51 protein-coding genes (2 of these 51 cut by a window edge) are annotated in these 57,671 nt (G+C 43.5%); 30 read left to right on the top strand and 21 right to left on the bottom strand.

Annotation, left to right across the window (positions count from 1 at the left end):
• Positions 1–275, bottom strand: the 5' portion of a protein-coding gene (locus tag RT034_RS00905) for a DUF4124 domain-containing protein (RefSeq protein WP_312114562.1). The gene continues 202 nt to the left of window position 1, outside the view; the window shows 275 of its 477 coding nt (coding positions 1–275); its start codon is at positions 273–275; the stop codon falls past the left edge of the window.
• 743 nt (positions 276–1,018) lie between these two features.
• Here RT034_RS00905 and RT034_RS00900 point away from each other — a divergent pair.
• The 8 genes from RT034_RS00900 to RT034_RS00865 all read left to right on the top strand — a co-directional run bounded on the left by RT034_RS00900 (position 1,019) and on the right by RT034_RS00865 (position 8,465).
• The gene (locus tag RT034_RS00900; protein WP_313013281.1) at positions 1,019–2,734 is read left to right on the top strand and encodes an acetolactate synthase 3 large subunit; all 1,716 of its coding nucleotides are present in this window, start codon (positions 1,019–1,021) and stop codon (positions 2,732–2,734) included.
• Positions 2,734–3,225: an acetolactate synthase small subunit gene (ilvN, locus tag RT034_RS00895; RefSeq protein WP_007116784.1), complete on the top strand. Its 492-nt coding sequence runs from the start codon at positions 2,734–2,736 to the stop codon at positions 3,223–3,225. The genes RT034_RS00900 and ilvN overlap by 1 nt, the downstream gene beginning before the upstream one ends.
• Before the next feature lie 48 nt (positions 3,226–3,273).
• Positions 3,274–4,290, top strand: a complete 1,017-nt coding sequence (ilvC, locus tag RT034_RS00890; protein WP_313012526.1) for a ketol-acid reductoisomerase — start codon at positions 3,274–3,276, stop codon at positions 4,288–4,290.
• 148 nt (positions 4,291–4,438) lie between these two features.
• Complete coding sequence (locus tag RT034_RS00885) at positions 4,439–4,978, top strand: hypothetical protein (RefSeq protein WP_313012523.1); 540 nt, start codon at positions 4,439–4,441, stop codon at positions 4,976–4,978.
• Positions 4,979–5,189: 211 nt separating this feature from the next.
• Positions 5,190–5,402: a cold-shock protein gene (locus tag RT034_RS00880; protein WP_007116781.1), complete on the top strand. Its 213-nt coding sequence runs from the start codon at positions 5,190–5,192 to the stop codon at positions 5,400–5,402.
• Between the two features lie 469 nt (positions 5,403–5,871).
• Positions 5,872–6,621 (top strand): electron transfer flavoprotein subunit beta/FixA family protein, encoded by a 750-nt coding sequence (locus tag RT034_RS00875; protein ID WP_188874403.1) that lies wholly within the window; start codon positions 5,872–5,874, stop codon positions 6,619–6,621.
• A gap of 68 nt (positions 6,622–6,689) precedes the next feature.
• The gene (locus tag RT034_RS00870) at positions 6,690–7,622 is read left to right on the top strand and encodes an electron transfer flavoprotein subunit alpha/FixB family protein (RefSeq protein ID WP_050324358.1); all 933 of its coding nucleotides are present in this window, start codon (positions 6,690–6,692) and stop codon (positions 7,620–7,622) included.
• Positions 7,623–7,829: 207 nt separating this feature from the next.
• Complete coding sequence (locus RT034_RS00865; protein ID WP_313012515.1) at positions 7,830–8,465, top strand: hypothetical protein; 636 nt, start codon at positions 7,830–7,832, stop codon at positions 8,463–8,465.
• Positions 8,466–8,566: 101 nt separating this feature from the next.
• On the opposite strand, the gene corA is transcribed toward RT034_RS00865, so the two are convergent.
• The 3 genes from corA to RT034_RS00850 form a co-directional block, all read right to left on the bottom strand.
• A complete protein-coding gene (corA, locus tag RT034_RS00860) occupies positions 8,567–9,727 on the bottom strand; it encodes a magnesium/cobalt transporter CorA (protein ID WP_257621452.1) in 1,161 nt (386 codons plus the stop codon).
• A 507-nt stretch (positions 9,728–10,234) separates the two neighbouring features.
• Complete coding sequence (locus RT034_RS00855; RefSeq protein WP_060994969.1) at positions 10,235–10,618, bottom strand: DUF2237 family protein; 384 nt, start codon at positions 10,616–10,618, stop codon at positions 10,235–10,237.
• A 44-nt stretch (positions 10,619–10,662) separates the two neighbouring features.
• The gene (locus RT034_RS00850; protein WP_313012511.1) at positions 10,663–11,256 is read right to left on the bottom strand and encodes a glutathione S-transferase N-terminal domain-containing protein; all 594 of its coding nucleotides are present in this window, start codon (positions 11,254–11,256) and stop codon (positions 10,663–10,665) included.
• A 316-nt stretch (positions 11,257–11,572) separates the two neighbouring features.
• Here RT034_RS00850 and RT034_RS00845 point away from each other — a divergent pair, with 316 nt between their 5' ends.
• From RT034_RS00845 to RT034_RS00835, 3 genes are read left to right on the top strand one after another with little or no spacing between them, the layout of a single operon-like run.
• A complete protein-coding gene (locus RT034_RS00845; protein WP_313012508.1) occupies positions 11,573–12,868 on the top strand; it encodes an ATP phosphoribosyltransferase regulatory subunit in 1,296 nt (431 codons plus the stop codon).
• A 57-nt stretch (positions 12,869–12,925) separates the two neighbouring features.
• Complete coding sequence (locus RT034_RS00840) at positions 12,926–14,224, top strand: adenylosuccinate synthase (RefSeq protein WP_313012505.1); 1,299 nt, start codon at positions 12,926–12,928, stop codon at positions 14,222–14,224.
• Positions 14,225–14,280: 56 nt separating this feature from the next.
• Positions 14,281–15,009, top strand: a complete 729-nt coding sequence (locus RT034_RS00835) for a sulfite exporter TauE/SafE family protein (RefSeq protein ID WP_313012502.1) — start codon at positions 14,281–14,283, stop codon at positions 15,007–15,009.
• A gap of 4 nt (positions 15,010–15,013) precedes the next feature.
• Here the strand turns inward: RT034_RS00835 and RT034_RS00830 are convergent, their stop codons facing one another.
• From RT034_RS00830 to RT034_RS00815, 4 genes are read right to left on the bottom strand one after another with little or no spacing between them, the layout of a single operon-like run.
• Positions 15,014–15,640, bottom strand: coding sequence for a LysE family translocator (locus RT034_RS00830; protein ID WP_313012500.1), 627 nt, complete (start codon positions 15,638–15,640; stop codon positions 15,014–15,016).
• Between the two features lie 41 nt (positions 15,641–15,681).
• Entirely contained in the window at positions 15,682–16,500 is an 819-nt protein-coding gene (locus tag RT034_RS00825; protein ID WP_313012497.1) for an ABC transporter permease, read from the bottom strand.
• On the bottom strand, positions 16,497–17,213 hold the full coding sequence (locus RT034_RS00820) for an ABC transporter ATP-binding protein (protein ID WP_313012493.1): 717 nt from the start codon (positions 17,211–17,213) through the stop codon (positions 16,497–16,499). Before RT034_RS00820 ends, RT034_RS00825 begins: the two co-directional genes overlap by 4 nt.
• Before the next feature lie 57 nt (positions 17,214–17,270).
• Entirely contained in the window at positions 17,271–17,879 is a 609-nt protein-coding gene (locus tag RT034_RS00815) for a cob(I)yrinic acid a,c-diamide adenosyltransferase (RefSeq protein WP_313012489.1), read from the bottom strand.
• A 107-nt stretch (positions 17,880–17,986) separates the two neighbouring features.
• Between RT034_RS00815 and cysS the strand changes: the two genes are divergently transcribed.
• From cysS to pdxH, 4 genes are all read left to right on the top strand, one after another.
• The gene (gene cysS, locus RT034_RS00810) at positions 17,987–19,435 is read left to right on the top strand and encodes a cysteine--tRNA ligase (RefSeq protein ID WP_313012487.1); all 1,449 of its coding nucleotides are present in this window, start codon (positions 17,987–17,989) and stop codon (positions 19,433–19,435) included.
• Between the two features lie 237 nt (positions 19,436–19,672).
• A complete protein-coding gene (gene guaB / locus RT034_RS00805; protein WP_007116763.1) occupies positions 19,673–21,139 on the top strand; it encodes an IMP dehydrogenase in 1,467 nt (488 codons plus the stop codon).
• Between the two features lie 201 nt (positions 21,140–21,340).
• Positions 21,341–22,696, top strand: coding sequence for a phosphoglucosamine mutase (gene glmM / locus RT034_RS00800; RefSeq protein WP_313012482.1), 1,356 nt, complete (start codon positions 21,341–21,343; stop codon positions 22,694–22,696).
• A 25-nt stretch (positions 22,697–22,721) separates the two neighbouring features.
• Entirely contained in the window at positions 22,722–23,381 is a 660-nt protein-coding gene (gene pdxH / locus RT034_RS00795) for a pyridoxamine 5'-phosphate oxidase (protein WP_313012477.1), read from the top strand.
• A 57-nt stretch (positions 23,382–23,438) separates the two neighbouring features.
• Here pdxH and RT034_RS00790 read toward each other — a convergent pair whose 3' ends face one another.
• Positions 23,439–24,158 (bottom strand): Bax inhibitor-1/YccA family protein, encoded by a 720-nt coding sequence (locus RT034_RS00790; RefSeq protein WP_007116760.1) that lies wholly within the window; start codon positions 24,156–24,158, stop codon positions 23,439–23,441.
• 201 nt (positions 24,159–24,359) lie between these two features.
• Between RT034_RS00790 and RT034_RS00785 the strand changes: the two genes are divergently transcribed.
• On the top strand, positions 24,360–25,292 hold the full coding sequence (locus RT034_RS00785) for an NAD(+) kinase (RefSeq protein WP_007116759.1): 933 nt from the start codon (positions 24,360–24,362) through the stop codon (positions 25,290–25,292).
• A 49-nt stretch (positions 25,293–25,341) separates the two neighbouring features.
• On the opposite strand, the gene RT034_RS00780 is transcribed toward RT034_RS00785, so the two are convergent.
• Positions 25,342–26,685, bottom strand: coding sequence for a lytic murein transglycosylase (locus RT034_RS00780; RefSeq protein ID WP_313012471.1), 1,344 nt, complete (start codon positions 26,683–26,685; stop codon positions 25,342–25,344).
• Between the two features lie 254 nt (positions 26,686–26,939).
• Here RT034_RS00780 and ppnP point away from each other — a divergent pair, with 254 nt between their 5' ends.
• A complete protein-coding gene (ppnP, locus tag RT034_RS00775) occupies positions 26,940–27,227 on the top strand; it encodes a pyrimidine/purine nucleoside phosphorylase (protein ID WP_036597446.1) in 288 nt (95 codons plus the stop codon).
• A 66-nt stretch (positions 27,228–27,293) separates the two neighbouring features.
• Here the strand turns inward: ppnP and RT034_RS00770 are convergent, their stop codons facing one another.
• Both RT034_RS00770 and abc-f read right to left on the bottom strand, forming a co-directional pair.
• Complete coding sequence (locus RT034_RS00770) at positions 27,294–28,274, bottom strand: pirin family protein (RefSeq protein WP_313012467.1); 981 nt, start codon at positions 28,272–28,274, stop codon at positions 27,294–27,296.
• A 156-nt stretch (positions 28,275–28,430) separates the two neighbouring features.
• Entirely contained in the window at positions 28,431–30,386 is a 1,956-nt protein-coding gene (gene abc-f, locus RT034_RS00765) for a ribosomal protection-like ABC-F family protein (RefSeq protein ID WP_313012463.1), read from the bottom strand.
• Positions 30,387–30,490: 104 nt separating this feature from the next.
• On the opposite strand from abc-f, the gene RT034_RS00760 reads away from it, so the two are divergent.
• Both RT034_RS00760 and RT034_RS00755 read left to right on the top strand, forming a co-directional pair.
• Positions 30,491–30,766, top strand: a complete 276-nt coding sequence (locus tag RT034_RS00760; RefSeq protein WP_313012459.1) for a SlyX family protein — start codon at positions 30,491–30,493, stop codon at positions 30,764–30,766.
• Positions 30,767–31,127: 361 nt separating this feature from the next.
• On the top strand, positions 31,128–32,291 hold the full coding sequence (locus tag RT034_RS00755) for a PilT/PilU family type 4a pilus ATPase (RefSeq protein ID WP_313012455.1): 1,164 nt from the start codon (positions 31,128–31,130) through the stop codon (positions 32,289–32,291).
• A gap of 120 nt (positions 32,292–32,411) precedes the next feature.
• On the opposite strand, the gene RT034_RS00750 is transcribed toward RT034_RS00755, so the two are convergent.
• Entirely contained in the window at positions 32,412–33,509 is a 1,098-nt protein-coding gene (locus RT034_RS00750) for a 3-deoxy-7-phosphoheptulonate synthase (RefSeq protein ID WP_313012452.1), read from the bottom strand.
• 329 nt (positions 33,510–33,838) lie between these two features.
• Here RT034_RS00750 and lpxB point away from each other — a divergent pair, with 329 nt between their 5' ends.
• Complete coding sequence (lpxB, locus tag RT034_RS00745) at positions 33,839–35,227, top strand: lipid-A-disaccharide synthase (RefSeq protein ID WP_313012448.1); 1,389 nt, start codon at positions 33,839–33,841, stop codon at positions 35,225–35,227.
• 70 nt (positions 35,228–35,297) lie between these two features.
• Here lpxB and RT034_RS00740 read toward each other — a convergent pair whose 3' ends face one another.
• Together RT034_RS00740 and purD are read right to left on the bottom strand one after the other, a co-directional pair.
• Positions 35,298–36,713: an ABC1 kinase family protein gene (locus RT034_RS00740; RefSeq protein ID WP_313012445.1), complete on the bottom strand. Its 1,416-nt coding sequence runs from the start codon at positions 36,711–36,713 to the stop codon at positions 35,298–35,300.
• A gap of 173 nt (positions 36,714–36,886) precedes the next feature.
• Complete coding sequence (purD, locus tag RT034_RS00735; protein WP_313012442.1) at positions 36,887–38,191, bottom strand: phosphoribosylamine--glycine ligase; 1,305 nt, start codon at positions 38,189–38,191, stop codon at positions 36,887–36,889.
• Between the two features lie 68 nt (positions 38,192–38,259).
• Here purD and RT034_RS00730 point away from each other — a divergent pair, with 68 nt between their 5' ends.
• The gene (locus tag RT034_RS00730; protein WP_313012438.1) at positions 38,260–38,982 is read left to right on the top strand and encodes a ribonuclease HII; all 723 of its coding nucleotides are present in this window, start codon (positions 38,260–38,262) and stop codon (positions 38,980–38,982) included.
• 213 nt (positions 38,983–39,195) lie between these two features.
• On the opposite strand, the gene RT034_RS00725 is transcribed toward RT034_RS00730, so the two are convergent.
• Together RT034_RS00725 and RT034_RS00720 are read right to left on the bottom strand one after the other, a co-directional pair.
• Positions 39,196–39,651 (bottom strand): DIP1984 family protein, encoded by a 456-nt coding sequence (locus RT034_RS00725; RefSeq protein ID WP_007116746.1) that lies wholly within the window; start codon positions 39,649–39,651, stop codon positions 39,196–39,198.
• Between the two features lie 35 nt (positions 39,652–39,686).
• Positions 39,687–40,559 (bottom strand): glycerophosphodiester phosphodiesterase, encoded by an 873-nt coding sequence (locus tag RT034_RS00720; RefSeq protein WP_313012432.1) that lies wholly within the window; start codon positions 40,557–40,559, stop codon positions 39,687–39,689.
• A 148-nt stretch (positions 40,560–40,707) separates the two neighbouring features.
• Between RT034_RS00720 and RT034_RS00715 the strand changes: the two genes are divergently transcribed.
• The 3 genes from RT034_RS00715 to pgeF all read left to right on the top strand — a co-directional run bounded on the left by RT034_RS00715 (position 40,708) and on the right by pgeF (position 44,026).
• Positions 40,708–41,754 carry a hypothetical protein gene (locus RT034_RS00715; protein WP_313012430.1) on the top strand — a complete coding sequence of 349 codons (1,047 nt, stop codon included), beginning with the start codon at positions 40,708–40,710 and terminating at the stop codon, positions 41,752–41,754.
• Between the two features lie 147 nt (positions 41,755–41,901).
• Positions 41,902–43,083, top strand: coding sequence for a 2-methylaconitate cis-trans isomerase PrpF (prpF, locus tag RT034_RS00710; protein ID WP_313012428.1), 1,182 nt, complete (start codon positions 41,902–41,904; stop codon positions 43,081–43,083).
• A gap of 52 nt (positions 43,084–43,135) precedes the next feature.
• Positions 43,136–44,026: a peptidoglycan editing factor PgeF gene (gene pgeF / locus RT034_RS00705; protein WP_313012425.1), complete on the top strand. Its 891-nt coding sequence runs from the start codon at positions 43,136–43,138 to the stop codon at positions 44,024–44,026.
• Between the two features lie 57 nt (positions 44,027–44,083).
• On the opposite strand, the gene RT034_RS00700 is transcribed toward pgeF, so the two are convergent.
• Both RT034_RS00700 and RT034_RS00695 read right to left on the bottom strand, forming a co-directional pair.
• Positions 44,084–45,748, bottom strand: a complete 1,665-nt coding sequence (locus RT034_RS00700; RefSeq protein WP_313012422.1) for a peptidylprolyl isomerase — start codon at positions 45,746–45,748, stop codon at positions 44,084–44,086.
• A 229-nt stretch (positions 45,749–45,977) separates the two neighbouring features.
• Positions 45,978–48,962 carry an LPS-assembly protein LptD gene (locus RT034_RS00695; RefSeq protein ID WP_313012420.1) on the bottom strand — a complete coding sequence of 995 codons (2,985 nt, stop codon included), beginning with the start codon at positions 48,960–48,962 and terminating at the stop codon, positions 45,978–45,980.
• 165 nt (positions 48,963–49,127) lie between these two features.
• Between RT034_RS00695 and RT034_RS00690 the strand changes: the two genes are divergently transcribed.
• From RT034_RS00690 to RT034_RS00675, 4 genes are all read left to right on the top strand, one after another.
• Complete coding sequence (locus RT034_RS00690; protein WP_313012417.1) at positions 49,128–50,270, top strand: aminoglycoside phosphotransferase family protein; 1,143 nt, start codon at positions 49,128–49,130, stop codon at positions 50,268–50,270.
• Between the two features lie 6 nt (positions 50,271–50,276).
• Positions 50,277–50,975: an N-acetylmuramate alpha-1-phosphate uridylyltransferase MurU gene (gene murU / locus RT034_RS00685; protein WP_313012414.1), complete on the top strand. Its 699-nt coding sequence runs from the start codon at positions 50,277–50,279 to the stop codon at positions 50,973–50,975.
• A gap of 178 nt (positions 50,976–51,153) precedes the next feature.
• Positions 51,154–53,151 (top strand): transketolase, encoded by a 1,998-nt coding sequence (gene tkt, locus RT034_RS00680; RefSeq protein ID WP_313012411.1) that lies wholly within the window; start codon positions 51,154–51,156, stop codon positions 53,149–53,151.
• A 69-nt stretch (positions 53,152–53,220) separates the two neighbouring features.
• Positions 53,221–53,712 (top strand): hypothetical protein, encoded by a 492-nt coding sequence (locus RT034_RS00675; RefSeq protein ID WP_050324394.1) that lies wholly within the window; start codon positions 53,221–53,223, stop codon positions 53,710–53,712.
• On the opposite strand, the gene RT034_RS00670 is transcribed toward RT034_RS00675, so the two are convergent.
• Positions 53,701–54,492, bottom strand: coding sequence for a UDP-2,3-diacylglucosamine diphosphatase (locus RT034_RS00670; RefSeq protein ID WP_313012403.1), 792 nt, complete (start codon positions 54,490–54,492; stop codon positions 53,701–53,703). The genes RT034_RS00675 and RT034_RS00670 overlap by 12 nt on opposite strands.
• 9 nt (positions 54,493–54,501) lie before the next feature.
• Positions 54,502–55,011: a peptidylprolyl isomerase gene (locus RT034_RS00665; RefSeq protein ID WP_036593522.1), complete on the bottom strand. Its 510-nt coding sequence runs from the start codon at positions 55,009–55,011 to the stop codon at positions 54,502–54,504.
• A 212-nt stretch (positions 55,012–55,223) separates the two neighbouring features.
• On the opposite strand from RT034_RS00665, the gene RT034_RS00660 reads away from it, so the two are divergent.
• Together RT034_RS00660 and RT034_RS00655 are read left to right on the top strand one after the other, a co-directional pair.
• Positions 55,224–56,975: a glutamine--tRNA ligase/YqeY domain fusion protein gene (locus RT034_RS00660; RefSeq protein ID WP_313012396.1), complete on the top strand. Its 1,752-nt coding sequence runs from the start codon at positions 55,224–55,226 to the stop codon at positions 56,973–56,975.
• Between the two features lie 355 nt (positions 56,976–57,330).
• Positions 57,331–57,671, top strand: the 5' end (the start) of a protein-coding gene (locus tag RT034_RS00655) for a D-alanyl-D-alanine carboxypeptidase family protein (protein ID WP_313012392.1). Its footprint extends 694 nt past the window's final position; the window shows 341 of its 1,035 coding nt (coding positions 1–341); the start codon lies at positions 57,331–57,333; the stop codon falls past the right edge of the window.

The following is a 57,671-nucleotide window of genomic DNA, read 5'->3' as shown; positions in this document are numbered from 1 at the left end:
TCAGCAGCACGTTTTTGATCGGCGGTCAGCGTTGGTGATACACCTGAAGCAGCACCTGTGCTATTGCCAGCGGTTGCAGGTGCACGACTACTAGGTCCAAGTTCACGGGTATTAATCACTTGCACTTGTCGCAAATTAACACCATTGGTCGGGGCATATTGGCTATAATGCGGTACACCATTTTTGTCAGTCCACTTGTAGTAAGTGGCTGCATTTGAACTCGCCATAACGAATGGTGATAACATGAGTGATAACAAAAACAGTGGCTTTAACATTGTTTTTCCTATGCAAGAAACTAGAAAGTTATGCGATAGCCTATCACAGCTTGATAGCTTTTAGCAGTAAATTTCGACAAGATAATCGTTTAATTTCCTAAATGTAATTTTCTAAAAACGACTGGCTCAATCAGCCCGAGATTTTAAAGTTTATCAAGCCCTAAAACCAAGCCTCAAACGATTCATTTACCTATAACTAAAAGTTATAAATTCTAGTAGCTTTTTTTTATTGACAAGTGTTAAAAAAACTCACATCATAAGTCCTCTACTGGTCGTTAGTAACAATTATCGTTGGTTACTAATTGGTAAAATCTAAGCTGATTGGCGCTATCCGCTGATTAGGCTCTACAATTGGATGAGAGCATTTTTTACCGTTGTTGTTGTTTATGAATCTAAACAAAAGAATCTAACAACCCTGACTTATCGGTCAACAAAGACAAAAAGTAGCCATCAATTTACTCATTACGTAATTTTCGTGATGCTTTCTTTTTTGGTTATCATGCTTTTTGCCCTCGTCTGATTTGTTCACTGTTACCTTATGGCAGTGTTGAAGATTCTTGCTAATCATTTAGCAATTTTTATCTAAAACAACTTCCCAGTATCATTTTTGAAGACGACCATAAAAGGTGATGACAGTGACTCAAACTACCCAAGCTCCCAATATGACGGGAGAAAACCAAACGGCTCACGCTGCACCCAATTTTGACAAAAAAACCGCCAAAGCCTCAGCAGGTGAACCTGTGATGATGTCTGGTGCAGAAATGCTGGTGCAAGCGCTAATTGACGAAGGTGTTGAATACATTTTTGGCTATCCAGGCGGCGCCGTGCTGCATATTTATGATGCTTTGTTCAAACAAGATAGCATTGAGCACATCCTCGTGCGTCACGAACAAGCAGCGGGTCATATGGCAGATGCTTATTCCCGTGTCACAGGTCAAACCGGGGTAGTATTGGCGACATCAGGTCCAGGCGCTACCAATACGGTTACCGCCATCGCTACCGCGTTTATGGATTCCATTCCGATGGTTATCATCTCAGGTCAGGTGCCTTCAAGCCTCATCGGTGATGATGCGTTCCAAGAAACTGATATGATTGGTGTGTCACGTCCTGTCGTCAAACACAGTTTTCAAGTACGTCATGCCAGTGAAATCCCAGAAATCGTTCGCAAAGCATTTTATATCGCAAGCTCTGGTCGCCCAGGTCCTGTGGTGATTGATGTACCCAAAGATAAAACTGCGCCTAACGAAAAATTCCCTTACCATTTCCCTGAGTCGGTCAGTATGCGTTCTTACCAACCATCGGTTCGCGGTCATTCAGGACAAATTCGTAAAGCCATCGAAACCTTAATTGCTGCTAAACGCCCTGTATTATATTCAGGGGGTGGCGTGATTGCGTCAAACGCAAGTGCAGAATTAACCGCATTAGCCCGTTTACTTAATTTACCGGTGACCAATACTTTGATGGGGCTAGGTGCTTATCCAGGATCGGATAAACAGTTTTTAGGTATGCTTGGGATGCATGGTACGTATGAAGCCAATATGACCATGCACAATTCAGATGTGATTTTGGCTGTGGGCGCGCGTTTTGATGACCGTGTGACCAACAATACGCAAAAATTCTGTCCAAACGCTAAAATTATCCATATTGATATCGACCCTGCATCAATCTCAAAAACCATCAACGCACACATCCCGATCGTCGGTGATGTAAAAAATGTGCTAGGTGATATGCTCGCCGTATTAACAGAAAATAACGCACAGCTTGACCAAGCCGCGTTAAATGATTGGTGGGCGCAAATCAATGAATGGCGTAAACGTCATGGTCTACGCTATGACAAAGACGACAGCAATGGCATGAAACCACAGCACGTTGTTGAGCGCTTATATGAGTTAACCCATGGTAAAGCTATCATCACATCTGATGTGGGTCAGCACCAAATGTTTGCCGCCCTATACTATAAATACGATGAGCCGCGTCAATGGTTAAACTCAGGTGGGTTAGGCACCATGGGGGTAGGATTACCTTATGCAATGGCAGCCAAACTTGCTAACCCAGAGCGTGATGTGGTCTGTATCACAGGTGAAGGCTCAATTCAGATGAATATCCAAGAGCTATCAACTTGCCTACAATATAACTTACCAGTGAAGATTTTAAATCTTAATAATGCCCAGTTGGGTATGGTCAAACAATGGCAAGACATGATTTATGAAGGTCGCCATTCGCACTCTTATATGGATTCATTGCCAGATTTTGTCAAACTTGCAGAAGCTTACGGTCATGTCGGTATCCAAATCACTGACCCAGCCAAACTTGATGAACAACTTGCTTATGCCTTATCACTCAAAGATCGATTGGTATTTATCGATGTACTCGTCGATAAAAACGAGCATGTTTATCCAATGCAATTAGCAGGTCAGTCAATGCGCGATATGTGGTTAGCCAAAGGGGAGCGTACCTAATGAAACATTTAATTTCTGTCTTAATGGAGAATGAATCAGGGTCACTGTCTCGTGTGGTTGGCTTATTTTCACAACGTGGCTACAACATCGAGACATTGAACGTTGCCCCAACTGATGACCCGACTTTATCGCGTTTGACCTTGACCACAGATACCGATCAAAATAAGATTGAGCAAGTGACCAAACAGTTGCACAAGCTGATTGAAATCGTTAAAGTAACCACGCTGACCGATAGTGTACATATTGAGCGCGAACTCATGCTGATCAAAGTACGTGCCACGGGTAGCAACCGCGAAGAAGTGAAGCGATGTGCGGATATTTTCCGTGCAAGTATTGTTGATATCACGCCCAATGTCTATACCATTCAAATTGTCGGTGACACCGCAAAATTGGACGGCTTTATCGAATTGATGGGACGTGAACGCATTTTAGAGGTGGTACGTTCTGGTGTTATTGGTATCGCTCGGGGTGAAAAAATCCTCAGCGTCTAAATTTACCAACCTTTTAATAGTAGTTGTTTTTTACACAAGGAAATAGTTATGAACATTTTTTATGATAAAGATTGTGATCTATCAATCATCCAAAGCAAAAAAGTTGCGATTATCGGCTATGGCTCACAAGGTCACGCGCACGCATTGAACCTAAAAGACAGCGGTGTTGATGTTACGGTAGGTCTTCGTAAAGATTCATCATCTTGGAAAAAAGCAGAAAACGCCGGCCTAAAAGTGGCTGAAGTAGAAGAAGCAGTTAAGCAAGCTGACTTAGTCATGATTTTGACCCCTGATGAATTCCAAAAACAACTATACAATGACGTGATTGAGCCAAACATCAAACAAGGTGCCACGCTTGCATTTGCCCATGGTTTCTCAATCCATTACAACCAAGTGGTACCACGCAAAGACCTAGACGTCATCATGATTGCGCCAAAAGCACCGGGTCATACTGTTCGTAACGAATTTGCCACAGGCGGCGGTATTCCTGACTTAATCGCCGTTTACCAAGATGCCTCTGGCCAAGCCAAACAAGTCGCGTTATCTTACGCGATGGGCGTCGGCGGCGGTCGTTCAGGTATCATCGAAACAACGTTCAAAGACGAAACTGAAACTGACCTATTTGGTGAGCAAGCAGTACTGTGTGGTGGTGCGGTTGAACTGGTCAAAATGGGCTTTGAAACCTTGGTTGAAGCAGGTTATGCCCCAGAAATGGCTTACTTTGAATGTCTACACGAATTAAAATTGATTGTAGACTTGATGTACCAAGGCGGTATTGCTGATATGAACTATTCAATCAGTAACAATGCAGAATACGGTGAATACGTGACAGGTCTAGAAGTTATTAATGACCAATCACGTGAAGCAATGCGTAATGCTCTAAAACGTATCCAATCAGGCGAATATGCAAAAATGTTTATCGCTGAAGGTATGTCAGGTTATCCATCAATGACAGCGCGCCGCCGTCAAACCGCTGAGCACGAAATCGAAAAAACAGGTGCCAAACTTCGCGGTATGATGCCTTGGATTACCTCAAGCAAAATCATCGACAAAGAGAAAAACTAGTTTTGCACCCAATTAGTTTTACCAATGGCATCATACCCAATTGGTAAAAACAATAAAATGACAATAACCCTGCGCTGTGTAAAGTTACATAGACAGGGTTTTTTAGTATAAAATAATGGGTATCGATATAAAGTTTATGAGATTTGTTTTGAATATAGCGTCTGTTTGGCAGTTGTCGACTGCAACTTTTTTACACACTTTTAGCGGTATGAGTGCTTTGCCTGCATTGGCAAATCCTTTGAATTACCTGATGGGGGATAGCTATACGTTAAATTGGCAAGCAATTTATCTGGTCGGTACCTTAATTGTCGCCCTACTGATTGCTTATGAATCCATAGTTTTGAAGAAAAACTTAGGAAAATTGCCGCAATCGACGTTATTTAGCGTGAGCTCCATATTAGAAACTGTGTGGCTTATGGTATCCGTGGTCGCCGTATATTATGGCGCATTTAGTAGCATTGCCAAAGTCGTGCCATTTGCCTATATTCTGTATAGCATATTTGGTTGGATTTACGGATTTTATCTACTCAAAGATCAGGCGGGCGATATTAAAGATGTCGATGACATGAGTATGCCCATCAAATATATGGACTATAGCCTATCATTTTCACTGGTGATTACGGTGACCAGCATTGCGATATTTATCAATATGTTGATGAACGGTGTTATCGCCTTTAATCTAGCTTAATAAAGTCAATTTAAATCCCTTTTTAATTGTAACTTTGTGGTAAAAAAATCAAAAAATAGTAGGTGAAACGCTAAAACTAGGCTATACTGTGATTATTCGCTAAAATACACTTAACAAACTTTTGGCGATGACAATTTATAACATACTGTATTTACCTAAGTAATTGCAAGCGTTATAGATAACATAGTTAATTTTTAATGTAGGATTTTTTATGTCAGATAAAGCTACTGGTACTGTAAAATGGTTCAATGAAAGCAAAGGTTTCGGCTTCATCGCTCAAGACAATGGCGGTCAAGACGTTTTTGCTCATTACAGTGCAATCCAAGGTTCAGGTTTTAAAACACTTAAAGAAGGTCAACGTGTGAGCTTCGTATTGAGCCAAGGTCAAAAAGGCCCACAAGCCGAACAAATCGAAGCACAATAATAATAACTACAAGCTTAATTGTTTGTTTATTAACTGCTTATCTTAATTAGCTTGCAATAAAGAAAAACAACCAGACGATAGGTTGTTTTTTTTTGCGCCTTTGTTTTGTGTTCCATATTCATATCAAACACGAGACATTGTATGTTGAATATTTAGTTAAAAAATTTCCCTAATTATTTTAGTTATGATATATTCGAAAAATTCAAGAATTTTTGATGTTTTCCAACCATTTTTTTATGACTTAAAATTCATAGGATTTTCTTGATTTGTTGGGTAAGTTATCGCAACATATATTATTAACGAAGATAATGGGTATTGTGAGTATTCACAGTATAACTATTCTTTTTAGCTTGCTAAGTTAGCTTACCAAGCTAGTTTAAGTTAAGAAGAATAGGATGTTCATTTTATCATGACTGGGGATACTTGGATTTATCCTCCTTTTTTAATTCATATAACAAACGAGGAACGTATGAAAGCATTAGTTGCTGTTAAACGTGTAGTGGACTATAACGTAAAAGTTCGTGTAAAAGCGGACAACACTGGTGTTGACTTAACCAATGTTAAAATGTCTGTAAACCCATTTGATGAGATTGCTGTGGAAGAAGCTGTACGCCTACAAGAAGCGGGCGTGGTCTCTGAAATTGTTGTTGTATCTATCGGACCAAAAGAAGCACAAGAACAAATCCGTGGCGCAATGGCACTGGGTGCAGATCGTGGTATTTTAGTTGAAACGACCGACACTGTGCGTCCCCTACAAGTCGCAAAAATTTTAAAAGCGATTGCACAAGCTGAAGCTGCTGACATCATTTTACTAGGCAAACAAGCGATTGATGATGACAACAACCAAACAGGTCAAATGCTAGCGGCATTACTAGATGTGGGTCAAGCAACCTTTGCATCACAAGTAAAAGTCGACGGTGGCAGTGTCAACGTAACACGTGAAATCGATGGTGGCTTACAAACCGTTCAGTTATCATTGCCTGCAGTCATCACCACTGATTTACGTTTAAATGAACCACGTTATGCCAAACTGCCTAACATCATGAAAGCGAAGAAAAAACCATTAGAAGAGAAAAAACCAGAAGATTATGGTGTTTCTACCGCTACTAACATTCAAATCGTAAAAGTAACGCCACCTGCAGAACGTAAAGCGGGTGTTAAAGTTAAATCGGTTGACGAGTTAGTCGATAAATTAAGAAACGAAGCTAAAGTTATCTAATCATTTAACTACCTTCAATTTAATTCGTCATTTAACGATAGCGATTATCAAATATTAAGGAAAATCTCATGGCAATTTTAGTATATGCAGAACATGATAATAAAGAGCTGAAAAAAGCAACACTCAACACCGTAACGGCAGCAAGCAAAATCGGTGGCGATATTGTTGTATTAGTTGCAGGTCTTGGCTGTGAAGCCGTGGCAGAACAAGCCGCTAAAGTAGCGGGTGTATCAAAAGTGCTTTGCGCAAGTAACGCTGCTTTTGAACATCAACTGGCTGAAAATGTTGCTAAACTCGTGGTATCGCTTGCAGGTGATTATAGCCATATCGTGGTACCAGCGACAACAACGGGTAAAAACTTCTTACCACGCGTTGCCGCTTTGTTAGACGTAAATATGCTAACTGATGTAACCGCTGTGATTGATGCAGAGACATTTGAACGTCCAATCTACGCAGGCAATGCCATTGCAACCGTTAAAGATACTGAAAGCAAAAAAGTCATCACGGTTCGTACCACCGCATTTGATGCAGCGGCAGCAGAAGGCGGCGCAGCTAGTATAGAGCAAGTAAGCGCAGGCGAAGATGCGGGTAAATCAAAATTTGTTGGTGAAGAGTTGGCAAAATCTGATCGTCCAGAATTAACTGCTGCAGAGATTGTTGTATCAGGTGGTCGTGCATTAGCCAGCGGTGAAAACTTCACCAAGTATATTGAACCACTCGCTGATAAGCTAGGAGCTGCGATGGGTGCATCACGTGCGGCAGTTGACGCAGGTTATGTGCCAAACGACCTACAAGTGGGTCAAACGGGTAAAATTGTCGCACCAAACCTATATATCGCCGCAGGTATCTCAGGTGCTATTCAGCATTTGGCAGGTATGAAAGATTCAAAAGTTATCGTTGCCATCAACAATGACCCAGAAGCGCCTATCTCTCAAGTGGCTGATTATTTCCTAGAAGGTGATATTTTTACAGTCTTGCCAGAACTAACTAGCAAATTGTAATTGCCGCTATCATAAGCTACTAAGCGATAAATATATAGGCGATAAATATAAAAAAACCTCATGCTTTTTGAGGTTTTTTTATTTGCTATTTACTCGTTAAGCAGTGACTTAATTATCGCTAAAAGTATATTGATTGTTGTATAGCGACTAGGTAATATAATAAAAATTATGGGATTTTATTGATAGTAAATTTTTTGGAAATAAATCGTGAAAATGGATTTAAAAAAATTCCGTACAGAAATGCAGCAGCGGCTTAGCGAGCAGCAACTAGACAATGTGAAAGTACGTCCCTTTATCTGTTCAGGGTCACCCCTTAATTGCAAAATCATGATGGTCGGCTACAATCCAGCTCGCGAAGTTAATTTAGACGTGTTTGATGCAAATATTTGGCATGATGACATAGGGTTTGATCGTGAATCGTTTGCTGAGCATTATGACATCGCTAGCTACAATGATGATTTACAGTGGAATCGCAACCATATATTTCAGCAAAATTTGATTGATGAAATCTCAAATCATCCTGTGATTGAAACTTACCTTTATAGTGTTATCACCCCCAAAAAGACTTTATTAAGCCCTCAGCATAAACACACGCATCTATTTGATTGGCTATATAGCATTTTAAAACCTGTCTTAGTCATTACCCAAAATATTGATGTAATTAAATATTTTGAGCGAGAAGCCAATAAAATTCTGGTGAGAAATACTTTTAATGCCATCACTTATCGCGATTTACACTGTGTGATTTTGCCCATCAGCCATTTATCCAAAAAATGGAATGACACCGAAATGTATCATCTGAAAGAAGAAATTGATGAGCTGTTTAATTTAATTACTGTTTAGAGAATAATGTTTAATTGATAAATTTATAAACCAATAATAAAAAAGCTTAACAGATGATGCTGTTAAGCTTTTATGGTTAAAGTCTATCGGTAAAGTTATAACTATAACCAACCTGCCTTTTTAAATCGATAGTAAAGCGTGAAACAAATGGTCAAAATAAATGCCAACAAAATATAGTAGGCATAATGCATTTTTAGCTCAGGCATATTGTCAAAGTTCATCCCATAAATCCCTGCTACGGCGGTCGGAACCGCGAGGATACCTGCCCAAGCGGCAAGTTTTCGTACCACCTCATTCTGACCCATATTGACCACTGCCATGTAAGTATCCATGGCAACACTAAGCATTTCGTTAAGTCCATTGACCGCATCGAGTGCACGCAGTAGATGGTCATTGACGTCGCGAAAATACGGTTTGGCTTGGCTAGGGAAACTTGGAATCAAATCAGTCTTTTTATGATTGATAAAAAAATTACAGATATCTTGTACGGGTAAGATGACAGCACGCATATGTACGAGTTGTGATTTTAATTCATACAAATTGCGCAGTGTGTGCTTGTTAAAGTTTTCAGAGAAAATTTCCCGTTCTTGCTCGCGCAAATAACGTCCTAATTTTTCAGTGATAGGTAAGTAGTTGTCGACGATAAAGTCTAGGATGGCGTGCAGCACAAAGATGGGTCCAAGGCGCAATTTTTCTGGTCGGCGATGACAAAAATCTCGCACACTTTCGTAGCTATGAGAGGCACCTTGACGAATAGTGATGATATATTGCTTGCCCATAAAGATAGCCGTAGTGCCATAACGAATGGTGTTTTCGGTCAATTTGGCGGTTCGTACCACCACGAACACACTATCATTACCATAGCTTTCAACTTTGGCGCGTTGATGTTCAGCAAAAGCATCTTCGATGGCAAGTTCGTGCAAGTCAAATGCCTCTTGAACTTCTCGAATGGTTTCAATACTTGGGTCGTGTAGTCCTACCCAAACAAATACATTGTTGTTGGATAATTCGCGGCGCACATCATCAAGCTCAATCTCGCCGATTTTTTCCCCAGATTTACGAGAATAAGCGAAGCAGTTGGCAATCTCATTTTTCCCTTTAAAGCGATCTTCGGTGATTTCAGCTTCAGGGTTGTACTCGGGGGGTGGTACATCGGTAGGTGCATAGACTTCGACAGTGCTATCATCGTCATAATCTTCGCCATAGATATAACTATCATCACCGTGCAAATCGAGTTCTTCATCAGCGATTTCATCATACATGACATCCGCATTGGCGAGGGTAAAAGCATCTGCAGACATATCATGTGGCGGATTAAGCGTTGAGGCTAACGGCAGAGTGACATGCTGGGTCGTCTGAGTGGGGTGCTCTAATAAATCGTCGCTGCGTTCAGATAAATTTTTGTTTTGGTGGGGTGGCGTCATAACCAAAAACCTCGCTATCACGATTTGAAAGAGTTATATCAGATCGAATAAATGTGTCCAGTCGTTATCAAAGTACTCAAAAGGTAGCAACCACAAAACAGCAAGTAAACATCAAAGTAGGCAAATGCGCCTGTGTTTTCTTGCTATTTTGTAATTCTCAGTGATTTTTAAACGAATAAAAAAAGAAGTCATGCATTGACAATGCAATCGTACCGCTAAAATTAGATTGATAATGATAACAGTGAAAAATGACAATCTCAAGATAATTATACGTGATAGCCCCCTAAAACCTAGTTGAATCTAGTTAACCATGGATTTAGCAACGGTCATTTTTTCACTATCGCCTTAGATAGCGTACTGCTGCAGCGTTTCTATATCTACTAACTCTAAAAGACTCTCATGACATGCGGCAAGCTTTAGCGGCGGCGCAACCCCCGCATCCAATGCTTCCACCCAGCGCAGGGCACACACGCACCAATAATCATTGGGCTGCAGCCCTGGAAAACCAAATTCGGGTAAAGGCGTCACCAAATCATTGCCCTTGGCAACAGAAAATTCTAAGAATTCTCGGGTCATTTTGGCGCAAACCGTGTGTAAGCCGACGTCACCAGCGCCGGTATGACAAAAACCATTTCGATAATAACCTGTTAATGGGTCAAAACAACAACTCGCTAGTGCGGTACCCAGTACATTAGTTTGGTTTAATTCAGCTTTTGGATGATAGGACATAGTGAGCTCTTTTTACGTTTTAATTGGGTTAGATGGAAGATTGGCTAAAGTTTAAAGATAGATGTTGGTAGTTTTTCTAAAGCAGTGCTTTGAGTTTTTTGCATAAAATCTCGCTGGTAAAATTGCTCCAGTGCCGCTTTGTTTGCCTCACTTACTGCCTTGTCAAACACCTCAGCTAAACGTAATTTTAAATACCCTAAGGCGATACCAAAAAATATTTGGCTTAACGCATCGCTTTGTGCATCGAGCTGTGGGGCATTGGGGAGTAAATTAGACAATAGACTGGTCGAGCGCTCAATAAATGGATGTGGGGTAGCACTTGATGGCTGAAAGCGCTCGGTGGCAAAGGCGCGAACAGTTTGATTGATAATACCGAAGCTCAGGCTTATTAAAGCGGCAGATTTTTCATCAGCGAAAATTTGCGGCATCAGATGCGCCAAAATCACACTGCTTTCTGTGATGAGTAATTGATTATTGGTGAGCAGGGCAGGTACTTGGCTAAAAGGGTTGACCGCTAATAATTCTTGTGGGTTTTCCCAAGGCATGACAAATATAAGCTCGGCATCAATTTGCTGGCGTAAACAGGCGATCATCACGAGACGGGCGAAAGGGGAGGTGGTTGAGACAAAGAGTTTCATGGGTGAATTGGATTTCCCTATAATGATTGCATGGGTGTAAGTTTTAATAAATAAGTTTCAATAAATAAGTTTCAATAAAATTTTATAGGAGTGTAGCATAAAAAATTGGGCAATAAAAAAATGCCTAAGCCCAATGAAGCTATGATACAATGAAAAGGAAAAGTGCCCTTATTTTATTCTTAGCATTTTATTTTTGTAAGTGCCCTTCTCATCGATTATTCTATGATTTTACATGGTAATTCATGGTCTATGTTTTCATATGGCCGCTTGTTGTCATGTCTAGTGATATATCATTTAATCATCCTTAGGATTTATTGTGTCAAATTTAGCATCAAATTCCACAAGTGTGGCAAATCAGTCTGCTTTTTATCTTAATACAAAAAATACTTGGCTATTACCCGATGGGGTTGTCGACTTACTATCGACCGAAGCGGTAAAGCAAGAAACCCTGCGTTATCAATTGACCCGTATTTTAATCAGCCACGGCTACGAATTTATTAGTCCGCCTATGATTGAATATACCGAAAGCTTGCTCGGCTATGCGTCTGAAGATGTTAAATTACAAACGTTTAAAATCATTGATCAGCTAACGGGTCGGCTCATGGGGGTGCGCGCAGATATCACCCCACAAATTGCGCGGATTGATGCGCGTCTACACAATAATCAAGACACTAGTAACCCATCAAAATCAATTTCCCGCTATTGTTATGCAGGGCATGTAATCTATACCATGCCAAAGGGCTTATTTGGTTCGCGCACCCCGCTACAGTTGGGCGCTGAGATTTTTGGTACCGATTCACTAGCCAGTGAAGTGGAGCTATTAGATGTGCTATTTACCTTGTTAGATAGCACAGATGTGATTGAGCGCTCGCATATTGATATTGGTCATGTGGCGATTTTTCAGCAGCTTTGCCAGCTTGCCAGTGTACCTGTATATCTGCAAGAAAAACTAATTGAGCTGTATGCCAATAAAGCGTTACCTGAGCTGAAACTTTTGACCAGCAAAATGAGCCAGTTTGGCGAGCTTGCCAACGATTTTTATGTGCTGGGCGAGGCAGGTAATGACTTGCAAAAACTGCGCGAACGGCTCTCAAATCAAGCCAAACACGATACTATCATTGCCAAAGCCTTGTCTGATTTGACTTATTTGGTGAGCTATCTTGAAAACCACTGGGATGCCAATGTCAGTGTCGATGTCACAGGATTGGGATATCACTATCATACAGGCGTTGTCTTTAATGTGTACGTGGCAGATGAGTCATTGCCGCTGATTCGTGGTGGTCGTTTTAGCAATCATTTTCATCATGAAGTTGATAATACCGATGCCGTGCGTTCGGGGGTTGGGTTTAGCTGCGAGCTAAACCGTTGGCAAAATCATATCCAAGTACATGAGCAGCCTTTTACCGTGGTGCCTTATAGCCATGTACAAACTATTTTACATGTACCCAATCATCCTGATGCGCCAGCGCTCAAACAAGCGATCGACTCACTACGCCAAGAAGGGCATCGGGTGATGATTGCGCTGGATGAGACCGATGAACCTGAGCAAACCACCCATCGCTTGCAAGTAGCGAATGGGGTTTGGTACTTAGAGCATTTGGCAGAAAATTAATTTTTAAGCTGTTGTAAACTTGTTTTTAGCAATTACTTTGATAAAAGGTGACTTATCATGAAACATACGGGAAAAAACGTCGTTGTCCTTGGTAGCCAGTGGGGCGATGAGGGTAAAGGCAAAATCGTTGACTTATTGACTGAAAAAGCCAGTGCTGTGGCGCGCTATCAAGGCGGTCATAATGCCGGTCATACTTTAGTCGTTGGCGGTAAAAAAACCGTATTACATTTGATTCCATCAGGTATTCTACGTGAAGGGGTTACTTGCTACATCGGTAATGGCGTGGTGCTAGCCCCAGACGCGCTATTAAAAGAAATGCAATCACTGGTTGAAGCAGGCGTGCCTGTGCGTGAGCGCCTCCGTATTTCGCCCAACTGCCCACTGATCATGCCACAGCATGTAGCGCTTGACCAAGCCCGTGAAATCAAACGCGGCAGCAACAAAATTGGCACGACCGGTCGTGGTATCGGCCCTGCCTACGAAGATAAAGTAGCGCGCCGTGCGTTGCGTTTTGCTGACTTGTTGCGAGCTGACTTCGCCGATAAGCTAAAAACTAACCTTGAGTACCATAACTTTGCCTTGACCCAATACTATGGGGTGGACGCAGTTGATTTTGATGCGACCTTAAAGTTGGCAGAAGAGTGGCGTGATGCGCTAAAAGACTTGGTGGCTGATGTGACGGGCGAGCTTGACAAGCTATGCAAAGAAGGCAAAAACTTAATGTTTGAAGGTGCGCAAGGTACCTTGCTTGACGTTGACCACGGCACTTATCCCTTCGTTACCAGCTCAAACACCACCGCTGGCGGCGTGGCAACGGGTACGGGTCTTGGACCCTTGTACTTTGACTATGTATTGGGGATCACCAAAGCTTACACCACGCGCGTGGGCGCTGGTCCTTTCCCAACTGAGCTATTTGACGATATCGGTGAGCACATTGGTACCGTGGGTCAAGAGTTTGGTGCTACCACGGGTCGTGCCCGTCGTTGTGGTTGGTTTGATGCAGCGATTCTACGCCGTGCTGTGGTACTAAACTCACTATCTGGTATCTGCTTGACCAAGCTTGATGTGTTAGATGACCTTGATCAGCTCAATATCTGCACGGGTTATGAGTTGCCAAGTGGTGAAGTTTGCGGCTCTAGCGATGCGGAGTTTTACGAGAATGTCAAACCCATCTACGAAACATTGCCGGGCTGGAAAACGAGCACTGTGGGTGTGACAGAGTATGACAAGCTACCTGAAAATGCCAAAGCTTATATCAAACGCATTGAGCAGCTTATCGAGTGTCCCGTTGACATTATCTCAACAGGTCCTGACCGTGCCGAAACCATCGTGCTACGCGACCCTTACGATGCCTAACCCTTACTCATCAAAAAACCCGATGTGACGTCGGGTTTTTTATTTTAGGGTAAAAAATGCTGAATGATAGCTTACTCGCCTTAGCCAATTTATTAACCTCTGCTTTAACCGCCATCACAGGCGTGGGCGGCGGCATGATACTCATTGGACTGATGCCATTTTTTTTGCCTGCTGCAGCGATTGTGCCAGTGCATGGCGTGACCCAGCTTGTCAGTAATGCCACGCGCGCTTGGTTTGGGCGCGATGCCTTAGACTTTACCTATTTTTGGCAATTTTTGGCGGGCTCATTGACGGGACTGTTGGTATTTGGCGTGTTAGTCCGCTTTATCCATTTAGAGCTTATTCCGTTATTTATCGGCACTTATATTTTACTAATAACTTGGTCAAGCACTTTTAACCGCGTGATTCGCCGTTTTGAAAGTTTCTTTTTAGTAGGATTTGCACAAACGGGCTTGGGCGTGTTTGTTGGCACACCGGGTCCGCTCAATATCGCCATGCTCAATAAGTACTATGATGATAACAATGTCGTCGTTACCACGGGCGCCTTGATGATGACAGTGGTGCATACCGCTAAGTTGCTAGTTTATGTGGCGATGGGATTTGTGTTTGCCGATTATTGGCAGTTGCTAGTGATGATGGTGGTCATGGCAACCGTAGGCTCATGGCTTGGTACCCGACTGCGCCATAAAATCCGTTTAGACTGGCTAGAAAAAATCTTGCCATATCTACTCACCCTCATAGCACTCAAATTGATTGTCGATATCGTCCGCCGCTATTTTTTTTGAACCGCTAATGCCAAAAAATCTCAATGATGAGCGCCATGGCAATGATGATAAATATCAAGCCACATAATCGATTAAGCCACATCAAGCGATTGCCCAATTGCAGCCAATCTGACAGTTTTTTGCCGCTCATGGTATAAACCAGTTGCCACGTTATCTCAATCATAAAAAACCCCACCGTGAGTATAAGGTATTGCGGCAGTAAAGGCGCGGAAAAATTGATAAATTTGGGGAAAAATGCGGCAAAAAACAAAATCGCCTTGGGGTTGGACAACGACACCCAAACCCCTGTTTTAAACAGCTGCACGCGGGTCGGTATTACCTGTAACTGGTCACTGTGCAATTCGCTGTCAGCTTCGCGCCAAGATTTTATCCCAAGATAGGCTAAATACAGCGCGCCAACGACTTTGATAATGGTCAGCAAAAAAGGCGCGTTGGTACTGATAAGCCCTAGCCCTAACAGTGACGTTGTTAGTAATATAAATAGACCCATGCTCAGCCCTGCTAACGTCCACAGGGTTTTTTTGATGCCATAATTGACACCAAATTGGAACGCTAACAGCATATTAGAGCCAGGCGCTGCCGAGATAAGGCAAGTACTGATTAAAAAAAATAAGAAATTTTGCAGGGTCATTAGAATTTTTAGTAAATAAGTGAAAGATAGCCAATCAACGGTTAATGAGAAGTCTTGGCAGACGGTGGAATGACAAACTGCCATTGCGGGTTAAAAAACCGTCGAAACATCAGCAAAGTCGCTATTGTACACCCTAAGGTACTGCTGGTGGCAATTAAAAACAGGGTTATAATTTGATAAAGCACGGCTTGGTGCGGGTCTGCGCCTGCCAAAATTTGTCCTGTCATCATACCCGGCAAGCTCACTACCCCCACCACCATCATGCTGTTAATCGTCGGTGTGATGCCATTTTGAATGGCAGCGATGACATAGGGTTTTGCAGTTTCCCAAGGCGTGGCGGACAATGCCAAATAAGTATTAATCATACTTTGTTCGCGATGAAAACTGCTGACGAGTTGGTTCATAGAGAGTGAGACAGCGGTCAATGAATTACCTAAAATCAGCCCCAATAACGGTATCATCACTTGCGGTCGAAACCACGTAGCAGCGTTATCTGACAGCACCCACCCACCACCAAATATAGCCACCACCCAACTACTGACAAATACCGCCAGCGCTGTATCCCAAAATAAACCTTGATAGGGCTTTTGAACCCGATGTTTGGCAGCGATAGTGGCGACAATCGACATAAAAGTCAAAATTGCCAACACTTCATACCATTGCTCTCTGGCAAAAATCCACGCAAGTACCAGTCCAATGAGACTTAGTTGAACCACCGTGCGAAAACTTGCAATGAGCAGGGATTTGACGATACCCAATTTTAACCAAACACTGATTGCCATCACCAGTAATAATGCCAGGCTTGCCAGCGCCACTTGTAGGTAGGAGATAGGCGGCATGGTGCTGGCTAACATCATCATGGCTGATTGCCTTGCGCCATTGATGCGGGTACTTTGCTATCGATTTTTAACTCGTCATTCATCAATTGACCATTAGCCATCGTCCAGTGGCTAGTGCCAATCGCCAATAAGCGCTGAATTTGGGTCGGCTCATGGCTGATCCACACGACGGTGGCATTAGGAGTGGACTGATACCAGTGATTAATCAATGTTTCGACTTGGTGGGTGGTAGTGGTATCAAGGGAGGCGGTAGGTTCATCGAGTAATAAAATGGTCGGGTGCAACTGTAGCGTACGTAATAAATTGACAAGCTGTTTTTCGCCACCCGATAAGCTTCGGCTATCTTGCTGTAAAAACTGGGGTGATTTGCCAAGGTTAACTAGGTGCTGCTCGTGCCAAGATACATCGAGTTTTTTGTCTTTATAAAGTGCAAAGCTAAAGGGCAGGGTCAAGTTATCTAAGACGCTGCCCTCAATCATCTCACTTAGTTGCGCAATATAGGCCACCTGTGAGCGCCAAATAGCCGGTGTCAAGTCGGTCAAATTTTTGCCGTTTAAGGTGATGTGACCTGCTGACATAGGTAATAAGCTCGATAGCAGTTTTAACAGTAACGATTTGCCGCTACCCGACTGTCCCGTGATGACAATAAAATCATGGTCATGGATTTCACCTGAAACATGATTGACGAGTGTTCGATTGTTGATTTGGTAAGACAGTTGGCTAAATTGCAGCATGGCTTTTTAAAGTATAGTGTTTTTAATGGATAGCGTTTTTAAAGTATCGTGATAGAGTTATGACAAGGTGGTTTTATCCCAAAGCACTTCTTGACCGGCATCCAATCGAGCAACGACACGCGCCAATACAAATAGCCAATCGGATAGACGATTGATAAACTGTAGACTGAGTGGTGAGACATTATTATCCCGCGAGTTTAGTGCCACGAGTAGGCGTTCAGCGTCTCGGCAATAGCAGCGAGCGATATGCACTTGGCTGGTCACAATGGTGCCTGCAGGCAAGATAAAATCTTTGAGGGGTGGTAAATGGGTGTTCCACTCATCAATTTGATTTTCCAGCTCTGTCACATACTCTGCCAAAATCCCGCGGTATTCGGGCATGGCAAGTTCACCCCCTAGATTGAAAAGCTGGTGCTGCAAGCGGCTTAATTTAGCATCAAATTGGGCGTGGTTGGGTTGGACATGGTTAGGTTGGTCTTGGCTGTTTTGAGTATGGTTATCTTGAGTAAGATAGCCCCGCAATAAACCGATTTGGGAGTTTAATAAGTCAATTTTGCCCATGGCGTCAAAACGTAAGTCTGCCTTAGACACCCGTGAACCATCCGCCATGCCAGTGGTGCCGTCATCGCCGGTTCGGGTGTAAATCTTTGATAATCGATTGCCCATTGTAGAGACCTTAAAGTGTGAAATATGCCAAATCATAGCACTTTTAACAAAATTTCGGTATGATAACCGATTGTCTTTTTTACCCAACTTGCACAGGTGACTATCCCATGACACAGCTGACACAGCCCATGCCGATTACCATATATGACTCGATGAGTGGACAAAAACGCCCATTCATGCCCTTAGAAGCAGGCAAAGTTGGCATGTATGTCTGTGGGATGACGGTGTATGATTATTGCCACATTGGTCATGCGCGAGTTATGGTCGGCTTTGATGTGGTCGTGCGCTGGCTGCGTCATATTGGCTATGAGGTCAATTATGTGCGTAATATTACCGATATTGATGACAAAATTATTAACCGTGCTAAGGACAATGGCGAAAGTATCTATCAGTTGACAGACCGCTTTATCAAAGCCATGCATGAAGATGCGGATAATCTGGGCTGTGAGCGTCCTAACAGTGAGCCAAAAGCCACGGATTTTATCCCGCAGATGCAGCATCTAATCCAAACGCTGGAAAGCAAAAAGTTAGCCTATCAAGGCGCAACGGGCGACGTCTATTATGCGGTCGAAAATTTTGCTGAGTATGGCAAGCTCTCAAAGCGCCGCCTAGCCGATATGCAAGCGGGTGCTAGCGAGCGGGTAAATGTTGAGACAGACAAAAAAAATCCGTTTGACTTTGTCTTGTGGAAAGCTGCCAAACAAACAGAGCCATCTGAGACCAAATGGCAGTCACCTTGGGGTGTGGGTCGCCCAGGTTGGCATATCGAATGCTCGGCGATGAGTACCTGCTGTTTGGGCGACACCTTCGATATCCACGGCGGCGGGCATGATTTGCAGTTTCCGCACCACGAGAACGAAATTGCCCAATCTGAAGGCGCAACCGGTAAAACCTATGCCAACAACTGGATGCACGTGGGTTTTATCAATGTTGACGGCGAGAAAATGTCAAAATCACTGGGTAATTTCTTTACCATTCGCGATGTGATGGGGCAGTTTCACCCAGAGACCATTCGGTTCTTTATTTTATCGAGTCATTATCGCAGTCCAGTGAATTTCTCGGATAGCGCGCTTAAAGAAGCCCAAACCAGCCTCACGCGTCTGTATCAAGCGTTAAAATCGGTCGAAAACTTAACTGAACAGGCTGGTGAGATTGATAAAACCCCATTTGAAACCCCCTTTAATCAAGCGATGTGCGATGATTTTAACAGTGCAGGGGCGGTGAGTGTATTATTTAGTCTGGCGCGTGAAATCAACAAAGCCGTCAATCTTGAAACCGCTGAAGGCAATGCCCAAGCGCTGGCATTGGCAACATTGCTAAAAGATTTGGCACAACCGCTCAATATTTTACAGCTTAATCCAACCGATTTTTTACAAGCGAAAGTGGGCGAAACGACCGGGTTAAGTGATAGCGAGATTGAAGCATTCATCGAAGCGCGCAAGAAAGCCAAAGCGGACAAAGACTTTGCCAAAGCTGACCAAATTCGTAATGATTTGAAGGCTCAAGGCGTTGAGCTAGAAGACGGTAAAAATGGCACGACTTGGCGCCGTGTTTAAGCTGATTTTAACCTGTCACCATTTAAATAGCTTGATAATTTAATCGATTTTAGCTAGAATAGACGGTTAATCAAAAACTAAACGATGGTGTCAATTGAACATACCAATGACAACACGCTAAATCCAAAGGCTGGGCAGGGAACTGTTCAGCCTTTTGCGGTTTTTTGGCTGTCAAATTTTTCACCCCGACAAAATTTTAATTACTATTTAACTACTCTTAACTGCTCCGAGGTCTTTATGTTACGAATCGTTGATGAAGCACTTACCTTTGATGATGTGCTGCTACTCCCTGCTTATTCTGAAGTCTTGCCTAAGATGGTAGATTTAAAAACCCGTTTGACGCGCGGTATTGAGCTAAATTTACCCATCGTATCTGCCGCGATGGATACCGTGACTGAATCACAAATGGCAATTACCATTGCCCAGCTTGGCGGTATGGGTATTTTGCACAAAAACATGGACATTGATTTACAAGCCATGCAAGTACGCCGGGTGAAAAAATTTGAAGCCGGTACGGTTGTTGATCCTATCAGCGTATCACCCGATACCAGTGTGGGCGAATTGCTTCGCATCACCAAAGAAAACAAAATCAGCGGTGTGCCTGTGGTAGAAGGTAATCAAGTCGTGGGTATCGTCACCCACCGTGATATCCGTTTTGAAAATAACCTAAGCCAGCCTGTTCGCAATATCATGACCCCAAAAGAAAAATTGGTTACAGTCAAAGAAGGCGAGCCTACAGAGAATATCAAACGTTTGCTACACGAACACCGTATCGAAAAAGTGATTGTTGTGGATGACAATTTTCAATTAAAAGGCTTGATTACTGTCAATGATTTCACCAAAGCTGAAAACAACCCAAATGCTTGCCGCGATAGCAAAGGTCGCTTACGGGTTGGCGCGGCAGTGGGTACGGGCGCAGACACAGAAGCCCGCGTTGAAGCGCTCATCGCTGCCGATGTGGACGTGATTGTCGTAGATACCGCACATGGTCATTCAAAAGGCGTCATCGATCGCGTGGCTTGGGTGAAAAAGAACTATCCAAACATCCAAGTGATTGGCGGTAATATCGCCACCGCTGATGCGGCACTAGCGTTGCGTGATGCGGGTGCTGATGCGGTCAAAGTGGGTATCGGTCCGGGCTCTATCTGTACCACACGTATCATCGCAGGTATCGGGGTGCCGCAAATTTCAGCGATTAGCAACGTGGCTGATGCGCTAAAAAATGACATTCCACTGATAGCCGATGGTGGTATCCGTTTTTCAGGCGATATGGCGAAAGCGTTAGCAGCGGGTGCCTCTTCTATCATGGTGGGTTCTCTACTTGCCGGTACCGAAGAAGCGCCAGGGGAAGTGGAACTATTCCAAGGTCGCTACTACAAAGCCTATCGTGGTATGGGTTCGCTAGGTGCGATGTCAGGACAAAATGGTTCATCCGATCGTTATTTCCAAGACGCCAAAGAAGGGGTAGAAAAATTGGTACCCGAAGGTATCGAAGGTCGCGTCCCTTATAAAGGTCCAATGAACGGTATTATCAACCAATTAGCCGGTGGCTTACGTTCGTCAATGGGTTATACAGGCTGTGCCAATATTGAAGAAATGCGTAGCAAACCACAGTTTGTGCGTGTGACTTCGGCCGGTATGAAAGAATCTCACGTACATGACGTGCAAATCACCAAAGAAGCCCCCAATTACCGCGTAAACTAAGTGATAGGTTGATTGCGCTAAAACTGGGTTAACTACCCAGTTTTTTTTATGGCCCAATTTATCGCCCAAAGTTTTTATAGCCTAAAGTAACAGGCTGTGCCATGACTCATAAAAACAAACAGATGTCGCAACATGCGTGAAATTTTGCTATGCTAAAATTTTATATTGTGATAACAACAACGGGCGACAAAGGAGAATTAAATGAGTTATTTTGGTACTGATGGTATTCGTGGTAAGTTTGGGGAATTTCCGATACATCCGCAGTTTTTAATCAAACTAGGCTATGCCACGGGTAAAGTGCTGCTAGCCAACCAAGCAGCCCCGAACGAAAATCATCGTCCCAATGTCGTCATTGGTAAAGATACGCGACTCTCTGGCTATGTTATTGAAGCCTGTCTGCAAGCAGGATTTAATGCCGCAGGGGTGGATGTGCATATGCTAGGTACTATTCCAACCCCTGCCATCGCGCATTTGACCCGAAGTTTTCACGCTGATGCGGGCGTAGTGATATCCGCATCCCACAATCCATTTTATGACAACGGTATCAAATTTTTCTCCAATGAAGGCAAAAAACTGTCAGATGAAATTCAACAAGCCATCAATGAAAAAATCGATGAAATCAAAGATATCAATGTCGTCATTGACACCCCAGAAGCACTAGGCAAAAGTTATCGTGTGGAGGATGCCAAAGGTCGCTATATCGAGTTTTGTAAGGGCACTTTCCCCTACAATCTAAATTTAAATGCCCTAAAAATCGTCGTCGACTGTGCCAATGGCGCAGGATACAGCGTCGCGCCCCGTGTATTACGTGAGTTAGGTGCAACCGTAATTGCCATTGGCGATAAACCCGATGGCATTAATATCAATGACAATGTCGGCTCTACGCATCCGGCAAACTTGCAACAAGCAGTGCTTGACCACGATGCCCAAGTGGGTATTGCTTTAGATGGCGATGGCGACCGTATCATCATGGTCAATGAAAAAGGCGAGTTGGTTGATGGTGACGGCATTTTATATATTTTAGCCACCCAAGCAGAGCAACAAGTCGATGGCGTGGTAGGTACCTTGATGACCAACATGGGTTTGCAATTGGCGTTTGACAAAGCCGGTATTGCTTTTGAGCGCGCCAAAGTAGGCGACCGCTATGTCATGCAAGGACTTGAGAAAAATGGCTGGGTACTGGGCGGTGAATCATCGGGTCATATTTTAACGCTAGATAAAGCCAGTACGGGCGATGCGATTGTGGCAGGTCTGCAAGTGCTTGCGGTGATGGCGCAGAGCAAACAATCATTATCAGAGCTGATGAAGGGTTATACCCAGCTACCACAAAAATTGGTCAATGTCAGATTGGCGCAAAAACAAGATCCCTATACCTTCCCAGAATTGGCAAATGCGTTTAAAGATGCCGAAGAAAAATTGACAGGACGGGGTCGTTTACTGATTCGTCAATCAGGTACAGAGCCATTGATTCGGGTGATGGTCGAAAGCGATGATGAGATTGAGTGCGATATGCTAGCCAATGAACTTGCTGAAAAAGTACGCCAAGTGATGGCGTAAAGTTGACATTTTATAAGGATAAAACATGAGTATTGATTTTACCAGTCAACGATTATCGTATGAGCAAGGCGAGCTTATCGAATCACACTTGCCAGAGCAGCCGTTTGGTTTGCTACAAACTTGGGTGCAACAAGCGATTGATGCCAAGCAAGGGGAAGCGTATGCGTTTTCACTGGCGACTTGTGGACGTGATGGGCAGCCAAGTGTGCGCACTTTACTGATGCGTGAAATTATCCAATTGGATAACACGGGCATTGGCCTCGTGTTTTATACCAATTACGACAGCGCCAAAGGCTGTGATTTGGCGACCAACCCCAATGCTGAAGCATTATTTTTTTGGCCAAGTCTAGAAAGACAAATCCGTCTTACCGGCGCTGTGCAAAAAGTTAGCCGTGAACAATCCGCTCAGTATTTTCATAGCCGTCCCCGTGATAGCCAATTAGCTGCTTGGGTCAGCGAGCCACAAAGCAGTGTGGTTGCCAGCCGCGAGGTAATGGAAGACAAATTTGCCCAATTAACTGCGCAGTATGAGGACAATCCAATCCCTTTGCCAGAATTTTGGGGAGGCTATCTGCTGACGGTAGAAAAAATCGAATTTTGGCAGGGTAGAGCCAATCGTATGCACGACCGCATTGTCTATTCGCTAGATAGCGACCAATGGGTGATGGAACGCTTATTACCTTAAACTGCAAGCCATAAAAAAACACGGTTTAGAATACCGTGTTTTTTTATTTGATAAAACTTAGTTTTGTAGGGAACGTAGTAAACGCACAAATTCAATGTACATCCACACCAGTGTTGATAAGATACCAACGCTTAGTACCCATTCATAGCTTTCATCCACCCCTGCAGCATAGGCTCGCTCAACGCTATCAAAATCTAATAACAAGCTCAGTGATGCAATCACAATCACCAGCAAGCTAAAACCAATACCCACCACGCCACCACTGAACAAATACGGCAGTGAGCTACCAAATAGGCTAAACCCGATTTGTACCAGATACACCAGCATGATAGCAATCACAGCCGACATCATCACAGAACGAAATTTTTGGGTGACTTTAATCACGCCACTGCGATAAAGCGCCAGCATCACTGCAGCGGTTACAAAAGTTGCGACCAACGCCGTCGGAGCAACTGTGGGAAACTTAATACTCGCAAACAGGGAAATCGCGCCAATCACGATGCCCTCTAAAATTGCATAAGGAATTGCCAGTGTTTTAGCTATGTGGGGTTTTGAGATAATTACCATACTCAATACAAAAGCCACCAAGATACTGGCTAAAGCCGCTACACTAACAAAACCTGAAGTGACGCCACTAGCTAGGCAATAGCCAAAAAATCCAACACCCGATAACGTCGTCAGACCTAGCAGAAAAGAGGTTTTTCGAATGACCCCTTTGACCGTCATCGGTGTCGTACTAACCGCAAGTTCAGCACGAGATATAATCGGATTTGCCATAAAAATTTGCTCCCAAGAGTTAAAAAATTTCAAAAGTTAGCTATATGTTAATCACCTTAAATTAGCAAATAGCAATGAGTTTGTATACATTAACTGCACAACGAAGGTTAGCAATTTTGTAATATAAAATACTGATTGGGCATAACGTGAGCCAGTAAGCTGTGATAAAATAGCTTAATCTTTATCAGTTAATTTTCTGCTATGACGTCCACACTTATTCCCAATCCTGCCTTTGGGCGTATCGGCATTATGGGTCGTGCCAACAAGCCAAGTGTCATTCAAAGTATCTACCAAATTTGTGACTTTTTTCATGAGCAAGGGTTGCCTTTATTAATTGACCATCAGACGGCACGGTTGCCGGCATTGAGTTTTGCACGTCTAGGCGACATTGCTACGATTGAGCGCAGTTTGCTCGGCGGTGCTTGTGATTTGGTCATTGTGGTCGGTGGTGATGGTTCGCTGTTACATGCGGCGCAAGTACTGGTCAAACACAAAGTGCCAGTGGTGGGGGTGAACCGCGGACGTCTAGGGTTTTTAACTGACATCTATCCTGATGATTTAAACGTAAAATTGACCAGTATTTTACAAGGTCATTATCAGCTTGAAGATCGATTCTTGTTAAAGATGGAAATCCGTCAAGGTGCACATGTGATTTATGAAGATATGGCGCTAAATGACATTGTGCTGCACGCAGGTAAATCAGTGCATATGCTAGATTTTCATTTAAAAATTGATGGGCTTAATGTCTATCGTCAGCACAGTGATGGTCTGATTGCCTCCACACCGACGGGCTCGACCGCTTATGCGCTATCAGGTGGCGGGCCGATTATTCATCCTAGTATGGATGCCATTTGTCTGGTGCCCATGCATCCACATACCTTATCAAGCCGCCCGATTGTGGTCAGCGGCAATAGCGAAATCAAAATCCGCATCCATAAAGATAACCGCACCCAGCCGATGGTGAGTGCGGATGGGAAACCGTCGGTGCCGCTCAACCAAAACCAGCGCTTAGTGATTCACAAGCATCCTAACAAACTCACGTTATTACACCCACCTGGGGTGGATTTTTTTGAAGCTTGCCGTACCAAACTCGGTTGGAATAGCTACGCTGAAGAATTTAGTATGGATAATTAAATAAAAAAGCCACCTGAATCATTCGGTGGCTTTTTTATGAAGAAATACCTTAATTAATCAGCCCACTTGCCGAGCGTTTTGAGATAAATCCATCTGGGATTTGGTTGTGGTCGGCTTGCCAGCGCTGAAATGCCAATTTGGTATTGGTGCCTACGACGCCATCTGACCCTTTGGTATCATAACCCATTGCCGTCAAGCGCTGTTGCAGTTGGCGGACTTCATAAGTAGCAAGTGGCTGCTCATAGCGTGGCCAAGATTGCTGTAAGCCTGGCTGCCCGATAATGGCTTTGGCAAGTAAGCTCACCCCCATGGCATAATTCGAGGAGTTATTATAGACCTTAATCGCATCAAAATTTTTGGTTAATAAAATCGCAGGACCCTCTTTACCCGCAGGGAGCCACAATTCTGCCATCGCATCCATGGGCGCATTTGGGGTGATAAATTGAATGCCTAAATTTTGCCAATCTGCCATGGTTTTTTTGGTACTGACCTGGCGATAATCAAAACCATTTGGTAATCGTACTTCATAGTACGAGCCCATACCACGCTGCCAGCCGGCATTTTTGAGATAGCTTGCGGTAGAGGCTAACGCATCAGCGGTATGCCAAGGGTTACGATGACCATCACCATTGCCATCTACTGCTTCATCTAACCAAGTTTTGGGAATAAATTGGGTATGTCCCATGCCACCTGCCCAAGAGCCGCGCAGTTGCGACCAATCAATATCACCACGCTCAAGCAGCGACAACAGCGCTAGTAGCTGGTCCTCTGCAAAACTGCGGCGACGACCATCATATGCCAAGGTCGCCAAACTATTGACCAGTGATGAGTTGCCTGTGCCTTGACCGTAAGAAGATTCCATGCCCCAAATGGCAGTCACAATAGAGGCCGGCACACCATACTGATTTTCAATGCGATCAAGTAGCGCGCTTTGACTGGCAAAATTGCGCTGACCCCCACTGACTCGACCACTCGATGCGGCACCATCGATATATTCCCAAGGCATTTTGGCAAATTCAGGCTGTCCTTTATCCAGTGACACCACTTGCTCGCTATAGTTGGCACTAGATAGCAAGCGTTCAACATCAGCACGGGGGTAGCCTTTTTGCACAGCGCGTTCAATAAAATCCGATTTCCACTGATAAAAGCTGCTGTATTGATTGGTTGGAACAGTCACAGGTGGCACGGGCGTGACTTTAGGAGGTACTGTAATGACCACAGGGGCAGTCGGCAAGGTACCTGGTAATTTTTGGGGTTGGGTTTGAATAGGTGCTGATGAACAAGCTGCCAACAATGCCGCTAAGCTGACAGGCAATGCCAGTTTTTGACTAGCAAAACGCTGCGACAAACAGAGCGATAAAGCGACGATAGACGACGAATATTTAACATACATAGAGCAATAACCTCAATTAATACAAGCCAAATGCGTACAAACATAACAACTGTGGTAAAAAAATTGAATATAGCACAAAAATAGGAAGTTTTAATTGTTAAGGAATAATTGATATAAAAATACTACAAAAATTGCGGTAAAAGTATTTGCCAAATTTTGGCAGTTTTGCCAGCGTTTTTTGGAAAATAGGATTGATAATTGGTCAAAAAAGTTTATGATAATCGATTTATACTAGCTAATTTTGAGGAATAACTATGCTAAAAGTCAATCAATATTTTGATGGGAATGTGGCATCAATCGGTTTTCAAACAGCCACCTTACCTGCGACCGTGGGCGTGATGAAAGTAGGCGAATACGAATTTGGCACAAGTCAATTTGAAACCATGACCGTCATTAGCGGGGCTATCTCAGCACTATTGCCAAACCAAACTGACTGGCAAACTTTTAAAGCCAATGAAACCTTTACCGTCGATGCCAACCAAAAATTCAAAGTCAAAATTGACGAAGAAACAGCCTATCTTTGTACTTACCAAGATAAATAATCAAGATAAATCAGTAATAAAAAAGCGATATCAAATCCATGATATCGCTTTTTTTAGGCGAAAAATTTATTGAATATCGCCAAATTTTCCTGCATTAAAATCTAAGATAGCTTGACGGATTTCGGCTTGGCTATTCATTACAAAGGGTCCGTAACCCACCACCGGCTCATTAATCGGCTCACCACTCATCAGCAAGATTTTCGCTCCCGCTTTGCCCGCCGTTAAGCGTACAAAATCCTCGCCCGTTTCGCCACTTTCAGTCTCAAAAGTGATTAATTGATTGGCGTGTGCTTGCTGGTCGTGATCAGCGTTGATGATAACATCGCCTTGCATCGACAATAACAACAAATTGTGGGTGCGAGAAATCGCGACTTCTATGGAGCGATTGGGTTCAATACTGATATCCCACAAGTTAATAGGGGTAAAAGTCGTGCCAATGCCGCGTGCCTTATTGTCACCCTGCTGGGGGGCTTGGGTATTGATAGTAGGGGTAAACTCCCCAGCAATTACCTTAACTTGTCCTGCATGCAGTCCTTCATCATCATGTAGACTGATCACAGGCATGTCATCATTGGCAAGATGTTGGTATTTGGCAGGCGTGGCTTTATCTTTGGCAGGTAGATTGACCCAAAGCTGTACCATACTAAAATCACCGCCTGCTTGGCTAAATTCAGGGGAGTGAAATTCCTCATGAATCACGCCATTGCCCGCCGTCATCCATTGCACGTCACCTGTCTTAATAGTACCGCCACCGCCACTAGAATCACGGTGGGACACTTCACCTGCATAGGCGATAGTTACCGTTTCAAACCCTTTGTGCGGATGTTGTCCGACACCGCGCGGCGCTTGAGCATTGGGTTCAAAATACTGTGTTGCTGTATAATCGAGCATTAAAAAAGGGTCGGTGCGTTTATCACCCACCATGTGATTGAACATCGGGTTGACATGAAAACCATCACCTACCCAATGAGGGCGTGGGGCTGCATGAATTTTGTCGACTTGTCGATAGGTTTTATTGATATTTTGCTTGCTATTTTGTATGGCCATGATTTTTCTCCTTATTGATAGCTATAATATAGGGGCAAAAAGGCTATTTTCAAGTATAAATTACATTATATTGGTTATTGTAAACATTAACTAATATAAAAGATAAAAAAGGCAAGGTCAATTGCTAACCTTGCCTTTATAAATTATTTACTTATTTTAATCATCAAGTTCTGACCAGCGCGCCATTTTTTCAAGTAGCAAATCATCAATCTCGTTGAGACGTTCACTGGCTCGGGTAGCGGCTGTCATATCACTCACAAACCAGCTGCCATCGGCTAATTTGTCTTGAATTTCAGCTTGCTCTTGCTCGAGTAGGGCGATTTCATCAGGGAGACTATCTAATTCACGCTGTTCTTTGTAGCTCAGTTTTTTCTTCACCGTATCAGTTTTTGGTGCATCAGCGTTAATGGCTTCTTTGGGCTTTGCTGTTGTCTTTTCTGATTTGTCTGCTTTGGGTTTAATCGCTTGTTCACGGGATTTTTGCGTCAAATAGTCTTGATAGCCACCGACATATTCTTTGACAATGCCATTGCCATCACTATCTTCATCAAAAACCCAAGTTGATGTTACGACATTGTCCATAAAGGTACGGTCATGGCTGATTAGTAATATGGTGCCATTAAAGCTATCGACGGCTTCTTCTAACAGCTCTAGGGTTGCCATATCTAAGTCGTTGGTCGGCTCATCAAGTACCAAGATATTTGCGGGTTTTAGTAGCTGTTTGGCTAGCAAAACGCGGTTACGCTCACCGCCTGACAATGCTTTGACCGGTGTTCTGGCGCGTTCTGGGGCAAATAAGAAATCTTGCAAATAGCCGATGATATGTTTCTTTTTACCCGCCACTTCTACAAAATCAGAACCTTCCGCGACGTTTTGTACCACAGTTGCTTCTAGATCAAGTTGGTCACGTAATTGGTCAAGAAAGGCGATTTGTAGATTGGTGCCTAATTTTACTGAGCCAGATTTGGTGATATCAGGCTGCGGAATATCCAAAATGGCATGAATGAGCGTGGATTTGCCAACACCGTTTTTACCGATAATACCAATACGGTCACCACGCATGATGCTGGTGGTGAAATCTTTTACCAAGGTTTTATCACCATAGCCTAGATTGAGATGTTTGACATTGGCAACCAATTTGCCGCTGTTGTCGCCATCGCTCATGCTGATGTTAACTTGTCCGACTTGCTCACGGCGGGATTTACGTTCTTCACGCAGCGCCTTTAACGCGCGCACGCGACCTTCATTGCGGGTACGGCGCGCTTTGATGCCTTGACGAATCCACACTTCCTCTTCAGCCAGTTTTTTATCAAAATTGGCATTGGCTTTTTCTTCGGCACTCAGTTGTTGTTCTTTAAGCTCTTGGTAGCGGGCATAGCCTTTATTGACATTGCCTGCTTGCTTGGTGACGTCATAACTGCGCAATATACCGCGGTCAAGTTCGACAATGCGGGTGGCGATTTTGTCAATAAACGAGCGGTCATGCGAGATAAACAGCAGGGTCAATCCTTGCGCGTTTAGCAAAAATTGCTCAAGCCATTCGATACTTTCGACATCCAAGTGGTTGGTCGGCTCGTCAAGTAATAGCACATCAGGTTTGGTAATCAGCGCACGGGCAAGCAGTACACGGCGTTTGCGACCGCCCGATAATTCACTAATATCGGCATCGCCGTCCAAGTTCATCATGGATAGCATGGTCTGTACTTCGCGGGTCAAGTCCCACCCATGGGCATCATCAATTTTATGCTGCAAATCTGACATTAATTCGCAGGCTTTCATGTCACCGCTTGCACATTTATCACTGGCTTGCTCATAGGCTGTCAGCCAGGTTGCCACATCGCCTGCACCTGCCATAACGATGTCACTGACTTTGCCCGACGTTTCTGGAATGTCTTGCTCGAGCATGGCAATTTTCAGATTGCCACTGATTTGGAATTCGCCACTGTCAGCCTTGACTTGACCGCTAATGACCTTAAACAAAGTTGATTTGCCTTCACCATTGCGCCCAATCAAACACACGCGTTCGCCTTGTTCGATATTAAAATCAATACCGTCCAAAATCGGTGCAATACCAAATGCCAAATGAATATCTCGTAAATGAATCAGTGCCATAACTTTCTCAAAGTTTAGTAAAAATGTTTGTATAATAGGAAAATGCGGCTATTGTAGCAGACTTTATGGCAAAAAATTGTGGGGAAACTTATGAGGCATTCTAAATGAGCGAAAAAGATAACCAAAAACAGGCAAGCGATGAAAATGGATGGGTTAACATGGTGGAAAAATTAACCCAAGCGTTGATTGATTTACAAACGCAAGTGCTGTTTATGGAAGATACATTGGATAAACTTGATAATATCGTTACCGAGCAAAGCCAGTTGATTGCTGACCAACAACGGCAATTACAGCTACTTTATCAAAAATTGGAAACTCAAACGCAAAGCTCGCAAATTCAGCCGTTTGATTTGTTGAGCGATAAACCGCCGCATTACTAATTTTATTGACAAAAATTGAAATTTTTATCAACATGGCAAGCGTTTTATGCGCCATAGACTGCCAATGTCCTAAATAGGAAAAAACTAATGGTAGCCAGTTGCATCTGACTATCAGCAACAACCTCGGCAAAAATTGACCGTGATGGATATCAAACGCAAACTGCTTTATCAATGCTTTATCAAGGCGTGCCGTCAAAGATAGGCAAGGATGAGAGGCTAAACGGGTCGTTTTTTAACGTAAATTTTATACATGTATCTATCAATTTTCACCAGCATAGCAAACAAGTTTCACAAGCATATCAAGCAAGCATAGTGCTGTGACCAAATAATCTGCTCTCATTTATTGTTAGGAATATCCTATATGAGTCATAATGAATCTTTAATCAGTGTTGCCGAAGAAACGTTACATGAAGCCAAAACAGTCATGTTTAATATGCTGTCCAAAGTGGTAGAAATCGGTGGTTCTGATTTGTTTATTTCAGCGGATTTTCCACCCAGTATTAAATATCACGGGCTCATGAAGCCGCTCAATAAACAACCACTGACGGCTGAAAAAACCAAACTGTTTGCCTATAGTTTGATGAACCAAAAACAGCGCGAAGAATTTGCAACCAATCTTGAGTGTAACTTTGCGATTAATGTGCCCAATGTATCGCGATTTCGGATTAATGTGTTTCAGCAGCAATTACAAGTGGGTATGGTGATTCGTACCATTACGGCAGAAATACCCAACTTTAAACAGCTGCTGCTACCTGAGCAGCTCAAAAAAATTATCATGGAAAAACGTGGGTTAGTGTTGGTCGTAGGGGGAACAGGGTCAGGTAAATCAACATCGCTGGCGGCAATGATTGACCATCGTAATGAAAACTCCGCAGGTCACATTATCACTGTCGAAGACCCAGTAGAATATGTGCACAAGCACAAACAATCCATGATCACCCACCGTGAAGTAGGCGTGGATAGTCATTCATGGCATAACGCACTCAAAAACACCTTGCGCCAAGCGCCTGATGTGATTTTGATTGGGGAAATTCGTGATACTGAAACTATGGAAAACGCCATTGCATTTGCTGAAACAGGTCACTTATGTTTAGGCACTTTGCATGCCAATAATGCCAACCAAACCTTAGATCGTATTATCAACTTTTTTCCAGAGGAGCGTCGTAACCAATTGCTGATGGACTTGTCATCGAATATGAAAGCTATCATTTCGCAGCGTTTGATTCGTACAGAAGATGGGAAAGGTCGTCGGGCAGCGGTAGAAATTATGCTTAATACCCCATTGATGGCGGATTTGATATTAAAGGGTAATTTTCATGAAATTAAAGCGCTGATGACCAAATCTCGGGAATTGGGTATGCAAACCTTTGACCAAGCCTTATTTGATCTATACGATGAAGGCGCCATCTCGTATGATGAAGCAATTCGCAATGCCGACTCTGCCAACGAATTGCGGTTGCAAATCAAACTTAAAAGCCGACGCGGTGAAGGCGACACGCAAAGCACAAGTGAGTTAAAGCTCTAATAAAAAACGCCCTGTGACTAAAGAAGTAACACAGGGCTTTTTAATCAGCGATTTGAAAAGCTAGAGTCAATTAACAATTAATAATCACTTAATCATTACTAATCGCTTAAAAAATAACAGTTACTCATTCAACTCGCGAGTGGGTAATACATCTTTAATGGCGTCACGTAAATCATGCATCGCTTTAACCGTGGTATCCCAATCGATACAGCCATCGGTAATAGACTTGCCATATTCAAGCTGGCTCAAATCCGAGGTCAAGTCTTGACGACCGCCTTTAAGATGACTTTCAACCATCATCCCAATAATTGAGCGATTACCGTGTTTGATTTGCTCAGCGATATTTTGAATGACCATCGGTTGCAGGTAAGGGTCTTTATTTGAATTGGCATGGCTTGAGTCAATCATGATTTTGCCTGAGACTTTACCTTTAGCAAGTTCATTTTCTGCTTGGGCAACGGCAGTGGCATCATAGTTGGGTTTACCATTGCCGCCACGAAGCACCACATGACCGTATGGATTACCTTTTGATTGAATGATAGACACTAGACCATCGGCAGATAGACCTAAAAAGCTATGACCAGATTTGACCGCTTGCATGGCATTGACAGCCACTGTCATACCGCCATCTGTACCGTTCTTAAAGCCAACTGGGCAAGACAGACCTGAAGACATCTCGCGGTGAGTCTGACTCTCAGTGGTACGTGCCCCAATCGCTGACCAACTGATTAAATCTTGGATATACTGCGGTGTATTGGGATCAAGCGCTTCGGTTGCACAAGGTAAGCCTTTTTCATTCAAATCGAGCAGTAGTTTGCGCGCAACACGCAAGCCCTTATTGATATCAAAGCTATCATTCATGTCTGGGTCATTGATTAAGCCTTTCCAGCCCACCGTGGTACGAGGTTTTTCAAAATATACACGCATCACGACATAAATACTGTCTTCAATTTCTTTGGATAAAGCCAACAGTTTATCGGCGTATTCATGCGCAGCGTTGACGTCATGAATCGAGCAGGGTCCAATCACCATCAATAAACGTTTGTCTTTACCGTCTAAAATATTACGCACGGTTTCGCGACCTTTGGTCACCGTCTCGATAGCTTTGGGGCTCAATGGTAGTTCGTTTTTTAATTCCGCAGGCGTCACTAGCGGTAAAATTGCTTCAATATTCACATTATCTACATCAGCGATATCAGTTTTGGCAAAAGTTGTCATAATTCTCACAGGCTGTTGGCAAAAATTTAAAAAATCACTATAAACCAAAAAATTTATAATGTCATTACTTGAGTCAGTAGGAAAGCCTACTTTTAGTTTGGCAGTTGATAAAATATTTTGTCAATGTTCAAAATCTGTTTGGTCAAAGTTTTTTTGGATATTTGGGTAATCTGCATATCCTACAGCAACAGTATAACAACTCTTGTATCAGTATACTAGTACAAAATAACAAATAACTGTCATTTAAATTTTTTGATGGTTTTACTTTTCATCTGTTTACCCCTAAAATATTTTTTTAAAATGATAACCAAACAAGGCTGTTTAATCTCATGTACGCTAACGCCCCTGCACAAACCATTTCAGACCTTGCTGCAAATGCCACACTCGCAACCGATATTGCTAACCCAAGCGCAGCCAGCTTTTCTAACGTCAGTGAAGCGAGCTTTTCTAACCTAAGTGAAGAGAATTTGCCACAAAACGTTGCTAAAACCAAGTTTCAGCCGATTGTCATTGGTATCGTAGCAGGCGAGGTCTCAGGCGATGCGCTGGGTGCAGACTTTATGCGCCAGATGAATAATTTGCGTGATGACATTGTATGGGTGGGCGTGGGCGGCGCACAGATGCAAGCGCAAGGGCTTAACTCAGTGATTGACATGTCTCGTTTGTCGGTGATGGGCTTGGTGGAAGTGGTTAAGCATTTGCCAGATTTATTTAAAGCACGCGATGAGATTTTGGCGGCGTTTAAACAAAACGCCATCGATATTTTTGTCGGCATTGATGCGCCTGATTTTAATTTGCGATTGGGGGAGCGGTTAAAATCAGCGGGTATTTATTGTGTGCAATATGTCAGCCCATCGATATGGGCATGGCGGGAAGGGCGAATTGAGAAAATCAAACGCGCGACCAATTTGGTGCTGTGTTTGTTTCCATTTGAGTTGTCTGTCTATCAAAAACATGATCATCCCGCCGTGTGTGTCGGGCATTCACTGCTCAAGACCATGGATGACAATTTACTTACAACCCCCATGGATGAGCTGCGCCGTGAGTTGATTTGGGATAATCCCACCTATCATCAGTTTTTTGTCAAAATGGGCGAGCTTGAGATGAGTCATCTCATTGCAGTGATGCCAGGCTCAAGACGCAGTGAAATCGATGCGATTTTTCCAAAAATGCTTAAAGCGATTCATCAACTGTTGATTATGGATGATAAGCTATGCTTTATCGTACCAACGGTCAACCAACATCTACTGACTATCGTAGAGCAATATCTAGAAGCCCAATCAGCGCAGGTGCGCCATCATGTCACAGTGAGCTGTGATGAAACACAAGCGGATTTTAGCCAACGGGTGATGGCGGCGTCAGATTTGGTACTGCTTGCATCCGGTACCGCCACGCTTGAAGCCATGCTACTGGGTAAACCGATGGTGGTGGTATATTCACTCAATAAAATGACCTTTTGGCTGGCAAAACGGCTGGTCAAAGTGCCGTATGTGGCACTGCCTAATATTTTGGCAGGTCGAGAAATCGTACCAGAATTGCTACAAGAAGACGCCAACCCAGACAATATTTGCCGTGTGGTACAGCAATCATTAAAAGTTAAAAATTATAACGAACAGCTGCGAGATTTGCGGCAAACGTCAGAATGGCTGCGTGAGCAAAGCAACATCAATCCCGCCAATGCGGTGATTGATAATTGGCTGACGTGGAAAAAACAGTAAAAATACTGTGCAAAAACTGTGCAAAATTTGACGCTTTATCAAGTTGGGCGTGGTGATATTGACGGCAAATTTACGTCCAATCTTCTGAGGTGAATTTTGCAATCAAATCATGGGCTTTGGTTCTGGCATCAAGCACAGTCATAAAGGTATAAGCGCCAATGAATTTACGGCTAATAAACATCAGCTCTTTAGGCGGCACGCTAAAGGATTTTGAGGTCGCTGATTTGCTGGCAAGCTTAATGACACGGTTATGTAAATCACTTTCAGCCCAAATATAATTGCCATGTACATCCAGTACATTCGGTGGAATTGTCGGATTACGACTTGGCAAACTAAAGGGTTCACTGGCAAGCAAACATAGCTCTACCATATCATTTTTTACCGCATCGCTAAGATTAGCAAAGAATTCAAAATGCTTGCCTGCTTGTTCAATCGCTTGGCGCATTTTGCTACGGTCGTGACAAAACCCTGCCAACAGCAAATTACGGGCGATGAGTAGCAGATTATCATCAAACTGACGAACCGCCCCAAAGTCCAATAACACCAATTGGTCAAGCTGTGTATCAGGCTTTTGTGCAAGGCGAATCAGATAGTTGCCAAAATTGGGGTCGGTCTGCATATCCCCCCATTCAAAAATCTCACGCAGCATAATTTCAATCGAAGCCTGCCCAATCGCATTCCGTCTTTCTTGTGGTAGCGCAAATACTTGCTCATCCAAAATCGACACGCCCTCTTCATAGGTCATACATAGCAGTCGATCGGTGCTATAAGCTTTGAGGATGCGCGGCACCACATAACGACTATCGCCAGCAAAACGCTGAAAAAATAACTCAGTGGTATCTGCTTCTAGGAGGTAGTTGACTTCATGATGCAGCAGGTCACGGATTTCTTCAAACCAATCATCGAGTTGGCGCGTTTGCGGGACAACATTGGTGACTTTAAGCAATTGGCGGAACAAATCCAAATCACTGTCCACGGCATCAGCGATATTGGGATATTGCACCTTAAATACCACTTGCTCGCCCGTGGCTTTATGAACTGCTCTATGTACTTGTGAAAGTGAGGCGGTGCCAATTGGGGTATGGTCGATATCAAACTCATGGATGGTATCGCCCAATTCGGTTCGTAGCGCTGATTCGATAATTGACCAGGAAAAAGCAGTCGTCTGGCTGTTCAATGTCTGTAAGGCTTCTGTGATTTCGGGGGGCAAAAAATGCTCCCCATAAAGGGCTAACATTTGACCGATTTTGACCACCGAGCCTTTGAGTTTACCCAGCTCGTCCACCAAATATTGGGCTTGCTCACGCATAAAAGCTTGTTTTTGTACCGCTTTTTCTTCCTTTGATTTAAATAATCCAAAGGCACTATTGGTCGCCCATCGTCTGCCGATATTGAGCGATGCTTTGGCAATCGATAACCGCCGGTCAAGCGCCGAGGTTTTGAGCTGTTCAAGCGGTTGGTTATCGTGATTTTGCGGATTTGCCATACAAGGTGCCTAATGTTTTTGAAAGAAAAAGCCAAATAAAAAGCAAATCATTTTAACACATGATTTGCTTTGATTGTTGTTACCGATTTTTAATAAAGTGGATTAAGATTTGCCGTAACCACTTGGCGTAAGACAGTGGTTAGATGTCTAAATGCCATCTCATTGATTACTGGTTATTCGGCGCTAGATTGAATAGCGCGCCAACCGATATCACGGCGATATTGCATACCATCAAAGCTAATAGCGCCACAAACTGCTAAGGCTTTGGTTTGGGCATCCAAAATATCATCACCGAGCGCCGTCACGCAAACTACACGGCCGCCATTGGTGATAATTTCACCATTGTCAAAGGCTTTGGTACCTGCGTGGAAAACTTTGACATCCATATCCGTTTGTTCATACTGTGACTCAAGCGTTGGTAACCCATGGATGACATCGCCGTTGCTCGCGCTTTCTGGATAGCCTTTGCTAGCCAGTACCACACCCAAGGCAGGACGCTCATCCCACTCGGTTTGTTTGGGAAGATTGCCATCCAACCCTAATGCTATCAAGTCAACCATTGAGCCTTTTAGGCGCATCATAATGGGCTGTGTTTCTGGGTCACCAAAACGGCAGTTAAACTCAATCACATAGGGATCATTGTGGTCATCAATCATCAAGCCTGCGTACAAAAATCCTGTATAAGGTGTGCCATTGGCGTTCATGGCATCGACCACTGGCTGAATTACACGCGCAATCACCTTGTCATGTACTTGCTGCGTCACCACGGGGGCAGGTGAGTAAGCACCCATACCGCCTGTATTAAGGCCGGTATCACCTTCGCCAATACGTTTGTGGTCTTGGCTGGTTGCCATCGGCAAGATATTGTTGCCATCTATCATACAGATGAAGCTGGCTTCTTCGCCTTGCAAGAACTGCTCAATCACCACACGGCTGCCCGCATCACCAAATTTGTTGCCCGATAACATATCATTGATGGCATCAACGGCTTCTTGTTCGCTCATCGCCACAATCACGCCTTTACCTGCGGCTAAACCATCGGCTTTGATGACAATCGGCGCGCCTTCGGCTTTCACATAAGCAATCGCTTGCTCAGCATCGTTAAAAGTTTGGTATTTGGCGGTAGGGATATGGTGTTTTATCATAAAATCTTTGGCAAAGGCTTTTGATCCTTCAAGCTGTGCGCAATACGCCGTGGGTCCCCAAGCTTTGATACCTGCTTTTGTTAAGTCATCGACCATACCTGCCACAAGTGGCGCTTCAGGACCAACCAGGACAAAGGCAATATCATTGTCTTGGCAAAATTGAATCACCGCCGCATGGTCTTTGACGTTTAAATCGACATTTTGTAGTTTGTGTTCAAGCGCTGTGCCCGCGTTACCATTGGCAACAAAAACTGTACTAACTTTGCTATCTTTGGCGCATTGCCATGCCAATGCATGCTCACGTCCACCTGTGCCAATTACTAAAATATTCATATTGTTTCCTTAAAAATGTAAAATAGCCGTATGGTAGGCATTGTAACAAATTTTGGGAACTAAATTAAATGACAAAGCATTTTATTATTGGCGTGGATGAGGTCGGGCGAGGGCCTTTATTGGGCGATGTGGTGGTTTGTGCGCTCATCTTCGATAAGGCGATTTTATCTATTAAAGAAGATAGCCTAAGCACTGATTTACACACGGCTGATAGTGTAGGTATTAGCCACAATCACGCCCTAAGTGCGCTAACTGACTCCAAAAAACTGTCAGAGAAAAAACGAGAAGCGTTATTTTCCTTGATTGAACAAACGGCGAGTGCGCATAAGGTTGTCAAAATTTCTGCCAGCTTAATAGACCAGATCAATATCTTACAAGCGACATTACTAGGGATGAAACAAGCCGTGGCAGGCGTGATGGCGCAAATGTTAGCGCAATACCCAACGGCGACCTTTAGCGTCATGGTGGATGGCAATAAACTGCCCGTGTTGTTTGACTTGCCCAATTATCAGCAAATTACGCATGAGCAAGCGATTGTAAAAGGGGACGGCAGACATGCGTGTATCAGTGGCGCCAGTGTGATTGCCAAAGTAACGCGTGACCGAGATATGGTGGCGTTGTCAAAGTTATATCCTGATTATGGCATTGAGCAGCATAAAGGCTATCCCACCGCCGCCCATATCCAAGCGATACAACATTACGGTATTTTGCCCATGCACCGCAAAAGTTTTGCCCCCATCAAACAGAGGATTTTAGACAAAAAAGGTGAACATACAGTCAATATCCGGTAGTAATGAGTGCCGGTCTAAAGTCGCCTTGTGAGCGAGTTTAACTAGTAAGGTGTGCTGAGCATGACGAGTAAAAGGATGGTCCTGCTCGCAGACCTGCAAGCTGTGCCCGATTTGTTTTCAACCTCTCGGTGGACAGCGCGCCAAACAAGGTCTGATAGTCGCCCTGTATGTTCAAATCCATCATAGCAAATTATAGGGTTTTTTCAAACTAGCTTATACTAAATCAATCTGCCAATTAGCGGCTTGCAATTGGATATTTAAGTTTCTAAGTTTGACCGCTATGTCATCTGCTTGTTTTTGCAGTTTGACCGGTTCAATCACTTTTTGCCATTTGATTTCCCGATAGCTATAGCGATCGCCTTCCGTCTTAGCATTATCAATCGCTGTTTGCAGCAGGCGATGGCGTTCGGCAAGTTCATCACGCTTGACTAAAGTGCTGAGCATGGTTGAACCATCGGGCATGACAGCGATAGCATTGGTGCGATGGATATGGTCGATTAACGCATACAGCTCGCTCATGACTTGATTGGCTTGTAGCAGCAGTTCATTCGGGTTTTCACTGGGGGTATCGCCGTCTTGGACTTTGACGTTTTCAGCAATGCGCGATTTCAAGCTGGCGAGTTTTTTTTGCATATCGGCACGTCGTAACAAAGCTTCTGCAAGTTTCATGGTTATCTCCTTATTGGTTAATTTAGTGGGTCAACTTAAATGTTAAGCTCATTTAACTGGGTTAAAAATTGGGTAGGATAATCTGTAACCACACAATCCACGCCCATGTTAATCAAGCGTTTTGCCACATCAACCTCATTTACCGTCCAAGCGGTGACTGTTAAGCCATATATTTTGGCAATTTCCAGCAGGGTTGGGGTGATAAGCGGATAATAAATGCCCACTTGGCTACAGCCTAAGGCACAAGCGCGATTAAAGGTTTGCAATATTAAGTTTTTACCCGCTGCATCAGGCGTCGGTAAAAAAGCAATTTGGCCTGCTAGCGTGGTTTTGGGCTCAAGTGTTTTAGGCTCAAGTAACAAGCCTGTCGAAAAGTGAAAATTTAAAAATTGCTGTTGGTTTTGAATTTGGTACAAAATATCGGTATCAAAACTGGTCAAAGTGATGGGTAAATCTTGCCATTTTTCTTGTGATAATAGCCGAAGCAGATTTTTAACCAATAGCGCTGGATGAGTTTTGGCATGGGTTTTGATTTCCAGTTCAATATGGCGAAAGTGTTGCAGGTAGGGTGGTAAATCATTTAGCAACAATAGGTGATGTTTTAAAAACCTTAGCTCAAAACGTTGGGAAAACCGCCCATAGTCCGATTGCACAATGGCATCTAATTCCGCCCATGTTTTATCGGCAATCCACGATTGTTGTCTTGCCAGCCGATTTAAGGTTTCGTCATGTACCACCACAAATTTGCCATCGGCAGTCATTTGGACATCAAATTCAACCCCATCAAGCTGCTTACCATGTTTTTGCAATTGCTGCACGTAGGCAAATCCGTCTTGACAGTTCTCTAGCATTTCAGCACGAGCAGCACGATGACCGAGTAAATAATAGGTTTGATTTGGATGGCGCATACGATGGCTCGCAATAGACAATAAAATTTTATGACTACTAAAAATTATTACAACTAAATTTTATTATAAATAATAGTGAACAACTAGCCAATTTGCAAAACTTTGCTTTATAATGGCATGGTAATAAATTCTGCGTGAAAGGTGCCTTATGTCTATGATTTTCCCACAAAATACGTTGTCAAAAAAAATGCGTACGCCGTTATTGTTGGCGTGTTTTGCCTTAACCGTCGTGGGATGTAGTCGCAATGAGCAAAAAGACGAGCAAACTGGCAGTGCTGCAAGCAGTGAGCAAAAGACAATTGAAACGTCTGATATTGCCTGTAACAATGAGAAAGCAACCAGTGCCATTCACAGTTATCTGGTCAATCGCATCGACCAGCAAGCCAAAAAACAGTCTGACATCATTCAGCAGCAAGCAGGTACGATTGTTGATATGACTATCTTGCAAAATGGCTTGTCGCAAGTAGCAATCAATCTAGAAAGTGTGAATGGTAGCAATGGTAAATGCCAAGCGACGGTGTCGTTTAATATGCCTCAAGCGCAGCTCGATAACGCGGATAAAATTTATACCCGTCTAAAAATGCCAGTCGCCGCCGAGCAAATCTCGTCGCGTGGTTATCAACTGCAAAATAGCACTTTAGTGGCAAACAATGTTGGATTTGGTCTATCAGCCAGTGGCGCTAATTACCAAGTCAATAGCACCACAGGCGACGATGTGATTGGGCTAGTCGGTGAGATTATGGCAAATTCGGCATTAGCGCAAACGCTGACCCAGCCATCTAATACGCCCTTAGCTGGTTCTTCGGCAGGCGCCATACCCGTTGTACCACCAGTGACTAGCAAACCCAGTGTCGCTGCCAACAACAGCCAGAATTCAACGACCAAACCTGTCAAGAAACAAACGACAGAAAAACCAAAAACGGGCAGTGAAAAAAACACCAGTGAAAAAACCAAGACTGACGTGACCACCACCACACCAGCCAAGAAAAACACAGCATCTGATAGCGCGGATAAAAAGTCGGTGAAAAAATCTGAGGCCACCACCTCAAATGCTGATACCAAATCAACTGCTACTAAGTCAACGGCTAGCACTGGCAACAGCACAGACAAATCAACCAAGCCAGTATCGCATGAAAAAATCCCAACCGACACCAATGTCAAATTAACCATTGAAGAAAAAAACGAGCAATACTAACGTTAACCACTGTTAGATGATGTGTTTAACGTATGTCACCCAGTCATCAATTTGTTTTAGCATGTTTTTGATGTATTAATTCGCTTTCACTAAACATAAAACAAATTGATGCGTCAATTTTCTGCCTGCCACCATAAGGATATGAACATGGCCCATTTTGCCCCACAAATCGCTGTTAAAGCTACCTATATGCGCGGTGGTACGTCAAAAGGTACTTTTTTCAAGCTTGATGACCTACCTGAACGCTGCCAAACCCCAGGGCAAGCCAGAGATAATTTTTTACTGCGGGTGGTTGGTAGTCCAGATCCGTATGGTAAGCAAATTGACGGTTTGGGGAATGGCTCATCATCAACCTCCAAAGTGGTGATTTTGTCAAAAACAGACGTTGCCGATCATGATGTGAATTATTTATTCGGTCAGGTCGCCATTGATAAAGCGATGATTGATTGGTCAGGTAACTGTGGTAACTTAACCGCTGCGGTTGGTTCATTTGCGATTGCCAATGGATTGGTGGATACCAGTAAAGTGCCCCAAAATGGTATCTGTGAAGTGCGTATTTGGCAGCAAAATATTAGCAAAACCATCATCGCGTATGTACCCATGACCGATGGTCAAGTGCAAGAAACGGGCGATTTTGAGCTAGATGGTGTAACTTTCCCAGCAGCCGAAGTCAAAATTGAATTTATCGACCCTGTGGACAGCGATGGCGATATGTTCCCGACGGGCAACTTGATTGACAAACTTAATGTACCTGAAATCGGTGAATTTGACGTCACGATGATCAATGCGGGTATCCCAACGATTTTTTTAAATGCCAAAGACTTAGGTTTTACGGGGGCTGAGCTGCAAAAAGACATCAACGGCAACCAAGAAATTTTGGCTAAGCTTGAAAAAATCCGTGCTCATGGCGCCGTTAAAATGGGACTGATTGCAGAGTTAACAGAAGCTCAAACCCGTCAGCATACCCCAAAAATTGCTTGGGTTGCGCCACCCGCCGATTATACCGCCTCTAGTGGCAAAGCAGTCAAGGCAGGCGATATTGATTTGCTTGCCCGCGCGATGAGCATGGGTCAACTGCACCATGCCATGATGGGTACAGCCTCGGTTGCGATTGGCACCGCAGCGACCATTAAGGGTACGCTAGTTAACCAAGCGGCAGGTGGCAAAGCGTTGTCTGAAGTACGCTTTGGTCACCCATCAGGCACGCTACTGGTCGGGGGTGAGTCCTCGCAAGTGGATGGCAAATGGCAAGCCAAAAAAGTGTCTATGAGCCGTTCAGCGCGCCGTCTAATGGTGGGTGAGGTGTATGTGCCGCGCGATGCGTTTTAATCGACAAATCATTCATAAGCCAACTAATAGCCCAATACCTAAGAGCCCAATAATGACAGATAAGCAATCACACTGGATTGAACTGACGCACGCACCAAGCCAAGGGGTAAACGTGGTTCAAACCCTATCTGGCTGTGAATCTATGCCAAGCAAGTCAAGCAATGATTCTGTGGGGCAGTCTAGTTTGAATGCTGTGTATGGTCAATTCAATCTGGGCTTGCATGTAGGGGATGATAGCATGCAAGTGCATCAAAATCGTGCGCACTTGCTACAATCCTTGCAACAATATCATCCTGCATTAAAGAGCATTCATTGGCTTAATCAAATCCATGGTAATGACATTTATCAGGTTACCGATAAAATTGGCACAGCAGCGATATCTGCTGATGCGCATATCACGCGTTTGCCTAACGTTGCCTTAGCTATCATGACGGCAGATTGTGTACCTGTCATGATAGCGACGGAGGCAGCAGATGATAACAAGCTGATTGCGGCTATTCACGCTGGCTGGCAAGGTCTTAGCAAGGATATCATTACAAAGACCGTACAAAAAATGGTACACCAGTTTGACTTTGCAGCGGGGGACAATGCGCCTGCCGAAATGCAGAATGTTACTCGTAGATGGCATGCTTGGGTAGGCCCTAGCATCGCACAATCAAGCTATGAAGTGGACAGTCGTGTCAAAGATGCCGTGTTATCATCCTTAAATGTATCTGAGGTTGTTGCTACTCAGCTGTTTCGGCCAAATGCTGATAAGGTCGGTCATTATTTTGCCGATTTGCCTGCAATAGCAGAATTACAGCTCAAGGCTTGTGGCATTCATCAGGTGCATAAAAGTGGATTAGATAGCCATAGTGATGCACGATTTTATTCGTATCGTCGGCAAACCCAGTATCAATTGCCTGCGACAGGTAGAATGGCAACGCTGCTTTTTATGGATTAATTCAATCATAAAAAAAGGCAGTGTGTTAATCATACTGCCTTTTTTGTGAAAGCTAAATTATTGCATGATTTTAACATAAGCCTGCGCTCTTAAATCCTGCATCCAATCGTCTAGCGCTTGCGGTGCCATACGTTGGTATAGAATTTCACGCGCCATGTTTTTACGATAAACATCGCTCACATCTTTTTGGCGTTTTTCATCGACTTTAAGAATATGCCAGCCAAATTGTGATTGAAATGGCACAGAATAGTCATTTACCGACGTTTTTTTCATCATTGCTTCAAAGCTTGGTACCATATCACCTTCACTAACCCAGCCCAAATCGCCGCCATTACTGGCACTTCCTGGGTCTTTTGAGTAGGTGCTCGCTAAGGTAGCAAAGTCCTCACCTTGACGCAGTTTTTCATAGATAGTGTCGATCTGCTGTTTTGCCATGTCAGCCGGTAGGGCAGTCGATGGGCTAATTAAAATATGGCGGGTATGCCATTGATCGATGATTTTTTGTTGACCGCCGCGTTTATCGACCAATTTAATCACGTTATAACCTTCTGCCGTGGCAATGGGATTGGTGACTTGCCCGACTTCAAGGGCTGTGATGTTTTTTGACAGTTCTGTTGGTAACTCTGCCGCGACGTGGTAGCCCATATCGCCCCCTTGAATTTGCGCGTTATAGTTGGTTTGCGCGTCGGTCATGATTTGCTCAATATTGGCATTCTCGGCTTGCAAATTTTTGGCAATTTGGGTGGCTACGGTCAGCGCTTGTTTTTTTTGTTTGTCGCTGGTTTTACCTGCGGCATCGGCTTCGAAAGGCACGCGAATATGTAAGGTGTGATATTGGGATTTTTCTAAAGCGTTGCTCTCTGGTGATTTTAAGAAGTTATCGACATCTTGATCGGAGATTTTGATGCGGCTGGCAAGTTGTTGCTGCTGCAAAGTTTGTATCGCCAAGTCTTCACTTACTTTTTGACGCAATGCTTGGTAACTACCTACGCGCTGGGCGTCAAGTTTTTGCTGGAATTCGGCAAGGCTTGCGACCCCATTTTGTTGTGCCAAATTGGTCAACGCAGCATTCACTGCATTTTCCTCAGCTTGCAGTCCTTGGCGTTTGATGATATCAAGTTGGATTTGCTTAGTAATTAGCTGATCTAATACTTGCGGATAAAGTTGCTGTGCGGGTGGTACAGGTTTGTTTTGCGCTTGAAGCTGTGCAGAAGCTTGAGCAACCGCGCGATCTAACTGGCTGCGTAAAATAGGGGTGTCGTTGACAATGGCAATCACGCCATCAATGACGTGATCTTGCGAGTTACTAGTAACGACAGGCGCAGGCTCAACCAATGAGTTGGCGACCTCTGACTCTGATGTTACGGGCGCAGTTTGGGAGACAGCTTTTGCTGTTTTTTGAGTGGTAGGTTTTGAGCCGCTGGCTTTGGTGTCAGCTTTGACTGATTTGGCAGCGTTGGTGGTTTTATTTGCTGTAGTTGCCGCTTTGGTTGATTTGTTTGTGGTTTGCGCTGCAGGTTTGGTACTAGATTTTTTACTAGATTCTACCGTCGTTTTGCTGCTAGTTGTGTTAGTTTTAGCTGTTGCAGCCGCTGCTGCAGTCACGGCTTGCGCGTTCAATGTTGGCATGACCAATAGTGCGCCATATATCAAAGCGCTAGTGAGAGCAGATAGGGTGTTACGGGGAAAATTGGGTAAATTATGCATGACAGCATGGTTCATGGCATGTATCCTTAAAATAAAAACCAAAAAATAGAAAAAGTAGATTTGATCACTCAAAAATTGTGGCAAAACCATTTAGCTTAAATGACGGGTCTTTGACCAAGTTTCTTACATTTAGATATTGCTAAGTTTGGGTCATTTTATACAATAATATTTGCTAGCGTATGTCTGTATCATAATAAATCCTAAAAAACGTCAAATTTTAGGCGGTTTTTTGCGCAAAAGGCGTTTAGTATCTAGGGTCATAACCCAATACCCGATTACGCATCAAGCTAGCCAGTCGACCGTCACCTTTATTGGATAACCCATTTAAGCTAATTTCTGCCATGATGGCGTGGTCAGCACTGTCTTTATCACTTAATTCATCATAATAGCGGCGAGCATAAATCGATAAGCCATAACAACAGCTATCATAAGTAAAGCCCGCTAACACATCACTAAAGCGACTTTTCTCATTGTCGTATTGCACAGCCCCTAAAAACTGCCAATTATCACTAATAGGCAAAACAGCGGAGCCTGTGAAAGCAGAGAGGGCTTTTTGTCCAAATCTACTCTCATTGCGTTTGATATACCCTAAGTTATAAAGGCTATTGAAAGTTGGCGCATAACGAAATTGGGTATTGATGTAGTTTAAATCAGCGTTGTCATCAACCGAGCCATCTAAATCCACCCAAAAATCTTGACGCGGTTGGGTGCTTACCTGAAAGACGGTACCGGTATTGTCAATTTTTAACCCATCATCAGTATTGTCAAGATGTACCCGAATATCACTCAAATAAATTTGTTTACCCACGCTGGCATCCAAGCGAGTCAAACCATTACCATCAATATAGCGATAATTTAATGAAGGGGTTAAATGGTTGTTGTCGGGCAGACGATCATATCCCAAAAACCATGAATCTTCATACAATTGCGAAAAATTGAGCGATGCCAAACGGGTATTAAAGTTGGGTACGTCAGTCTGGTCCTTATAAGGCGAGTACACATATTTTAGGCGCGGGCTTAATAACTGATAGCCGCCCAAGGATTCATCAAATTTACCAAATGGGGTGCCTGTTTTAAAGAAATTTAAGCCACTGTCAATACTAAACTGCGGTACAAAAATAGATTGGCTTTTGCTATTTTTATCCAGTCCATTGGCGTCGGCTGATTCTTGGTCAAATTGGGTGTAAAGGTGCTGTAAACTTACTGACGGCGTCACATATCCCCAAGTTCGCGTTATTGGATAGGCGGCAGTGAGTTTGTTATACAGTCTGCCACCGCTTTGCTCAGGTGCAGAGCCATCATCGATTGGGCGTTTAAAATAAGCAAAATCGCTGATACACGTCAAATCAAATTGGGTTACCCAAGGCACACGATATTTGACCGATAACTGCGGCAGACGGTCATACGGTTTGTCTTTATCCAAGATTTTGTCTGAATTGGTTAAATTACGATCCAGGGTTTGAAAGGTCTCAATCTTGGCAAGCGCAGTCAAATAGTCATTGTAATAATTGGCTTGAATGCGGCGCGGTAAATTTAATTGAACGGTTTCGTCACCCAATGTCTCAAAATCGTTTAAAAATTTAGGGTCTGAGACGTACTGGTATAGCGCGTCAATGGATAGGTTAGGGATATCTTTTGACTGCCAATGATGATCATAATAAAAGCGGGTACGGTCTTCATCATTATATTGTTTGTCGTTTGGCAGATAAGAGCCTGTCAAGCTACCATAACCAAATTTTTCTGTCAGATAGCGGAACTCACCTGTCAACATCGGATTGCGGTCAGTAAAAATGGTAGGCGTGACAGTGGCATCGTAATTTGGCGCTAGATTAAAGTAATAAGGTAACTGTACATTAAAACTCCCTTCCGTACTAAAGCCACCGCGTGGTAATAAAAAACCACTGGTGCGCCGATCGTCAATCGGAAAGTTAAAATACGGCAGGTACAATACCGGGGTATTTTTAACTTTTAACGTGGCATTATAGGCTTCACCGCGGCCCGTGTCGGTATTGATATCGATGTTTTTGGCATTGATTTGCCAAGTCGGATTGTCAGGCGCGCAGGTGGTAAACATGACATCGTCAATTTCAACGCGGCTTTCATCGACTTTATTAAGCCGTTTGGCATAACCATACGCTTGTAGCGGTACGCTGGCAAACGCCACATCTTTGGCGGTTGCTTTGGTGCTATCCGTTTGGTACGCCAGTTCATCGGCAACGGTAATCAGCCCACCTTTTGGGCTATCTTTAAGGCTTACACGTGGGTTACCGTCTGTCGATTGGGTACTTTGCGCGGCATCGACCAACAAAACATTACCTTGAGCGGCTGCAATGCCATCTTGCACGTTAACGACCACTTTATCGGCAGAGATTTGCTGACGACCTTGGTTGATTTGCACATCGCCTGACAATTCAGCGTAGTTTTCATTGTCATAATAGCCATAGTCAGCCGATGCATAAATTGGGAAGCTGCTATTGGGCTGATCGGTAGCGGCTGCCGCTAATGCCTGTTGTTGATAGATGGTCGAAGTGGGATATACCCAGTTGCCATGACACATGGCGTCTTTTCGGGCACCTGCTTTTGATTGCGAATTTGCTTGAGCAACTGACTGTTGACTATCAGGCGTGAGCGGGCTTAGCAAATTTGGATTAGCATTTGGATTAGCAACCGTGGCACTAGTATCGTCCGTGGTTTGCGGGGTTTTGGGTTGATAAAAGGTTTTGAGCTTATCTAGACTGGCTTGCTGCTGTTGATTTGGGGTAAAGTTGGGACGAGTACGCGCAGAGTTTGGTTTGATATCAGGCGCGCTAATCGGCGTGATACCTTGATTGGTGGTTACATCGACAGCAGTGACGCTGTCTGCTGTGGTGGCGATACTACTATCGGTATCGGGCTTTGCAGCTAAGGTATCAAGGTTTTGTTTTTCAATACTCTGTGATTCAGTGCTTTGTGTCTCAATATTCTGTGACTCAATGTTTTGAGCTGCTGTGCTTTGTGCTGTCGCTGCATCAGTCGATTCCGTAACGGCGCCTGTCGGCAACACCGCAAGCGCTGAGGTTGAATACAAAGTAGTAAACATCGCCCCAAGCGTCATCGCTAAAACGTTGGTATGTCGATAAATTTGGTGTAGTGATTGATGCAGGCGTGTGGGCTGGGTTGGTAAAGACGAATGTGAAGTTAAACGATTAGAAGTTGACGAAATAGGCGACAATTTCACAGATTTTTTCATTAGACATTTACCAAAGACGCAATATAAAAACCTTCACATCATATCACTAGCGTCATCAATATACTATTGCAAAAGATGTTTAAAATTGCAAACATGTTAGACGCCACTTGAGAGATACGTAGATTTTCGGTAGCATAACTTATTTTTATTGAGTAAGCCCACGTTATGAACCATCCTGCCGCACAACTTGCCAACCAAGACTCTTCCGATAGCCCAGCTTCGCCATCAAATACCGAGTCATGTGAACAACAGCCACTTGAACAACAATCACTTAAACAACAGTCACGTGAACAACAGCTGCATACTTGGTTGACCGAAGTTTTTCAAAATCAGTCATTGCAGCATGAAAAAATACCTGGTGATGCCAGCTTTCGCAGCTATCATCGCTTAACCGTCGACAATCAACACTATATCGTGATGGATGCGCCGCCAGAAAAAGAATCGGTGAAAGAATTTATCGCCGTGGGCAACTTAATGGCAGGTTATGTGCATGTGCCAAAGATGATTGCCACGGATGAACAGCAAGGTTTTATCGTCCTTGAGGATTTGGGAAATACGGATTTTGCCGATGTCATTGCCAAGGATTTAACGGATGTAGGCGAGCTGGCAAAAACTGCGCGCTATTATCAGCAGGCAATGCAGGAAATTTTGGCGATTCAAAAGATTGACATCAATGACGCCAAAGCCGTTATCCCAAGTTACGATGATGCCTTGCTGCGCCGAGAAATGGGCTTGTTTAGCGAGTGGTTTTTACCCTATATTGGCGTGACGATGACCCCAGACTTAGAGACGCTGTGGCAAGATTTGCAGGCTGATATTATCCAGCAAGTCATCGCGCAGCCTCAAGTGGTGGTGCACCGTGATTTTCACAGCCGTAATTTGATGGTATTAAATCACAGCGATGAGTTGGGCGTGATTGATTTTCAAGATGCTGTCATCGGTGCCTACACCTATGATTTGGCGTCTTTATTGCGAGATGCCTATATCAATTATGATGAAACATGGGTCAACACGCATTTGGCTCATTATCACCAATTGGCGCAAATTGATAAAAGCTTGGCAGAGTTTACCGTGGATTTTAATATCATGAGTATGCAGCGTCATCTCAAGGTATTGGGAATCTTTGTACGTTTGTTCGAACGAGATGGCAAAGACCGTTATTTGGTCAATCTGCCTAAAGTTTTCAATGATTTATTAACTTGTCTAAAAGCTATCACCCAATGGGATAAGCATTATACTTTTGATAAATTTGCTGATTGGATGACAGCCGTTGTTGAACCTGCTTTTCATCAAAAAATCCAAGGATAAAACCCCATGACAACCACCATCACCCAAGCCATGATTTTATCAGCGGGTAAAGGCACTCGGCTGCGCCCTTTAACCTTGACCACGCCAAAACCACTTGTCGAAGTCGGCGGGCAACCACTTATTGTGTGGCATATCAAAGCACTCAAACAAGCAGGTATCACCGACATTACAATCAATGTGTCATGGCTTGCTGACAAACTGCTAAATGCAATCGGGGATGGCAGTCAATACGGTGTCACCATTCATTGGTCGATTGAACCAGAAGAACCGCTTGAGACAGCCGGCGGTATCAAGCTGGCTTTGGCTACCGGTAAATTAAAAGACCAGCCATTTATTTTGGTCAATGGGGATGTGTGGACGCCTTTTGATTTTGCTCAATTAAGCCAGCTTCAGTTAAACGATTCGCAGGCTTATTTGCTACTCACCGACCAAGCGACGCACAACCCAACTGGCGATTTTGCCTTAGAAAATGGCAAGGTCAAGGCAGATGGTACGCCAAAATATACCTTTGCAGGGATTAGCGTGATGTCACCAAGATTATTGGATACGGTCAAGGTAGGTGAAACTGCGCCGCTTGCGCCATTACTCAAACAAGCCATGCAAGCCGGTTTGGTAATGGGGGATTTGCTGAGCGATGGGTGGGTCGATGTAGGCACGCTTGAGCGTTTAGAAAATTTGAACCAAAAATTGTCGGCTAACAAGTGATTTGGCAGAAAAATTCATCTTTTGCCATTTTGTTTTTATTTGAGAGCCAAGCAAACTAAACGGTTAAAGCTAAAAAAATGACCTAAAACTGTGATAAAATTTGTCACAGTTTTATTTTTAGCATGTTACATACGACAAAATTTAATTCTGTAATTAATTCTGCAATATAGGAAAGCCAATGACAACCCCAATTTCTGAACGTCGTCTTGCCAACGCCATCCGTACCCTAGCCTTTGAAGCGGTGCAAAAAGCCAATTCTGGACATCCAGGCGCGCCAATGGGCATGGCAGATATCGCTGAAGTGTTATGGCGTAAGTTTTTAAAGCATAATCCAACCGACCCAAATTGGCTAAATCGCGACCGTTTTGTGCTTTCAAATGGTCATGGCTCAATGTTGCATTACGCTTTGCTGCACTTGACAGGGTATGACGTTAGCATTGAGGATATCAAAAATTTTCGCCAATTGCACTCTAAAACCCCCGGTCACCCTGAATATGGCTACACCGCAGGTGTGGAAACTACCACAGGTCCGTTGGGTCAAGGGATTGCCAATGCCGTAGGTTTTGCGATTGCAGAAAAAACCCTAGCCGCGCAATTTAACCGAGACGGTCACCAAGTCATCGACCACCAAACCTATTGCTTTTTAGGTGATGGCTGTTTGATGGAAGGTATTAGCCATGAGGTGTGCTCATTAGCCGGTACGCTGCAACTGGGCAAATTAATTGTGTATTATGATGACAATGGTATTTCGATTGATGGTGATGTCGAAGGCTGGTTCTCAGATGATACCCAAAAACGTTTCGAAGCTTATGGCTGGCAAGTGCAAAAAGTTGACGGTCACGATACCGATGCCATTACCCAAGCGACCCAAAATGCCATAGCTGAAAAAAATAAACCCTCACTCATCATCTGTAAAACCGTGATTGGCGCAGGTTCACCAAACAAGCAAGGCTTGGAGGCCTCACATGGCGCACCCCTTGGCGCGGATGAAATCTTGCTTACCCGTCAAGCACTCAAGTGGGATCACGAAGCCTTTGAACTGCCAGACGATATTTATGAAGGATGGGATTGCACAGTTAAAGGTCAAGCGCTACAACAATCATGGGAAAGTGAATTTGATGCTTATAAAGACGCTTACCCAGAGCTTGCCAGTGAATTACTTCGCCGTGTGAATGGTGACTTGCCAGCAAATTTTGAGATACAAGCACAGGAATTTATCAAGGCGTGTCAAGCGAACCCAGAAAACATTGCAACGCGTAAAGCCAGCCAAAATTCAATCAATGCCTTACAGCCATTATTGCCAGAGCTACTGGGCGGTTCTGCTGATTTGGCAGGGTCAAATCTGACTTGGTTTAAAAATGCCAAAGCGCTCGAAGATGATGCGGCAGGTAACTATATCCACTACGGCGTGCGTGAATTTGGTATGACGGCAATTGCCAATGGTATAGCCTTATATGGCGGCTTTATTCCGTATGTGGCGACGTTCTTGATGTTTATGGAATATGCGCGCAATGCGGTGCGTATGTCAGCCTTGATGAAACAACGCGTCATTAATGTCTATACCCACGACTCAATCGGTCTGGGTGAAGATGGACCCACTCACCAACCTGTCGAGCAGTTGTCAAGTCTGCGTGCCACCCCAAACCTGCATACTTGGCGACCATGTGATACGGTCGAGTCAGCTGTGGCATGGGTAGAAGCTTTGAAAGCAAAATCAACCCCATCAGCGCTGATTTTTAGCCGTCAAAACCTACCGCACCAAGCGCGACATATTGAGCAAGTAGCCAATATTGCCAAAGGTGGTTATGTACTAGCCAAAGAACAAGGCGAGCTACGTGCCATCATCATCGCCACAGGTTCAGAGATTGAGCTTGCAATGAATGCTTACACTGAGTTGACTGCCGAAGGTTTGGGCGTGCGCGTCGTATCGATGCCATGTGCTGAAGTGTTTGCCAAACAAGAAATCAACTACCGTGACAGTGTGTTGCCACCGCAAGTGCGTGCGCGTGTGGCGGTTGAAGCCAGCCATATCGATTATTGGTACAAGTTTGTAGGGCTTGATGGTAAAGTCGTGGGTATGACCACCTTTGGTGAGTCTGCCCCTGCCAAAGACTTGTTCCCATACTTTAACATCACCACTGATGCGGTCATTCAAGCCGTGAAAGCGGTTGTGTAATTTTTAAAATATTGTTTGGTAAATTAAAACGTGCTATATTTTTTAGCACGTTTTTTTTGCAAGGTTTCAATGACAATTTCAATCATTATTAGCATAGTTTCTCTTATAATTGCAGTGGCTTCAATGTCGATTAACTATTGGCTTTGGCGAAAAATAAATCGTCCTGTAGTTACGGCTAGAATTTCTTCAAAGGAAACAAATAGCCCAGCAATAAACTTGCTGGTTGAAAATACAGGTAATATGCCTGCAAAAAATATAAAAATAATTTCCAACAGAAAAGATGTTTTATCTTGTTTAAATGGTGAAAAGATACCTAACGATGTAAATGAAGTTTTATTTAAAGATACAATTATTCCAGTTTTAGCTAATGGGAAAGTCGCAACAACAGGATTCTGGGCGTTTGGAGCCAAAGAATTTAAAGAAAATAGTGATAGATGGCGTTCTGGAGCAGTTCTGCCTATTATCATTGAGTATTACAATTTTGAAGGAAGAAAATTTATAGAAAAATCTGAATTAAGATTTGCACCTGACAATGCGTTCGCATTTTATTCATGGAGCTAATAAAGCTAATTGAATTGTCTCATTCATAGTGACAGCAATAACAGCATTAACACTGTTGTCATTCAACCGCCAATCGCCGAGCACTAACCGTTTTTTATGGCCAATTTGATGAACAGCAGGGCGGTGAGTATGCCCATGAATCAGTATATCGGCTTTTTGCAAGGCTTGTCTGACGGCTTGTTCATTGACATCCATGATTTGCAGAGATTTTTTGGCATTATCAGTTTTGCTTTTTTGGCGTAAATCTTGTGCGATTTGTTGGCGTTTTTTGATGGGTAGCGCGAGCAAAATTTTTTTAGTGATAGGATGTTGGATGATTTTGCGAAAGCGTTGGTAACCTTTATCATCGGTACACAGCGCATCGCCATGTTCTAGGCGAATTTTTTTGCCATTTAACGTCAAATAAAACGGCTCAAAAATCAATTGCCCGCCAAACTTATCGCAAAATTGCTGCCCAAGTAGAAAATCCCGATTACCATGCATGACAAAAATCTGGCAGTTTTTATCGGATAATGTTTTGAGCTTTTCTATAATCGGTTGAAGCGCATCTGTTAAGGTGTCTGTATCAGCAACATCATCCCCTAGCCAAGCTTCAAACCAATCACCGAGAATAAAAAACTGTTTTAGGTTAGGCAATAAAGCCAGTTTATCTAAAAAATCTAAAAAAGCCTGCCCTAAAGAATTAGTGGCAGGCTCATTCATACTCAAATGTAAGTCACTGATAAGCACTTGCGCAATGGCAGAAGGATTATCAGTGACCAAATCTACAAAACTTTGCATACAAAAAAATTATTTCTCAATTACTTTTGCATGGGTAATCACCACAGGCGTGGTCGGCACGTCAGCGTGGAAACCGTATTTACCAGTCGGTACACCTTTGATTTTATTGACAATGTCCATGCCTTCAGTCACTTTACCAAACACCGCATAGCCCCAACCTTGTGGGTTTTTGCCAGAGAAGTTTAGGAAACTATTGTCTTTTACATTGATAAAAAATTGCGCAGTCGCTGAATGTGGGTCAGAAGTACGTGCCATCGCAATCGTGCCGACTTCATTTTTTAAGCCATTATCTGCTTCGTTTTGGATTGGGGCATTGGTAGATTTTTCTTTCATGTTGGCGTCCATACCACCACCTTGAATCATAAAACCGTCAATGACGCGGTGAAAAATGGTGCCATCATAATGACCTGATTTGACGTATTCTAAGAAGTTTGCCACGGTGTTGGGGGCTTTTTCTTGATTGAGTTCGATAACGATGTTACCCATGGTGGTTTCTAATTCTACGTATGGCATATCCATTGTGAGCTCCTAATGGTTTTTATGGTTAAAAAAACGTATCTTGCAATTGTTGTGGCTATCCTAGCGATTTTCAATCAAAAAGTCAGTATTTAGTTTGCAAAGTTGGCAAAATTAAATGTTTCAATTAAATTCATTTAAGTTTTTTCAATGTCAAAAAACTGCTAGAATGGCAGATTAGTTCACCATTTTTGTAATAGGTAAGGGGCAACCAAATGACGGCGACGACCGACAAAAATACAAAAACCGACGATACAGCAACCAATAGTGAAAAAAATGACTTTATCCGTGCGATCGTACGCGATGACCTTGCTTCGCAAAAATATAGCCAGATTGTGACCCGTTTTCCACCTGAGCCCAATGGCTACTTACATTTGGGTCATGTCAAATCTATTTGTCTCAACTTTGGGCTTGCCAAGGAGTTTGCAGGGCTGTGTAACCTACGGTTTGATGACACCAATCCTGATGCTGAAGATCAGGAGTTTGTCGATAATATCAAAGATGATGTCAAATGGCTCGGTTTTGATTGGGCAGGCGAGGCGCGCTATGCGTCCAGTTATTTTGGTCAATTGTATGATTGGGCGGTGAAATTAATCAAACAAGGCGATGCCTATGTTGATTTGCAAAGTCCTGAGGATATTCGTGAAAACCGTGGCAATTTTGGTCAGGCAGGTAAAAATTCACCTTATCGTGATGCCAGTGTTGAAGAGAATTTGCTACGCTTTGACGATATGAAACTTGGCAAATATGGCAATGGTGAAGCGGTGCTTCGTGCCAAAATCGACATGGCAAGCCCCAATATGAATATGCGCGATCCAATTTTGTATCGTGTCATGCACCAAGCGCATCACCAAACAGGCGATGATTGGTGTATTTATCCCATGTACGATTATGCTCACCCGTTGTCAGATGCAATCGAAGGGATTACGCATTCGATTTGTACCCTAGAATTTGAAGACCACCGTCCGTTTTATGATTGGGTGGTAGATAAAGTGGGTTTTGACAAAGAACCACACCAATATGAATTTGCACGCCTAAACGTGAACCATATTTTGACCAGTAAACGCAAACTCAAAAAACTGGTCGAAGATGACTTGGTGAGCGGTTGGGACGATCCTCGTATGCCGACGATTGCCGGTATGCGCCGCCGTGGTTATACCCCTGAAAGCTTGCGGGATTTTTGTGACCGTGTAGGCGTCAGCAAGTCGGACGGTGTGGTGGATTTTGGTTTACTGGAATTTAGTATCCGTAACTCATTAGAGCATGTGAATCGTGCCATGGCGGTGCTAAGCCCACTAAAAGTGACGATTACCAATTTTGATGAAGCCGTCGCCAATGTTGAAACACTCAAAAAAGACAGTGTAAAAACTAAACTCGACAATGGGGTTTTATGGTTGAGCCAGCCTAAAAATAGCCATGATGAAAGCCAAGGTATGCGTGACATTCCCTTTACCAAGGAAATATATATTGATAAAGGGGATTTTGAAATCACGCCGCCTGAAGGTTATAAACGCTTGTCACCGCAAAACCCAGAAATCCGCTTACGCAATAGTTATGTGCTAAAGATTGAGGAGCACATCACCGACGATAATGGTGAAGTGGTGGGGTTAACAGCGACTATTGACCCAAAAACGTTGGGCAACAATCCAGAAGGACGTAAGGTTAAAGGCGTGATTCATTGGGTTTCAGCCAGTCTAGGTGTACCTGCGAAGGTACGTCTGTATGAGCAGCTGTTTACCCAAGAAGACCCCGCCAAAATTGACATCAATAATTTAGCCGCAGAGATTAATCCCAATTCACTGCGTGAAGTAGATGCCATGGTCGAGCCTTCTTTATCACAAGTCAATGCAGGCGAGCGTTTCCAATTTGAACGTGAAGGGTTTTTTGTGGCAGATAGTAAAGATTATTCACCAGAGCATTTGGTGTTTAACCGTATTGTGACCTTAAAAGACAGTTTCAAACCATAAATCATCTTTAACCTATTCATCAGCTGGCATAGCAATATGTCAGCTTTTTTTGTAAAAGGATATCTTAACCTATTGTTACTTATGGTTTTATTATTGTATTAGCTAGACGGTTTTGTTATTTTTTTACATGCGTAATATTTGTACTGTGCTAAACTACTCACGTAAATTTAAGTCAGTCTTGCGTAATCAATCCGTTATTCTTGTTAGATTTTGTAACTTTTAACAGCTTGATTTTAATAGCTACTAGGCTTAAGGTATCGTTGTTGATCTGTTTTTCGTAAATATATTGGTAGTTTTGGTAACTGTATGCTTTATCCAACAGCAAGTTAACCATGATTTGATTGAGAGTGTTGAAATGAAAACATTGTTAAAGAAAACGTTGTTAGGTGCGGTCATTGCACTGGTTGGCGTACAAAGTAATGCTGAATTAAATATGCAGACAGGTAGCCAAGCTAAGGTTAGTTGGGGTGGGCAAGGTAGTTTAGACAAAGCCCGTGCTATCATGTATAACAGCACGCCACAGACGACAAGTTTTAATAGTAGCAATTATAATAACTATAACAATGCATACAGTGAGGATGATAGCTACAATCCTGCTTGGTCTCAAGACACCACGCGGGCTTCGGGCAGCTATTTTGCCAATTCCAAAGGCGCTTTGGTAGTGGATGCGTTAACGGGCAATACTATTTATGAAAA

Origin of the sequence: Moraxella sp. CTOTU48841 (assembly GCF_032061225.1) — a bacterium.
Lineage (GTDB): Bacteria > Pseudomonadota > Gammaproteobacteria > Pseudomonadales > Moraxellaceae > Faucicola > Faucicola cinerea.
Note: the sequence above shows the minus strand (reverse complement) of the source record. Positions and strands in the feature narration are given on the sequence as shown.

Coding starts and splice junctions, on each gene's coding strand:
- RT034_RS00900 (WP_313013281.1), top strand. CDS start 1,019: ATGATGTCTGGTGCAGAAATGCTGGTGCAAGCGCTAATTGACGAAGGT.
- ilvN (WP_007116784.1), top strand. CDS start 2,734: ATGAAACATTTAATTTCTGTCTTAATGGAGAATGAATCAGGGTCACTG.
- ilvC (WP_313012526.1), top strand. CDS start 3,274: ATGAACATTTTTTATGATAAAGATTGTGATCTATCAATCATCCAAAGC.
- RT034_RS00880 (WP_007116781.1), top strand. CDS start 5,190: ATGTCAGATAAAGCTACTGGTACTGTAAAATGGTTCAATGAAAGCAAA.
- RT034_RS00875 (WP_188874403.1), top strand. CDS start 5,872: ATGAAAGCATTAGTTGCTGTTAAACGTGTAGTGGACTATAACGTAAAA.
- RT034_RS00870 (WP_050324358.1), top strand. CDS start 6,690: ATGGCAATTTTAGTATATGCAGAACATGATAATAAAGAGCTGAAAAAA.
- corA (WP_257621452.1), bottom strand. CDS start 9,727: ATGTATGATGAAATCGCTGATGAAGAACTCGATTTGCACGGTGATGAT.
- RT034_RS00855 (WP_060994969.1), bottom strand. CDS start 10,618: ATGTCCTATCATCCAAAAGCTGAATTAAACCAAACTAATGTACTGGGT.
- RT034_RS00850 (WP_313012511.1), bottom strand. CDS start 11,256: ATGAAACTCTTTGTCTCAACCACCTCCCCTTTCGCCCGTCTCGTGATG.
- RT034_RS00840 (WP_313012505.1), top strand. CDS start 12,926: ATGAAACATACGGGAAAAAACGTCGTTGTCCTTGGTAGCCAGTGGGGC.
- RT034_RS00835 (WP_313012502.1), top strand. CDS start 14,281: ATGCTGAATGATAGCTTACTCGCCTTAGCCAATTTATTAACCTCTGCT.
- RT034_RS00830 (WP_313012500.1), bottom strand. CDS start 15,640: ATGACCCTGCAAAATTTCTTATTTTTTTTAATCAGTACTTGCCTTATC.
- RT034_RS00825 (WP_313012497.1), bottom strand. CDS start 16,500: ATGATGATGTTAGCCAGCACCATGCCGCCTATCTCCTACCTACAAGTG.
- RT034_RS00820 (WP_313012493.1), bottom strand. CDS start 17,213: ATGCTGCAATTTAGCCAACTGTCTTACCAAATCAACAATCGAACACTC.
- RT034_RS00815 (WP_313012489.1), bottom strand. CDS start 17,879: ATGGGCAATCGATTATCAAAGATTTACACCCGAACCGGCGATGACGGC.
- cysS (WP_313012487.1), top strand. CDS start 17,987: ATGACACAGCTGACACAGCCCATGCCGATTACCATATATGACTCGATG.
- guaB (WP_007116763.1), top strand. CDS start 19,673: ATGTTACGAATCGTTGATGAAGCACTTACCTTTGATGATGTGCTGCTA.
- glmM (WP_313012482.1), top strand. CDS start 21,341: ATGAGTTATTTTGGTACTGATGGTATTCGTGGTAAGTTTGGGGAATTT.
- pdxH (WP_313012477.1), top strand. CDS start 22,722: ATGAGTATTGATTTTACCAGTCAACGATTATCGTATGAGCAAGGCGAG.
- RT034_RS00790 (WP_007116760.1), bottom strand. CDS start 24,158: ATGGCAAATCCGATTATATCTCGTGCTGAACTTGCGGTTAGTACGACA.
- RT034_RS00785 (WP_007116759.1), top strand. CDS start 24,360: ATGACGTCCACACTTATTCCCAATCCTGCCTTTGGGCGTATCGGCATT.
- RT034_RS00780 (WP_313012471.1), bottom strand. CDS start 26,685: ATGTATGTTAAATATTCGTCGTCTATCGTCGCTTTATCGCTCTGTTTG.
- ppnP (WP_036597446.1), top strand. CDS start 26,940: ATGCTAAAAGTCAATCAATATTTTGATGGGAATGTGGCATCAATCGGT.
- RT034_RS00770 (WP_313012467.1), bottom strand. CDS start 28,274: ATGGCCATACAAAATAGCAAGCAAAATATCAATAAAACCTATCGACAA.
- abc-f (WP_313012463.1), bottom strand. CDS start 30,386: ATGGCACTGATTCATTTACGAGATATTCATTTGGCATTTGGTATTGCA.
- RT034_RS00760 (WP_313012459.1), top strand. CDS start 30,491: ATGAGCGAAAAAGATAACCAAAAACAGGCAAGCGATGAAAATGGATGG.
- RT034_RS00755 (WP_313012455.1), top strand. CDS start 31,128: ATGAGTCATAATGAATCTTTAATCAGTGTTGCCGAAGAAACGTTACAT.
- RT034_RS00750 (WP_313012452.1), bottom strand. CDS start 33,509: ATGACAACTTTTGCCAAAACTGATATCGCTGATGTAGATAATGTGAAT.
- lpxB (WP_313012448.1), top strand. CDS start 33,839: ATGTACGCTAACGCCCCTGCACAAACCATTTCAGACCTTGCTGCAAAT.
- RT034_RS00740 (WP_313012445.1), bottom strand. CDS start 36,713: ATGGCAAATCCGCAAAATCACGATAACCAACCGCTTGAACAGCTCAAA.
- purD (WP_313012442.1), bottom strand. CDS start 38,191: ATGAATATTTTAGTAATTGGCACAGGTGGACGTGAGCATGCATTGGCA.
- RT034_RS00730 (WP_313012438.1), top strand. CDS start 38,260: ATGACAAAGCATTTTATTATTGGCGTGGATGAGGTCGGGCGAGGGCCT.
- RT034_RS00725 (WP_007116746.1), bottom strand. CDS start 39,651: ATGAAACTTGCAGAAGCTTTGTTACGACGTGCCGATATGCAAAAAAAA.
- RT034_RS00720 (WP_313012432.1), bottom strand. CDS start 40,559: ATGCGCCATCCAAATCAAACCTATTATTTACTCGGTCATCGTGCTGCT.
- RT034_RS00715 (WP_313012430.1), top strand. CDS start 40,708: ATGTCTATGATTTTCCCACAAAATACGTTGTCAAAAAAAATGCGTACG.
- prpF (WP_313012428.1), top strand. CDS start 41,902: ATGGCCCATTTTGCCCCACAAATCGCTGTTAAAGCTACCTATATGCGC.
- pgeF (WP_313012425.1), top strand. CDS start 43,136: ATGACAGATAAGCAATCACACTGGATTGAACTGACGCACGCACCAAGC.
- RT034_RS00700 (WP_313012422.1), bottom strand. CDS start 45,748: ATGAACCATGCTGTCATGCATAATTTACCCAATTTTCCCCGTAACACC.
- RT034_RS00695 (WP_313012420.1), bottom strand. CDS start 48,962: ATGAAAAAATCTGTGAAATTGTCGCCTATTTCGTCAACTTCTAATCGT.
- RT034_RS00690 (WP_313012417.1), top strand. CDS start 49,128: ATGAACCATCCTGCCGCACAACTTGCCAACCAAGACTCTTCCGATAGC.
- murU (WP_313012414.1), top strand. CDS start 50,277: ATGACAACCACCATCACCCAAGCCATGATTTTATCAGCGGGTAAAGGC.
- tkt (WP_313012411.1), top strand. CDS start 51,154: ATGACAACCCCAATTTCTGAACGTCGTCTTGCCAACGCCATCCGTACC.
- RT034_RS00675 (WP_050324394.1), top strand. CDS start 53,221: ATGACAATTTCAATCATTATTAGCATAGTTTCTCTTATAATTGCAGTG.
- RT034_RS00670 (WP_313012403.1), bottom strand. CDS start 54,492: ATGCAAAGTTTTGTAGATTTGGTCACTGATAATCCTTCTGCCATTGCG.
- RT034_RS00665 (WP_036593522.1), bottom strand. CDS start 55,011: ATGGATATGCCATACGTAGAATTAGAAACCACCATGGGTAACATCGTT.
- RT034_RS00660 (WP_313012396.1), top strand. CDS start 55,224: ATGACGGCGACGACCGACAAAAATACAAAAACCGACGATACAGCAACC.